This is a genomic window from Paraburkholderia sediminicola (genome assembly GCF_046026675.1).
Lineage (GTDB): Bacteria > Pseudomonadota > Gammaproteobacteria > Burkholderiales > Burkholderiaceae > Paraburkholderia > Paraburkholderia sediminicola_F.
Genome location: NZ_JAQQEY010000002.1, coordinates 1722622 through 1778428, shown reverse-complemented (window position 1 = coordinate 1778428; position 55807 = coordinate 1722622). Strand labels below are relative to the sequence as shown.

General features: G+C 61.4%; 54 protein-coding genes and 3 pseudogenes (2 of these 57 running past the window's edge). 23 read left to right on the top strand and 34 right to left on the bottom strand.

From position 1 onward, the window contains the following. On the top strand, positions 1-401 hold the 3' portion of the coding sequence (locus PQQ86_RS27660) for a fatty acid desaturase (RefSeq protein ID WP_408274184.1). 610 nt of this gene lie to the left of the window's left edge; only the last 401 of its 1011 coding nucleotides appear in the window; its start codon lies off the left edge, out of view; it ends in the stop codon at positions 399-401. Between the two features lie 152 nt (positions 402-553). Here the strand turns inward: PQQ86_RS27660 and PQQ86_RS27655 are convergent, their stop codons facing one another. After that, a complete protein-coding gene (locus PQQ86_RS27655) occupies positions 554-1090 on the bottom strand; it encodes a LysR family transcriptional regulator (protein ID WP_408274181.1) in 537 nt (178 codons plus the stop codon). 136 nt (positions 1091-1226) lie between these two features. Beyond that, a complete protein-coding gene (locus tag PQQ86_RS27650; RefSeq protein WP_408274179.1) occupies positions 1227-2441 on the bottom strand; it encodes a phytanoyl-CoA dioxygenase family protein in 1215 nt (404 codons plus the stop codon). A 93-nt stretch (positions 2442-2534) separates the two neighbouring features. Between PQQ86_RS27650 and PQQ86_RS27645 the strand changes: the two genes are divergently transcribed. Then, the gene (locus tag PQQ86_RS27645; protein ID WP_408274176.1) at positions 2535-3578 is read left to right on the top strand and encodes a LacI family DNA-binding transcriptional regulator; all 1044 of its coding nucleotides are present in this window, start codon (positions 2535-2537) and stop codon (positions 3576-3578) included. Here the strand turns inward: PQQ86_RS27645 and PQQ86_RS27640 are convergent. Continuing rightward, on the bottom strand, positions 3476-4780 hold the full coding sequence (locus PQQ86_RS27640) for a porin (RefSeq protein WP_408274173.1): 1305 nt from the start codon (positions 4778-4780) through the stop codon (positions 3476-3478). The genes PQQ86_RS27645 and PQQ86_RS27640 overlap by 103 nt on opposite strands. A gap of 34 nt (positions 4781-4814) precedes the next feature. On the opposite strand from PQQ86_RS27640, the gene PQQ86_RS27635 reads away from it, so the two are divergent. Further along, a complete protein-coding gene (locus tag PQQ86_RS27635) occupies positions 4815-5135 on the top strand; it encodes a hypothetical protein (RefSeq protein ID WP_408274170.1) in 321 nt (106 codons plus the stop codon). Between the two features lie 392 nt (positions 5136-5527). On the opposite strand, the gene PQQ86_RS27630 is transcribed toward PQQ86_RS27635, so the two are convergent. The 4 genes from PQQ86_RS27630 to PQQ86_RS27615 all read right to left on the bottom strand — a co-directional run bounded on the left by PQQ86_RS27630 (position 5528) and on the right by PQQ86_RS27615 (position 8978). After that, positions 5528-6238, bottom strand: a complete 711-nt coding sequence (locus tag PQQ86_RS27630; RefSeq protein ID WP_408274167.1) for a GGDEF domain-containing protein — start codon at positions 6236-6238, stop codon at positions 5528-5530. A gap of 680 nt (positions 6239-6918) precedes the next feature. Further along, the gene (locus PQQ86_RS27625) at positions 6919-7152 is read right to left on the bottom strand and encodes a hypothetical protein (protein WP_408274164.1); all 234 of its coding nucleotides are present in this window, start codon (positions 7150-7152) and stop codon (positions 6919-6921) included. Positions 7153-7813: 661 nt separating this feature from the next. Beyond that, positions 7814-8041, bottom strand: coding sequence for a hypothetical protein (locus tag PQQ86_RS27620; protein ID WP_408274161.1), 228 nt, complete (start codon positions 8039-8041; stop codon positions 7814-7816). A gap of 547 nt (positions 8042-8588) precedes the next feature. Then, on the bottom strand, positions 8589-8978 hold the full coding sequence (locus tag PQQ86_RS27615) for a response regulator (RefSeq protein ID WP_408274158.1): 390 nt from the start codon (positions 8976-8978) through the stop codon (positions 8589-8591). An 83-nt stretch (positions 8979-9061) separates the two neighbouring features. Here PQQ86_RS27615 and PQQ86_RS27610 point away from each other — a divergent pair, with 83 nt between their 5' ends. Beyond that, positions 9062-9250, top strand: a complete 189-nt coding sequence (locus PQQ86_RS27610) for an ATP-binding protein (protein ID WP_408274155.1) — start codon at positions 9062-9064, stop codon at positions 9248-9250. A 23-nt stretch (positions 9251-9273) separates the two neighbouring features. Then, complete coding sequence (locus PQQ86_RS27605) at positions 9274-9618, top strand: response regulator (RefSeq protein WP_408274152.1); 345 nt, start codon at positions 9274-9276, stop codon at positions 9616-9618. A 228-nt stretch (positions 9619-9846) separates the two neighbouring features. Here PQQ86_RS27605 and PQQ86_RS27600 read toward each other — a convergent pair whose 3' ends face one another. Continuing rightward, a complete protein-coding gene (locus tag PQQ86_RS27600) occupies positions 9847-11028 on the bottom strand; it encodes an acyltransferase family protein (RefSeq protein WP_408274149.1) in 1182 nt (393 codons plus the stop codon). A gap of 665 nt (positions 11029-11693) precedes the next feature. On the opposite strand from PQQ86_RS27600, the gene PQQ86_RS27595 reads away from it, so the two are divergent. Then, a complete protein-coding gene (locus tag PQQ86_RS27595; protein ID WP_408274146.1) occupies positions 11694-11963 on the top strand; it encodes a hypothetical protein in 270 nt (89 codons plus the stop codon). 177 nt (positions 11964-12140) lie between these two features. Here the strand turns inward: PQQ86_RS27595 and PQQ86_RS27590 are convergent, their stop codons facing one another. Further along, positions 12141-12437, bottom strand: a complete 297-nt coding sequence (locus PQQ86_RS27590) for a hypothetical protein (RefSeq protein WP_408274143.1) — start codon at positions 12435-12437, stop codon at positions 12141-12143. 367 nt (positions 12438-12804) lie between these two features. On the opposite strand from PQQ86_RS27590, the gene PQQ86_RS27585 reads away from it, so the two are divergent. Then, the gene (locus PQQ86_RS27585) at positions 12805-12945 is read left to right on the top strand and encodes a hypothetical protein (protein WP_408274141.1); all 141 of its coding nucleotides are present in this window, start codon (positions 12805-12807) and stop codon (positions 12943-12945) included. 401 nt (positions 12946-13346) lie between these two features. Here the strand turns inward: PQQ86_RS27585 and PQQ86_RS27580 are convergent, their stop codons facing one another. The 7 genes from PQQ86_RS27580 to coxB form a co-directional block, all read right to left on the bottom strand. Next, a complete protein-coding gene (locus PQQ86_RS27580; protein WP_408274140.1) occupies positions 13347-13766 on the bottom strand; it encodes a GFA family protein in 420 nt (139 codons plus the stop codon). Between the two features lie 44 nt (positions 13767-13810). Beyond that, positions 13811-13963 (bottom strand): DUF6496 domain-containing protein, encoded by a 153-nt coding sequence (locus PQQ86_RS27575; RefSeq protein WP_408274137.1) that lies wholly within the window; start codon positions 13961-13963, stop codon positions 13811-13813. Between the two features lie 116 nt (positions 13964-14079). Next, on the bottom strand, positions 14080-15330 hold the full coding sequence (locus PQQ86_RS27570) for a phosphatidylserine decarboxylase family protein (protein ID WP_408274134.1): 1251 nt from the start codon (positions 15328-15330) through the stop codon (positions 14080-14082). A 268-nt stretch (positions 15331-15598) separates the two neighbouring features. Beyond that, positions 15599-17008, bottom strand: coding sequence for a c-type cytochrome (locus PQQ86_RS27565; protein WP_408274132.1), 1410 nt, complete (start codon positions 17006-17008; stop codon positions 15599-15601). A 133-nt stretch (positions 17009-17141) separates the two neighbouring features. After that, the gene (locus PQQ86_RS27560; RefSeq protein ID WP_408274129.1) at positions 17142-17756 is read right to left on the bottom strand and encodes a cytochrome c oxidase subunit 3; all 615 of its coding nucleotides are present in this window, start codon (positions 17754-17756) and stop codon (positions 17142-17144) included. A 1-nt stretch (position 17757) separates the two neighbouring features. Beyond that, positions 17758-19770: a cytochrome c oxidase subunit I gene (gene ctaD / locus PQQ86_RS27555; RefSeq protein ID WP_408274127.1), complete on the bottom strand. Its 2013-nt coding sequence runs from the start codon at positions 19768-19770 to the stop codon at positions 17758-17760. Positions 19771-19786: 16 nt separating this feature from the next. Continuing rightward, complete coding sequence (gene coxB, locus PQQ86_RS27550; protein WP_408279376.1) at positions 19787-20824, bottom strand: cytochrome c oxidase subunit II; 1038 nt, start codon at positions 20822-20824, stop codon at positions 19787-19789. Positions 20825-21108: 284 nt separating this feature from the next. On the opposite strand from coxB, the pseudogene PQQ86_RS27545 reads away from it, so the two are divergent. Both PQQ86_RS27545 and PQQ86_RS27540 read left to right on the top strand, forming a co-directional pair. Beyond that, positions 21109-21755 (top strand): annotated as a pseudogene (locus PQQ86_RS27545) (KUP/HAK/KT family potassium transporter); the annotation flags it as partial. Positions 21756-21779: 24 nt separating this feature from the next. Next, the gene (locus tag PQQ86_RS27540) at positions 21780-22184 is read left to right on the top strand and encodes a hypothetical protein (protein ID WP_408274125.1); all 405 of its coding nucleotides are present in this window, start codon (positions 21780-21782) and stop codon (positions 22182-22184) included. Positions 22185-22732: 548 nt separating this feature from the next. Here PQQ86_RS27540 and PQQ86_RS27535 read toward each other — a convergent pair. Then, entirely contained in the window at positions 22733-22885 is a 153-nt protein-coding gene (locus PQQ86_RS27535; RefSeq protein WP_408274122.1) for a DUF6496 domain-containing protein, read from the bottom strand. A gap of 263 nt (positions 22886-23148) precedes the next feature. Between PQQ86_RS27535 and PQQ86_RS27530 the strand changes: the two genes are divergently transcribed. The 6 genes and pseudogenes from PQQ86_RS27530 to PQQ86_RS27505 all read left to right on the top strand — a co-directional run bounded on the left by PQQ86_RS27530 (position 23149) and on the right by PQQ86_RS27505 (position 30107). After that, on the top strand, positions 23149-23541 hold the full coding sequence (locus PQQ86_RS27530; RefSeq protein WP_408279375.1) for a PRC-barrel domain-containing protein: 393 nt from the start codon (positions 23149-23151) through the stop codon (positions 23539-23541). Positions 23542-23804: 263 nt separating this feature from the next. Beyond that, on the top strand, positions 23805-24512 hold the full coding sequence (locus PQQ86_RS27525; RefSeq protein ID WP_408274119.1) for an MgtC/SapB family protein: 708 nt from the start codon (positions 23805-23807) through the stop codon (positions 24510-24512). Beyond that, complete coding sequence (locus tag PQQ86_RS27520; protein WP_408274117.1) at positions 24509-25441, top strand: cation diffusion facilitator family transporter; 933 nt, start codon at positions 24509-24511, stop codon at positions 25439-25441. The genes PQQ86_RS27525 and PQQ86_RS27520 overlap by 4 nt, the downstream gene beginning before the upstream one ends. Positions 25442-25577: 136 nt before the next feature. Beyond that, entirely contained in the window at positions 25578-27905 is a 2328-nt protein-coding gene (locus PQQ86_RS27515; protein ID WP_408274113.1) for an FdhF/YdeP family oxidoreductase, read from the top strand. After that, positions 27878-28173 (top strand): annotated as a pseudogene (locus PQQ86_RS27510) (trehalase family glycosidase); the annotation flags it as partial. The gene PQQ86_RS27515 and the pseudogene PQQ86_RS27510, both read left to right, overlap by 28 nt. A 137-nt stretch (positions 28174-28310) precedes the next feature. Continuing rightward, positions 28311-30107: a thiamine pyrophosphate-requiring protein gene (locus PQQ86_RS27505; protein ID WP_408274110.1), complete on the top strand. Its 1797-nt coding sequence runs from the start codon at positions 28311-28313 to the stop codon at positions 30105-30107. Between the two features lie 59 nt (positions 30108-30166). Here PQQ86_RS27505 and PQQ86_RS27500 read toward each other — a convergent pair whose 3' ends face one another. Then, positions 30167-30700, bottom strand: a complete 534-nt coding sequence (locus PQQ86_RS27500; protein WP_408274108.1) for a cupin domain-containing protein — start codon at positions 30698-30700, stop codon at positions 30167-30169. A gap of 465 nt (positions 30701-31165) precedes the next feature. On the opposite strand from PQQ86_RS27500, the gene PQQ86_RS27495 reads away from it, so the two are divergent. Next, positions 31166-31498 (top strand): hypothetical protein, encoded by a 333-nt coding sequence (locus PQQ86_RS27495; protein ID WP_408274105.1) that lies wholly within the window; start codon positions 31166-31168, stop codon positions 31496-31498. Between the two features lie 224 nt (positions 31499-31722). Here the strand turns inward: PQQ86_RS27495 and PQQ86_RS27490 are convergent, their stop codons facing one another. From PQQ86_RS27490 to PQQ86_RS27480, 3 genes are read right to left on the bottom strand one after another with little or no spacing between them, the layout of a single operon-like run. After that, positions 31723-33981 (bottom strand): xanthine dehydrogenase family protein molybdopterin-binding subunit, encoded by a 2259-nt coding sequence (locus tag PQQ86_RS27490; RefSeq protein ID WP_408274103.1) that lies wholly within the window; start codon positions 33979-33981, stop codon positions 31723-31725. After that, positions 33981-34982 carry an FAD binding domain-containing protein gene (locus tag PQQ86_RS27485; protein ID WP_408274100.1) on the bottom strand — a complete coding sequence of 334 codons (1002 nt, stop codon included), beginning with the start codon at positions 34980-34982 and terminating at the stop codon, positions 33981-33983. The genes PQQ86_RS27490 and PQQ86_RS27485 overlap by 1 nt, the downstream gene beginning before the upstream one ends. Further along, positions 34979-35560: a (2Fe-2S)-binding protein gene (locus PQQ86_RS27480; RefSeq protein WP_408279374.1), complete on the bottom strand. Its 582-nt coding sequence runs from the start codon at positions 35558-35560 to the stop codon at positions 34979-34981. Before PQQ86_RS27480 ends, PQQ86_RS27485 begins: the two co-directional genes overlap by 4 nt. A 674-nt stretch (positions 35561-36234) precedes the next feature. On the opposite strand from PQQ86_RS27480, the gene PQQ86_RS27475 reads away from it, so the two are divergent. Further along, positions 36235-36522, top strand: coding sequence for a hypothetical protein (locus PQQ86_RS27475; RefSeq protein WP_408274097.1), 288 nt, complete (start codon positions 36235-36237; stop codon positions 36520-36522). 323 nt (positions 36523-36845) lie between these two features. Here PQQ86_RS27475 and PQQ86_RS27470 read toward each other — a convergent pair whose 3' ends face one another. Both PQQ86_RS27470 and PQQ86_RS27465 read right to left on the bottom strand, forming a co-directional pair. Next, on the bottom strand, positions 36846-37556 hold the full coding sequence (locus PQQ86_RS27470) for an SDR family NAD(P)-dependent oxidoreductase (protein WP_408274094.1): 711 nt from the start codon (positions 37554-37556) through the stop codon (positions 36846-36848). A gap of 174 nt (positions 37557-37730) precedes the next feature. After that, positions 37731-38690, bottom strand: coding sequence for a GlxA family transcriptional regulator (locus PQQ86_RS27465; protein WP_408274091.1), 960 nt, complete (start codon positions 38688-38690; stop codon positions 37731-37733). A gap of 109 nt (positions 38691-38799) precedes the next feature. Here PQQ86_RS27465 and PQQ86_RS27460 point away from each other — a divergent pair, with 109 nt between their 5' ends. Both PQQ86_RS27460 and PQQ86_RS27455 read left to right on the top strand, forming a co-directional pair. After that, complete coding sequence (locus PQQ86_RS27460) at positions 38800-39105, top strand: putative quinol monooxygenase (RefSeq protein WP_408274090.1); 306 nt, start codon at positions 38800-38802, stop codon at positions 39103-39105. Between the two features lie 51 nt (positions 39106-39156). Next, a pseudogene (locus PQQ86_RS27455) lies at positions 39157-39294 on the top strand (molybdopterin-dependent oxidoreductase); the annotation flags it as partial. Between the two features lie 42 nt (positions 39295-39336). On the opposite strand, the gene PQQ86_RS27450 reads toward PQQ86_RS27455, so the two are convergent. The 8 genes from PQQ86_RS27450 to PQQ86_RS27415 form a co-directional block, all read right to left on the bottom strand. Next, complete coding sequence (locus tag PQQ86_RS27450; protein WP_408279373.1) at positions 39337-40020, bottom strand: hypothetical protein; 684 nt, start codon at positions 40018-40020, stop codon at positions 39337-39339. Next, complete coding sequence (locus PQQ86_RS27445; protein ID WP_408274087.1) at positions 40017-41423, bottom strand: selenium-binding protein SBP56-related protein; 1407 nt, start codon at positions 41421-41423, stop codon at positions 40017-40019. Before PQQ86_RS27445 ends, PQQ86_RS27450 begins: the two co-directional genes overlap by 4 nt. A gap of 135 nt (positions 41424-41558) precedes the next feature. Continuing rightward, on the bottom strand, positions 41559-42437 hold the full coding sequence (locus PQQ86_RS27440) for an ABC transporter permease (protein WP_408274084.1): 879 nt from the start codon (positions 42435-42437) through the stop codon (positions 41559-41561). Then, the gene (locus PQQ86_RS27435; protein WP_408274081.1) at positions 42434-43264 is read right to left on the bottom strand and encodes an ABC transporter ATP-binding protein; all 831 of its coding nucleotides are present in this window, start codon (positions 43262-43264) and stop codon (positions 42434-42436) included. Before PQQ86_RS27435 ends, PQQ86_RS27440 begins: the two co-directional genes overlap by 4 nt. A 70-nt stretch (positions 43265-43334) precedes the next feature. Continuing rightward, positions 43335-44387, bottom strand: coding sequence for an ABC transporter substrate-binding protein (locus PQQ86_RS27430; protein ID WP_408274078.1), 1053 nt, complete (start codon positions 44385-44387; stop codon positions 43335-43337). A 49-nt stretch (positions 44388-44436) separates the two neighbouring features. After that, positions 44437-45345: a TauD/TfdA dioxygenase family protein gene (locus PQQ86_RS27425; RefSeq protein WP_408274076.1), complete on the bottom strand. Its 909-nt coding sequence runs from the start codon at positions 45343-45345 to the stop codon at positions 44437-44439. Between the two features lie 183 nt (positions 45346-45528). Then, positions 45529-46503, bottom strand: coding sequence for an aliphatic sulfonate ABC transporter substrate-binding protein (locus tag PQQ86_RS27420; protein WP_408279372.1), 975 nt, complete (start codon positions 46501-46503; stop codon positions 45529-45531). A 214-nt stretch (positions 46504-46717) separates the two neighbouring features. After that, entirely contained in the window at positions 46718-47632 is a 915-nt protein-coding gene (locus PQQ86_RS27415; protein WP_408274073.1) for a LysR family transcriptional regulator, read from the bottom strand. A gap of 128 nt (positions 47633-47760) precedes the next feature. Between PQQ86_RS27415 and PQQ86_RS27410 the strand changes: the two genes are divergently transcribed. The 4 genes from PQQ86_RS27410 to PQQ86_RS27395 all read left to right on the top strand — a co-directional run bounded on the left by PQQ86_RS27410 (position 47761) and on the right by PQQ86_RS27395 (position 51837). Beyond that, positions 47761-48402, top strand: coding sequence for a glutathione S-transferase family protein (locus tag PQQ86_RS27410; RefSeq protein WP_408274070.1), 642 nt, complete (start codon positions 47761-47763; stop codon positions 48400-48402). 38 nt (positions 48403-48440) lie between these two features. Further along, positions 48441-50564, top strand: coding sequence for a 2Fe-2S iron-sulfur cluster-binding protein (locus PQQ86_RS27405; protein ID WP_408274067.1), 2124 nt, complete (start codon positions 48441-48443; stop codon positions 50562-50564). Between the two features lie 183 nt (positions 50565-50747). Further along, the gene (locus PQQ86_RS27400) at positions 50748-51026 is read left to right on the top strand and encodes a DUF1488 family protein (RefSeq protein ID WP_154558316.1); all 279 of its coding nucleotides are present in this window, start codon (positions 50748-50750) and stop codon (positions 51024-51026) included. A gap of 19 nt (positions 51027-51045) precedes the next feature. Further along, the gene (locus tag PQQ86_RS27395) at positions 51046-51837 is read left to right on the top strand and encodes a phosphate/phosphite/phosphonate ABC transporter substrate-binding protein (RefSeq protein ID WP_408274064.1); all 792 of its coding nucleotides are present in this window, start codon (positions 51046-51048) and stop codon (positions 51835-51837) included. 9 nt (positions 51838-51846) lie between these two features. On the opposite strand, the gene PQQ86_RS27390 is transcribed toward PQQ86_RS27395, so the two are convergent. The 3 genes from PQQ86_RS27390 to PQQ86_RS27380 all read right to left on the bottom strand — a co-directional run. Then, on the bottom strand, positions 51847-53859 hold the full coding sequence (locus PQQ86_RS27390) for an acetyl/propionyl/methylcrotonyl-CoA carboxylase subunit alpha (protein ID WP_408274061.1): 2013 nt from the start codon (positions 53857-53859) through the stop codon (positions 51847-51849). 95 nt (positions 53860-53954) lie between these two features. Continuing rightward, the gene (locus PQQ86_RS27385) at positions 53955-54740 is read right to left on the bottom strand and encodes an enoyl-CoA hydratase/isomerase family protein (RefSeq protein ID WP_408274058.1); all 786 of its coding nucleotides are present in this window, start codon (positions 54738-54740) and stop codon (positions 53955-53957) included. Between the two features lie 28 nt (positions 54741-54768). Further along, on the bottom strand, positions 54769-55807 hold the 3' portion of the coding sequence (locus PQQ86_RS27380; RefSeq protein ID WP_408274056.1) for a carboxyl transferase domain-containing protein. Its footprint extends 569 nt past the window's final position; 1039 of the gene's 1608 nt are visible here — the last part of the coding sequence; the start codon falls outside the window, past its right edge; its stop codon occupies positions 54769-54771.

The window sequence follows — 55807 nt, the reverse complement described above, 5'->3', positions numbered from 1 at the left end:
CCTGGGCGTTTATCGTCGGCGCGGGTTATGGGTCGTTGTCGTTAGGGTCGATCCGCTCGTTTCAGGAACATCGCGTGGCACATGCTCACGAGCATCGCACCGTCATCAACGAGGCGGGGTGGTTCTGGCGGCTGTTGTTCCTGAACAATAACTACCATCTGGTGCATCATGACTTGCCGCATGTGCCGTGGTTTGCAATCCGGGGAGTCTATGAAACGTCTCGCCAGCAATACGTAGAACGCTCCGGATGCTTTCTGGTCCAGGGTTACAGCGAATGGCTGAGACTTTACGCGTTCGCTCTTGTTGCAAGTCCAGCTTATGGGGATCGATCCGAGTTAATCCAGAGTAATCCACCTGCTTCCGACAGTTTTGCGGGTAAATTGCGGGGCCGGATTCAATGACGAAAGGCTATTCAGGGCGCACGGCGCACGGCGCCCGGCACGTTTAGCATACGGACGCACGGGAGGGCAGCAGACTCCAATACTTGCTTGCAAGGCGCTGCCAGGTTTCAATCTCCCTGCCCTGCCATGCTCTAGTCACCGTTCTATCCAAATCAGGAAAACCAGGCGGTCGCGAGACACCAAAAATGCGCACATGACGGTTCCGACTCACTCCTTGAGGGCTGGTGTCGAATCCCCACTCGATTGACCACCACCTGCCGCAAATCAACGCTGAGCCTCGCTCGGATTCCCTTGCGCCCGCCGATAGCCGCTACCACGTCCACTGTGATGTCGGGGTAGCGCGCCGTGAAATCAGGAAGCATCGGCGCGATGTGAAGCATGCAGAACGATAACGAGGCGGTGACGCGAAGGACACCGCTTGGACGCACAACCGCTTCCCTGGTTACAGCCTCTGCTTCGCCAAGATCGGCGAGGATGGATTTGCAGCGTCGGTGAAACTCGGCGCCAGCCTCCGTTAGGTAAAGGTTGCGAGTCGTCCTGCGCACCAGTTGGACGCCAAGTCTCGCCTCCAACGAAATCAAATACCGACTTGCGGCCGAGATGGAGAGCTCGACAGCTTCCGCAGCCCGGCTGATGCTGCCCGTCTCGGCCACCTCGACGAATAGTTGTAGTTCCTTGAACTGATCCATGCCCTTGCACCGTTACGCCTCGTTCACCCACATCCGAGCCGGATGCGGGAGCACGCGCGACATCGCTGAGTCATTCCGTGTGTCGCGTCGGCACCATGATAGAGTCGCGGCTCCATCATTTATTCACAAAAACACATCAATAATCCATCAATTTTCCGGATTTGCCATTCCCCTGACGCCAGGCATGCTTTGCGAGGGCTCGCGTAAACTCGGCCGGCTCCCAGTCCTCCCGAAGCGCTCGGCGCATCATCTGGCCTTGGCTCTCCGGCGCGAGCCCCCCCGCGGGCGGATCCCTGTCAAGGTTTGTCGGGAACGAATAGCCTTCGGCGCACGAGGCAATCACCGACAGCGCCTCGAGTTCGGTTATCTTGCCGGTCTTAAACCTGTCCCGAAGGACTGGGTAGAGGGTCTCGGACATGCGCGTTCGATCAACCGCCTCCATCGCCCGACCGTAAGCCGACGAGATTTGAAGCAGGTTTGCCATGCGCTGAACGTGGCTCGTTCGATTCGAGCCGGCTGCGTGAAATAGCGCCGGATTGAAGAAGATGGCATCGCCCTTGGCAAGGGGCATCTGGACGAAATTGTTCTCGAAATACTCCCTGAAATCAGGCCTACGCCAGGCGACATAGCCTTGAGCGTATCGCTGCGAGTAAGGCAGGAGTTTGGTTGGGCCGCTCTCAACAGGCATGTCGCTGTGCGCAACGGCCCCTTGCAGCGTGAGAAAAGGCGACATCCCATGCACGTGCGCTGGAAAAGACGCTGCCACCTCCGCTGACTGAAAGCCCAGATGGTAGTCACGATGGGCCTGCTGTGCCTCTCCGCCGGGTCTGACCACATTGACCTGGGACGTAACCTGAAAGCACGGGCCAAGCCACGCCTCGGCAGCCGCCGTCAGCCAGGAGTTCGAAAAGTATCTGGCGAAGACCTCAGGCGCCGCAAGGCAGAGTTTTTCCTGCGCGTTCCAGATACGGTCGTTCGCGCCTGATTTTGCGAAATGGTCAGCCTTCGAGCCGGATTTCTTCTCGTCTTCAATAATCGATTCGAAGATGGCCGTCGCCTCATCCACGCACCCGGGGTCGGCAAAAGCGCGCTTGAGCACAAAGACGCCCGCGCCATCTCGCAGAACCCCGGCCCACTCTGAGAGCAGCTGAAGCCGTTCTGTTTCAGACGAGCCCACTTCTTCCAGGTCGCTGCATTCGTATACAGGAATCGATTGAACCGACGTTACCGCGTAGCGTAGCCCTCGCTCCCCTCCCGCGTTGAGCGCTGTCACGAAATCACGCAAGCTGCAGTCGCTTTCGCGATACCAATTGGTTCTCTCAGCGAGATAGTCTTCGCGTCGCTCGTCCATACGTGCCTCCTATTTTGAATGTAGGATAGCTCGCAAAGCACAAATCGAATTATCATAAACACATCAAAAAACTATCAACAAAGGAGGGTCGGTTTGGCTCACCGCTTCTTGATCAAGGAAATTGCCCTTCAGGCAGGCCTTGGAGTGGCAACTGTTGATAGGGTGCTGAACGGACGCGCAAACGTCCGGGAGCACACTCGCAATCGGGTTGAGCAGGCGATAAAAGAACTTGAGAAACAGGAGCTAAACCTGGCGAACACCGGGCGCAAGCTCATGGTCGACGTGGTAGTAGAAGCACCGGCGCGGTTCAGCGACGAGATAAAGAATGCGCTCGAAGCGGAACTCGCGTTGATGCACCCGGCGGTTGTTCGTCCGCGCTTCCTGTTGCGGGAGACGATGACGACTCCCGAAGTCGTGGATGCCCTTCGATCTATCGCCCGAAGAGGCAGCCATGGTGTTTTCCTGAAGGCCCGCGACGTTCCCGAGATTGCCGAGGTGGTCCGCGAGCTCCAGCATCACGGCATTCCGGTCGTCACTGTCTTCACCGACATACCGCTGTCGGGCCGCATCGCCTACGCCGGACTCGACAATCGCGTCGCTGGGGCCACGGCGGCTTACCTTCTGGGCCTATTGCTGGGCCCTCAGCCGGCTAATGTGTTGATAACGATGAGCGACGAGCATTTTCGGGGCGAAGAAGAGCGCGAGATAAGCTTTCGTCGAGCACTGCGCAAGCACCACCCCCGACTCAGACTGATTGATGCAAGCGGCGGTCATGGCCTTGATTTGCCCACTGAAGGGCGCGTCCGCAGCGCTCTCAACGATGGTACTGACATCGCTGCCGTGTACTCCATGGGAGGAGGTAACGTCGCGATTCTTCGCGCGCTGGAAGCGCAGCGGCAAGCTCCGGTCTGCTTCATCGGTCACGACCTGGACAAGGATAACGTGCAGCTTCTACGCGCTGGAAGGATTCAGGCAATCTTGCATCATGACCTCCGACAGGACATGCGCTCCGCGTGTCATCACGTCATGCACTTTCACAAGCTCCTGCCAGCATCATCTGTCGCGTCATCCTCTGCGGTCGTGGTCGTGACGCCAGAAAATATTCCGGACCACATCGCCAGTCGTTTCCGCGATTGATTCGACCGCTCATAAGCGCAGACGCAGCGCCCGACAGGTCCGAGAGAAAGTCGCCGCTCGGACCTATCGACAGCATCAGAATGTCGTCGCCAACCCTGCAATAACGCCAAACTGGCTTTGCCATAGTCGGGGTTGGTGCTCGAGGTGCTTCCGTTGACCAGGTCGTTGTTGATATTCGCGCCATACAGACCACTGTCGAGGCCGATGTTAGACGACGAACTGTTTCGAACGTACGCCAGTTCCGTGTACAGGAGCGTTCGCCTGGGCAACGAATAGTTCGCACCCAACGTGTAGAGGGTTGCGTTCCCGTTGTTTGCATTTGCATGATAGACGGCGCCGGTGATAGCAAGCGCGGGCGTCGTCTGCCAGATCGCGCCAATCCACTCATGATTGACGGCTGTCGGGAGGCCCGTTCCCGCCGGCAACCCTGACGGGGTTGCCGTGCCGAAATAGCCCGCATTCGATGCGTTCAGAGCGATCAGGTGCTGGTAGCCAACGTATCCCGCCACAGGACCGAATGCGTACGTCAAGCCCGTGAGAATCGAGCGGGAAGCAAGATACACGTTGCTGAATTGACCATTTCCGTCGCGAACCTCGTCATAGGTCGCCAGCCAGAAAAGGCCCTTATTCGCGTAGGAGAGTTTGATACCGTCTGAGCGGCCCTGCGAGCTGCCGAGTCCACTAGAAGTACCGAGTTGACCAGGCGCGCTTCCAGGGTTTCCGGCGTTCCACGTCGACGAATTCGTCAAATCATATTGACCTTGCAGGGTAAAACCGCCGATCGTCGGCGACAGATACTCCGCGCCGTTCGCTGCCTGCGAAAAGATGCGGCCGCGCACCAGCGTTCCAATCGCATACTTCTTTGTTTGCTGTGGGTCGACGTCGCCCGAGTATTGACTTATCTCAGCCGAGCCCATGTTGCCGAACTTGATTTGACCCCAGGTGTCATTCTGCAGGCCTACGGTCGCCTGTCCCTCGAAGAAACTTCCGTTCGCGAAAGTACCGTTCATGGTATTCAGTCGGGACTCGAGCGTGAAGATTGCATGAGTGCCGCCGCCGAGGTCCTCACTGCCTTTGAGACCGAATCTCGATTGCGCCCAGCCTCCACTTTGCGCACCGAATACATGCCCCTTCGGTTGATTAGTCTCGTATGCGATACCGTTGTCCACGATGCCGTATAACGTGACACTGCTCTGAGCCATCGCAGTTGCCTAACGCACCCATACGGAGATACGTATGAAGTTCAAGCAACTGTCTGTTTTTGTTGTTTCAGCGGGTATGGCTTTGAGTCTCCTCTCACTTCCGATGTTGCAAGCTCATGCAGCGATAACCGACGCAGGCGCCTCCGATAGTGCTATGTCGAAGCAAGAGATGAAGGCGCAAAAGAAGGCCGACCGCAAGGCGCGCCGCGCGAAGAAAAACGCCGAGCTCAGCAAGCTGGAAAAGAACGGGTACAGTCCGGCGGGGAATCAAACGAACTATCCGCAGAATCTCCAGAACGCCCAACAGAAAGCCGCCGGTCAAAAGCCAACCAACGCACCTGCAGTCGCGCCTTGACGCATTACGCGTACTGAATCGCGCGCGTGGTCAAGCTGGTGGTGGCTCGAGTCACGCGGGCGATGGAAGTAGGAGCGCTTACGCGAAGTACATCGGCACCAACGTCTACAGCCGGACGTCTTCGAAGCTGGACACCGCATGGGAACGGTTGCCCATGGAGGAACGGATACAGTAGTTGGGCAGACAGTGCTGGTATCGAATGGCCGACTTTCGCCGAACCTGGAAGTTGGATGTCGAAGTGGCTTGATCAAACCCGGGCTTGCGTCGAACTTCTGCAGTCGACCCTGGAGGGACCTTCGTACGTCGCAGACGCTCATGGGCCTAGTTCAACTGGCATCGAAACACATTTGCGCCAAGCGTTACCCCTGACGTCGAATGGGCACCTAACTGCGTCAGGGAACCAAAACATAGCGATTTTTTCCATGCCGCTTAGCCTCGTAAAGACCTTGATCGGCGACTTTGAAAATTTCGGTGAGGCTCATCGCCTCGCTCAATCTGGATATGCCAATGCTGATCGTAACGACATGAGTTGAAATACGTAGTTTCGCGACACTCTCACAAAGCTGCTTCGCCAAGGCGCACGCTGCGTCTTCTTCCCCCGCAAACACGACGCCGAATTCCTCGCCCCCAAGGCGGCCACGAGCATGCGCCTGCGCGTGTCGTTCGATGATGGCGGCTACCGCCACCAGGACCTCGTCTCCGACGTCATGGCCCGAGGTATCGTTGATGCGTTTGAAGTCGTCTATATCGATGACCAGGAAATAGAAATGGTTCGCCGCGGCGCGAGCATGATAATCCTGCATTGCCTCCATCAGGCTTCGCCGATTATCAATTCCCGTCAGAGCGTCTTTAAACGCAAGCTTGATCAACTCTCTCTGAACGAGGAATGTCTTTTTTCTCTCTCGCACAAAGAGCCAATTGAGCAACAAGCCCAGCGAGATTCCAGAGACGATAGAAAGAATTATCCAGCTGGAATCCGGCGACTTTATTACAGAGTCGACCCTGTCATACGAAATAATGAACCAGACAGCAATCGCGCTAGCAATATAACTATAGTAATCAGCGAACACCGGCGCCATACCTACTGTAATCAAAATACCCATAGGCATGATCCAGAATTCAGGATTCGACGTTCCGCCAGCATTACTGTGAAAACCGAATGCTATTGACGCGGCACAAACGAAGCATCCTATTGAGTTAATGGACACGCTACGGGCAAAAAACGTCGTTGCTGCCCCGAAGAGCATCCCACTCAATGCGACGGTCGTACAGGTTCTGTCAAACGTAGCGCCAGGGTTCGCGAAAACCCGGGATAGCATCCAGCCGACGATTCCAAAAACCTGCACGCAGACGGCGAGAGGACGCACGCTGATAGCCGAGCTCCGCCAAAATAGCCGTTTCTCGGACGCGTCCCGAAAGGCTATTCCCCTTTCAAGGGATCTGACTTTATGAACGAACCGCATGGCTTGATCCTCGTGTCCGTGCGGAACCTACGTGGTCGGACATACTACAGTCGAATGAAGGGGGCATCGCGCGGATTTCGCCGTAGAGGGAATCTACTGCGTCTTCGAACCCTTGATCGCTGTTACTCTGCGATTGAAAATCGCGCCGGGCGGCGTTGCGGCGATTTGGCGGTGCGCTCAACGCGCGGACTGGCGCCGCGGATGAAGAGGATCGCGCAGATAGCTACCATCGTCCAAATGCAGAGAATTACGGTCAAGGCATTCATTTCAGTCTTCAGAAGTTCGATACTGCGATTAGTTCCGTCTGGCCTGACGGCCAGTCAATGTGCCGTAGGTTGGTCGGTACCATTGAGCAATAGCTCATCAATCAGGCGCGTGGTGAGTGCCAACTGCTTTTCGAGCGACACGCGCGCGGCTTCCGCAGCCGCCGTTTCGCCACGTGCGACGGCGTTGTGAGTCTGAGTCGCGAGGCGCAACACGGACTCCGACGCGAGGTGCAGGTCGCGCATCATGCCCGCGTCGGTGTACGGCGATGGACTGTTCCAATCGGACATAGATACGTCCGGCAGGTCAACTTCGAACTGACCACTTTTGTGGTGGCGGAAAGACATCTCAGGCTCCCTGCGCGATTGGCACGATGTCAGTTTGCGCCAACGAGGGGGATTCCGATCCGTTGAAAAGAAGGCAATTCTGGAGTCAATCCCCCGCCATGGAAAGGACGAAAATTTCACTAAGAATGGGGGCCGGGTCCCGCGCCCCTAGAAACTGCGCTGAGCACGGATAGTTTGCGCGGCGCAACCCTCAACCGTCATTCGAATCTTCACAAAGCGATCACTCCTCCTGACCTGCCTTGGATGGCTGCACGCTCGCCCCGATCAAGGGTCGTTCGTGGCTAGCCAGCTTATTCGCAAGGTAAAACCGGTTCATCAAGCGCAGCTCGGCAGCCCCCCCGGGGCTCGACGGGGCAGACTTGTCCAGTGTCATCGCCACCATGGTCTTCATGTTATTGAGCAATACGACCGCCACGTCTTTGGCGGCCTCTTCTGGCAATGTCGGCAGAACTCATCATCTGGAAGGAGAAACCCATGCCCGATCTGCTGGCACCGGACAGCTATAACACGCGTTGAAATTTCTACGACCGGTTTGAAAACCATTCGTCGCCCTGGGCGATTCGTGTCGCGTCTCGTTCCATGTGGCGCATGCGTTCCTGTTCGGTCATGTGCTCTTCCCGCCCCCATCGATCCCTGCGCCTTTGCGCCACACTGCCTTTCCTTCTTCGGAGAGTTCGCCACTGCTATGCGTAGCATCGGGCTCCGTCCCTTCAACGGCCATTGACCCGCCCGATTGTTCTTGCGCCTTCTGCTTCTTATGCTTTCGTGCGGCGATCCGCTCGTCTTGAGACTGCCCTGCATGGGTGTTCATGTCGCCCTCCTTGAGTTGCATAGGGTTGACTCCAACCGTCATCGTATGCGCGCATAACCTGTGCCTACGGTCTGGACTCCCGTGGGTACGTCAAATGGTTTGGTGCCAACAGGCCGGTTTGAGATGGCGGTTCGCACGCGATGAGTTCGAGAGGGAGGATCTTAACCATGAACGCGATCACATCTTTTTCCTCGTAAGATTGCACCGACGGCACCTTTGACGAGGCGAAAAGCCCTGCCAGCCCCAGTTCGATCTCTTCGATCCGTTACTCCCAGTCAAACGGCCTCACGGGCGTTTCCTCCGGTATTCCGTTACCTGACGGATGCCTCGCGTACACGTACGTCGAGCTCGCCGGATCGCCGCCTGAATAACTCAGGAATTCACGCCCACCCTCGGCGATGACGCGCCGTTACCGTTGCTGTCATGTCCACCCGGAACAGTGATTCCGCTGTCGTCCTTGCGCGAGCATCCGCTACACGAAGCTGCAATGACAACGATGAGAAGAATTTTCATCAATGTGCTGACCATCGTGATCTCCACTCGCATAGCGAACGGGATACCCGCCTATTTACTGCCCGCTCGGCCGACCTTGTGCGTCCAGAGGAGGTTCGTCGAGAAGGTTGTGAATCGTCTTTATCAGTCGACCTATCGGGGCAGGCTTCAATAGAAGTACGTCCCATAACGGCTCCTCCGGATGGGGTGGCAGCGCGGCCGACAGCATGATCACAGGAATGCCGGCCGTTGCGATGTCACCCTTCAACCGCCGACACAGCTCAATGCCATCGACGCGCGGCATCATCCAATCGGTCACAATGAGATTGGGGCTCTCGATGACGGCGACCGCCTGTGCCGCCTCGCCGTTCTGCGCAGTCAGCACGCGATATCCCTCACGCTCCACCAGCAGTTGAAGCGGGCGCAGAATATTCGGATCGTCATCGACTAGAAGTACCGTTGCCAATTCAGGTGCCGCGTTTAGGTAGGACGGGCATCAGAGACAACGGCGCTGGCATTTCATCTTCACTGCTGCCACACGTCTTTGACATGTTTGCCCAGTCGGCATCGGCTCGCCGGCATGCAGAAGGTGGACTCGGAATTGGACTGGCTGTCGTGAAGCATCTGGTGGCGGCACACAACGGCACCGTCACGATTGCGAGCGCCGGTGAAGGCCAGGGGACGGAAGTCACCCTGCACCTCCCGATTGTCTGCGAAAGGACGGGCAAAGCGCCATGACCGCGAGGCACACGATGACGCCAATGCGCATCCTCCTTGTCGACGACAGCGCGGACGCCACGGAAGCACTGGGCACGTTGCTGGAACTGAACGGACACGAAGTGAAACGGGCACAGAGCGGACCCGACGCACTTCGGATCGTGGAGTCTTTCACGCCGGACGTTGCCCTGATTGATATCAGCATGCCCGACATGGATGGCATTGCACTTGCACAGTTGCTTCGTCTGCGGGCGCAGTGCTCGCTGACGAAGCTCGTGGCATTGACGGGCTACGCCGGCAGACTCCAGAGTGACGAACGGGTTTTTGACGGCCATCTCACCAAGCCGTTGTCGCTCGATGACCTTGCAGAGGTTCTACAACCTTCGTAGGGGTCAGACGGTCGTGGTTCGCAGAAGCGCGCGCAACTGGGCCAGCCTGCTCGTTCACATCGTCTTCGGTATCGTGGCGGCGAACCTGTACATGAGGCTGAAGCGCAACGCATCCCACGGGCCAAGGCGCACCTGGGCGGCCCGTCGTAATTCGGCGCCGTGCTGATCGACTGTCTCCAGAGCGGATAGGGGTCGCCGCGCAGCATCATGCACACCTCGTCGGGATCGTCACGCTTGGCCACTCCGGTGAAAACGCCGGTCAACATGGGCGAGGATGCTGCGTGACAGGCGCGTTGCGCGTCCCTGAATCATCCGCTCCGAGACGCGCGAGAAGGCATACGACGCGGTGAGCACTACCAGCACTGTCGCGACGAAGAGCACAAGCGACGTCGCCCGGTCGCTCTGCCCGAACGCGCCCTCGAAAAAGTGCAACGTCGCGTAGACGCAGATGAAGTGCCACAGGTAGATACCGTAGCTTTCGCGGCCCAGCGCGTCGGCACAGCGGCTGATGTACGCGCTGCGGGTCGCGTCGTCCCGCGCTGGGCGGCTGCGCGAGACGAATAACAGAAACGCGACTGCACTGCACGCGGCGAAGACCGGCGCGAGTTCATGTGCTTTCGAGAGCCACACGCCGAGCGCCGCCGTCGCGAGTGCGAAACCTGATGCGAGCGAAAAAAACAGCCACGCCGTGCGCCGCGTCACGCTGGATGTGCCCGTCAGATGCGAGCGGAACGCGTACCACGCCCACATTCCCACGATGAAGCATGGCCCCTGCACCGGCGGCCAGAAATAGCCGAACGAGTTGTTCGTCACATGACAGTCGAGCGTGCCGTGACAGTCGCCGATCGACAACGCGATGACCGACAGTGCCAGCAGCAACGCTGTCGCGATCAGCAATCGCGTGCGGTTCATCGCGACAAAAAACAGCAGTGGCGCGATCAGATAGAACAGCATCTCAACACCGATCGACCATCCTCCCGGCACCACGTTGTTGATCGCGGTCGGCGACAGCGCATGCAGAAACAGCACATTGAGCAGGATATCCGTTGCACCGTGGGCGCCGAGCACCCATGAGGGTTCGTAGCCTGACCATGTCGCGCCGAAACTGATCAGTCCATACACGGCGATCGCGGCGTAATACATTGGGGCAATGCGAAAGAAACGCTTGATATAGAAACGCAATGTGACGTGCCGTGCGCAGGTGCAACGTCCGTGATCCGCTTCAAGCGTCATGAAGATCGTGACCGCGCTGATTACGAAGAACAGCTGCACGCCGTATTGGCCCATGCGGGCCAGCAGCGTGACGCTGTGCGGCAGATTGGGAAACTGGAACGACAGGTGTACGGCAACGACACCGACGATCGCGAGCGCCCGACCGACATCGAGCGCGGCAATACGTCCTTTTTCCATCGATGCATCCTCCTCGCGGTTCGTGCCGCCCGATCAGGCGGCTGCGAGCTTCGTGGACAAGGCGCGGTTCGCAGAAGTTCCCACTTTTTTGCTACAGGATGGCCGCGGACCGCGACACGCGCGATTCGATCGATGGTGCCGCTTAACACACCGCAGGCGGCACTTGCCCCGGTCGTTATCGCCGCCTGTCTCGGTCCGCTCGAGGCGTGCGGCGTGTGGCGGCTTTATCGACTACGGCCCAGCGAATTCGTGCGATCGATCGTCTGTCTGGCCGGTGTCGCGATGATCGGGGTCGGGCGGCATCGGCGTTGCGCTTGCGCTCGCGGTTCTCGGGTTCCTATGGCACGGATGATCTATAACGGTACGGTATTGCGGCGTCGACGGCCTGCGTGCTGCCCGCGCAGCCGACCCCGAAGTCGGTAGTTCATTCCTGGAGGTTTAGCGAACGCGCGCGACGATAACCTCGCCAGCACGAAGGCTGATTCATCGACGCGGCGGGACGACATACCGGCGAAGGCTCCAGCCAGATTTAACGCTTCTTAAGTTTTCCTTCAGCCCCCTGGGGTAAATTAATTCCACACTAACATTCGCCGCTCATTGCGACTCAGTCCAGCTGTACGCCCGGCCGTGCATGCACGCGTACAAAAAAAAGATTGAGGGACCTCATGCCACGAGGAAATACAGGTGGTGCCACCATGGTGGATGCTCGCGCGGTGTACGTGCTTGAACTGGCACGAGGTTGTTCATACATCAGCAGCACTTTGAGTCCGGAAACGCGAGACAGCGCTATCGCTGAAGTTCTCGGCGAATTTCGCGAACTGTACGGCGAACAGGAAGGAACACTCTTTCAGAAACTGCTTGCAGAGGATCTGCAGCGTCGACGCAGGCCGAACGCCGCCGCGGCAGTCCTCGCCTTCAAATTCATCAGCCCGTAAGCGTAGCCTATCGTTGCCATCCCATCGACGAGAACACAGGCATCGAAGAATCGCTGACAACGTTGCTGAACAAGTCGCGCGCGGTGCGCAAGGCAGCCGTTGCGCAACCCGCGCGCAGGTTCGTAGAACACGCCGACCACCGGCCGCGAGCAAAGAAGACGAGGCGCACAGGTTGCCTCAGGATTCTTCTTCGAACGCTGCCATCACTAGCCACACGTCGCGCTCGCCGTCGCGAATCTCGGCGGCGAGCGCATAGGGATCGCCCGGTCCGCACATGCGCTCGAGTGCCCGATGCGCAACCTCGCCGTTGTTGAACACACGTCCCGACAGAGGACGCACCTCCTGTTTTCCCTGGAACATCTGCTGGTTCCAGCGATACACGAGCGGCTGCGATTTCCAGTCGCGGAAGCATTCTCTGACATGCGTGAAATCGCCGCCGCAGGTATTCATCTGGTAATGGATTCTTGAGTCCATGACTGCATCTCCTGCGATGCAAGCGCATGCGTTCATTCTCGCCTTGGCGAGAGCCGGGCCGCATGCATCGCTAGCACCGATACAGCCGGAGCAGCCCCAACTTGCTGGAACTGCTACTCCGGCGTTTGCCTGGTCATGAGGCGTTTAGCGCCGACCGCCCTACTGCAAATCGGCATCGACTTCATCGAAGTCTCCGTCGGCGAATGCGGCACTTGCCGCTCACAGCGCAACTGTTGCCCGCTGTCATCGGTGATCAAGCAAGGTCTACGCCACGCGAACGCGCGCGGGAAAAGCGACGACGCCGGGCATGTAGAACATTGGCACGCGGCGTGCATCGGCTTCGTGCGTAACGATCTTTATGGAGAGAATGATGCAAATCACGCCGATACCCGACGGGGTCTCCAGCACACCTGCATCGGAAGACGATCACGCACAACCGGCACCGCCCGACGACAGCCACAATCTGCCCGAGTTGCCCGATCCCACTGAAGTCGGCGAAGACGGCTAGCCGCGCGGACGCCGACCACGTGCAACGCAGCCACGCTCCTGTTCGTCGGCGATTCACCCACGACGCAGCGCGAAACATACATCCTTCTGCAGTCGCAAGAGTGCGTGTAAAAACCGTTCGTCAATCTTCCTTTTTTGTTCATACGAAACAATTGCAAACCCGCCGGCATTCTTTACGCGCCGAACCGCACTGCATCGGATTTCGTGCGTTGTCGTCTGCCGGTGGCAATACGACCAATGTAACGCCCCTTGCTGCGACGCCCATATGCCTAACCTGTAGAGGAGGAAGATCATGCCGGCCCAGACGCAGACGCCGGGGTCGGGCCGCTGCTCTATCACGCCAGCGGAGCGCATGCAGCCCGACGACGCCCATAGAGTCAGCGTCATGGAGCAGCACTGCATTCATTGATCAGGCGGCGCCGGTCTGTTTTCGTTATATTCGACCCGCACATCGGCCGGCAACCATGGCTCCTTGTGGCAGCACCAAAGCTCGTAGGTCGGTTCATAAAGGCCGACCCGGTCGAAGGCGCCCAACGGGAGATCCAGTTCGTCGCTATCGAGGTACTCCATAAACGCGACCGATCCACACGTCGGGCAAAAATACCTTCGTGCTCCCGGTGAGCTCTGCCACATCTGCGTAGCGCCGGAAAATTCCACTGCGCCACGCTCGAACATTGCATAGCCGCCGAACGCGCTCCCATGTACTCGCCGACACGTCATGCAGTGGCATATCGAGACGCGCCTGGGTTGCGCGCTTACCCGGAATCGCACCGAGCCACACGCGCATCCGCCGGTTTGTTCGTCTGACTCGCTCCTTGTCATCACCACACCCTCCTTCGCGGACTCCGTGGACCGCGCACCAGCGCTTACTTGTCGCTCTTCTTCGGAATCTTCGCGCCGGATTTGCGCGCCTGGTTCAATGCGATGGCTACAGCCTGTTTTTGCGGCTTACCATGTTTCGTCTTTGTCTTGACGTTGTGCGACAAAGTGCCCTTCGACGTTCCTTTTTTCAGCGGCATAACCGTCTCCTTTCGCTCAGAGACTCACGAGTTGCAGTTGGAGCTGTAACGGCTCGCCACACAGAGACATGCCATCACACTACGCACACAGCTAGTCCTTACTGGTGCGCATCTGCTTAACGTGCAATGGCGATACGCGTGTTCACCTTCACCGGTAAGGCATTATCGTCAAACGGCGGTTGTGGAATGAAGCAGCTAACAGCGCCGGGCTCGAAAACCACGCAACAGGAGGAGCCGCCGTACTGGAAGAAGCCCAGTTCATCTCCCTTGCTGACGTGCTGCCCGGGTAACGCCTCGATCACGCAGGACGACACGTCCGCCATGCCGACGAACACGCAGCCGACCCGCCCAATCGCTGGGTCGTCGCACTCGATCACGATCACCGCGCGAGCGGCAACCGCCGTGATATAGCCTTGCGAGTCATTAAGTCCGCCTGGGTCTTCGCCTTCCGAGTCCGCATCCGAGTAATAGCTGCCATCTACCGCATATGCTTTTAAAATCAAGCCACTCACCGGCGCGTGCCAGCGGTGATAATTGAATGCGCTCAGAAAAGCCTGATACACCGAACCGCCGGCAAAACGTCGCGTTATGTCGGATTGGCCCGACGTGAACATGTCTTGCAATGAGTAAGGCTGCGACTTGATCCAGAACGTGTCGTGAAGCTTGACGTCATGCTGGATGTTGTAGGGTGCGGCCTCACACGGGCTTACGATGACCTTTGGGTTATCCGGCTCATCAACAGGCCGTACTCCCGGGCGAAACTGGCGCGTAAAAAAGTCGTTCCACGAAGCAAATCCCCAATACGGTTCGTGGGGATCGCAGAGGAATTGCAATAGCCCGATCTTCTTGTCGGCTTCCGCACTGAACCAGCCGTTTGGGGGCGAAGTGTTCAGATGTTCGCGTGAATGGGGCCCGCTCAGAAAACCACACCAGCAGTTCAGGACACGCTTGAGTTGCGCGTTGAGTACGGGATCGCGGAACAGCGCATAGCCGGACGGCATGCACATCGGCCAGTCCAGCATGGCGTTCAAGGGGCAATGAATCAGGCTCGTTTTGCTGAACGGAGGTGAATAGGTCATCAGGTAGTCGAAGACGACCATCAGTTCGTCAATCGACGCATAGCCGAGCATGTATCCCGCATCCCGCGCCTGGGCGATAGCCCGCGTCATGTCCATTCGCAGCACCGGGTCACCGTGGATCAGCGTCGCCAGTTCCTCGACGGCACTCGTGCGAGGCACGTGGGCCGCGCGCTCGCGCGCTTTCACCGCAAGTTCGGTTCTGTATCGCGCCAGATGGGCTTCGTTGCGCGGAAGCCATTCCCCTAGCCTCCGTCGCTGCGCACGTGGATCGCCCGTTTTGTCGGTCATGCGTTGGAACTCCCTGCTCGTCGAAAACATCGAAATCGGACATGCTTTCGCGCGGCTCATTCTGCTCGCGGAGGAGCCAGACTATCGTCTGGCTCCTTTCGTCCATAGCGAATCTGTTCGAATACAAACGGCCACTGCTTCGGCGGCATTCGCAACCTGTCGTCACCAAACGTGGCGAGTGGTTCGGATAACAGGTACACGGCCAGTGATGATGGGCCCGTGGTCGGCATCGAGATTGACTTCGCTGTCAGCAACCCATGTGCCCACGCTATTTATGAATGGCGCTGCGCACGCTTGCCACATCGCGCGTCGTAACAGGCGACGCCGCGTTGCCCCACGTATTGCGGATAAACGTCAACACCTGGGCCATTTCCTCGCTGGTCAGCTGATCCGCGAAGGACGGCATCTTGCGCGAGAGCGGCCCGTTCTCCGTGTGCGGGCTCGCGCCGCCCTCGACCAGCAGACGCACGAGCGACGTGGTCTGCGGCGCAAGCACTGCGGGATTGCCCGCGAGGCGCGGATACTTCTGCACGACGCCTAACCCATCCGCCTGATGACAACGTGCGCAATAGCTCTGGAAAATACCGGCACCCGGCCGCTCGACGTCGCCAGTACGCAGCGCCTGCACAGTTTGCTGCGCCGCGCGCGAATGCATGTCGTAGAGCCCAGCCGGCTCGCGCGGCCGCAAGCTCTTCAGGTACGCGGCGACGGCAGCCAGATCGTCGTCGCTCAGATACTGCGTGCTGTCTTCGACAACCTGAACCATGCTGCCGAAGGTAACGAGACCCCCGCCGTGCCCGCTTCTCAGGAACGCTGCAATGTCCTGCGCCGGCACGCGTCCAAGACCCGAACCCGGGTCGCCGGTGAGATTCGGCGCGAACCAGTGATCGTTGGTGCCGCCTGTCAGGTAAAGATGCGCATCGTCATCGTAGCCGCGCTCCTCATAAGCCGGACCGCGCGGCGTATGGCACGCGCCGCAGTGGCCGAGCGATTGCACGAGGTAGGCCCCCCGATTCCACTGTGCGTCGTGCCCGGGTTGTGACGCGTATTGTCCGCTCGGCACGAACGCCCAGTCCCAGAACATCAGCGCCCAGCGCTGGCTGAACGGAAAAGGCAGCCGCGTTTGCGGCGCCGATTGTGCGACGGGTTTGACGCCATGCATGAAGTACGCGTAAAGCGCGTGCATGTCGTCGTCGTTGATCTTCGCGAAAGACGGAAACGGCATTGCCGGATAGAGCCGCTTGCCACCAGGCGCAATCCCTTCGCGCAACGCGCGGGTGAAGTCGTCATAGGTATAGCGGCCGATTCCACTGACGGGATCCGGTGTAATGTTGGACGAGTAGATCGTGCCAAACGGCGAGGCCATGCCCAGGCCACCGGCGAAGGGAACAGGCGGCACCTCGTGGCCCGGGTGGCCGCCGGCGGGCGCTGCGGTATGACAACCCGCGCAATCGGCGGCTTTCGCCAGATACGCGCCACGGGCAATCAGTGTTGTGTCCGGCGCGGCTTGCGTGGCGCTTGCAAACGGCACCCCCGGTTGGGCCGCGTGAAGCGCCGCTGACGCCGCCAGCGTCCCCACGAAAACCGTGACGCAACCCGCCGCCAGCACGGCAAGCAGACGCCGGCGATTGAAGCGCTCCCGAGTCGTTGGCCGGTGTACGGATTTGCGCGCGCTCATCTTCGCCACCTGCATGGCGAGACAATCAGCACCGCGATATCGGTGGCGGTCCGCGCGTGCGAACCGCGTAGGCGCGGCATAACAGCAGATGTGGAAGCCTGCGCTGCTGACGGCGCGTTGGTTCTGGTGGGACTCATGACGCTTGCCTGAACAGATACGGCGTCAGATACAACGTGGCGAAGATAAACAACCACACCGCATCGACGAAGTGCCAGTACAGTCCGCCGATCGTCAGCGCCACGCACCGCCGCTCGTCGAAGTAGCCAAACGCCGTCCATAGCAACAGCAGAAACAGTACGACGACTCCCACCGCGACGTGCACCATATGAAACCCGGTGATCGTAAAGTATAGCGAGCTGTACAGCTGCGCGGTCAATCCATATGGATGGCCATGCCATTCGCGAGACTGGATGCCGATGAACGTGATGCCGAGCAAGACCGCCACACCCATCGAGGCAATGCCCCAGCGCAGCCGCCGGCGCCGCACGCAGCGCTCGCAGAACCAGACAAAGCCGCTGCTCGACAACAGGAGGCCGGTATTCAGAATCCCGAGGCCGAGCTTGGGCAGCCCCTCCGGCGGCCATTGCTGACCCGTTTGCGCCGCAAGGTACAGATACGAAAAGATCAGATAACCGAACAGCGCTCCTTCGGTGACGATCAGCGTGAGGCAGCCCCACCATCCGCCGGAGCGCTCGCCGGCACTCCCAACCGGCAAGGTGTACTCGTGACGTGTGGTGACCTCGTCCATGTCAGTCTCCTGCGTCGGTCACGGTCTGTGGCTCGCGCTGGATCAGCGCGCGTTCGGGCCACAACCACACCACGATGGTTATTGCGCAAGCGAGCAGCGCCGCCGCCGTAAAGAACCCGGCGCGTAGCGCGAGTCCGGCAAACACGAGCGTCGCGAACAGGCCGAGCCAGAATGGTGCGTACGAATCGCAGGGCATCTTCAGGATCACATCCGGCTTGCCTTCGAGCGCCGTAGTGCCAAGCGCCTCGCGGCCTTCGCCCAGCAGGAAGCCCTCGTCGAGCGTCGAGCGGCGGCGCGGCGCCCCGCCCCCCGAGCCCTCTTCCATCCGCCCTTCCCACAGTGGATGACGGCTCGCGACAAACGGCACCACCGCGAAGTTATACGGCGGCGGCGGCGACGAAACGGCCCATTCGAGCGTCGGCGCATCCCACGGGTTATCGCCCGCGATGGCACCGCGTTTGACGCTGTAAAGCAGATCGACAAGGAAAATCAGCACGCCGGACGCGAACACGAACGACCCGAGCGAAGTCACCAGATTCACGGTGTTCCAGCCCATGTCGGCCGGATACGTATAGATGCGCCTCGGCATGCCGAGCAGCCCGGCGATGTGCATTGGAAAGAACGCGGCGTTAAAGCCAACGAACATCACCCAGAAACCAAGCTTGCCAAGCCGCTCGCTCATCATCCGCCCGGTGAATTTCGGAAACCAGAAATAGATGCCGCCAATCACCGGAAATACGTTGATGCCAAGTAGCACGTAGTGCAGATGCGCGACCACGAAATACGTATCGGTCAGTTGCCAGTCGAGTGGCACGGCGGCCGTCATCACACCCGACACGCCGCCCACCACGAACAGCAACACAAAACCGGCGAAGAACAGGAACGGCACGCGCATAACCGGCCTGCCCGTCCAGATCGTCGCGATCCATGCGAACGTTGCGACCGCGCTAGGCACCGCGATCACCATGCTGGCCGCACCGAAAAATGACAGCGCGAGCGCCTGGATACCGGTCGCAAACATATGATGGATCCACACGACAAACCCGACCAGCATGGTCGCCACCGTGGAGAGCGCCACCGGCCCGTAACCGACCAGCGGTCTGCGGCAGAACACCGGCAACGCATCAGAAACGATGCCCATCGCCGGCAGCACGACCGCATAGACCCATGGGTGCGCGAAAATCCAGAACAGGTGCTGCCAGAGCAAAGGCCGCCCGCCGTTGAGCACGTCGAAAAAATGTGTGCCCACGCGCCGGTCCAGCCACAGCAGAAAAAAAGCCAGGCTCACCGACGGCACTGCCAGCAGGTTGGCGCCCGATGCGGTCAACGTGCCCCACACCAGCACCGGCAGCCGGTCGAGCGACATGCCCGGCGCACGCATCCGCAGCAGCGTGACGACGAAGTTGATTGAGCCGACGGTGGTCGAAATGCCGAGCAGCACCATCCCGAGCGCATACACGTCGATGTTGGGTCCGTTGTCGTATTCCAGCCCGGATAGCGGCACGTAGTTGAACCAGCCCGCATTCGGCGCTTCGCCAAGCGGAAAGCTCGCATAGAGAAACAGGCCCGCGAATACAAACACCCAGTAAGAAAACGCATTGAGGCGCGGAAATGCCATATCGCGCGCGCCGAGAATCAATGGCCAAAGATAGTTCGAGAAACCGGAAAGCACAGGCAGCGCATACAGGAAAATCATCGTCACGCCATGCATCGTGAAGAGCTGGTTGTACTGTTCGGGCGTCAGCAGCGTCGAGTTGGGCCGCGCCAGTTGTAAGCGCATCAGCAGCGCTTCAATGCCGCCCGCCAGCAGGAACAGAAAGGCCGTCAACAGATAGCGCAGGCCGATAGTTTTGTGATCGACCGTCGAGAACCAGCCGCGCCAGCCTGGCCGCGCTTCCCACAGTTCCCGCAAGCGCGCCTCCTCCGCGCTACCCGGTTCGATGCGGCCGACGCGCAGCGTGCGCGACAGGCTCAACGCCTCGGGTTGCGTTGAAGACACGGTGGTATCGGGCATCGGCTGGGCTCCTTCGTCAGTGCAGCGTGGACAGATACGCGGACAGCGCAGCGGCATCCGCTGCGGTCAAGGCAATGGACGGCATCAGCGAGTCCGGCTTGATCCGTTGCGCGTGCTGGATCCAGTCGATCCGATGCGCGGGCGTGTTGGTGAGCGCCCCCGCGGCCAGCAGGCGACGCGAGTCCAGATGCGTCAGATCAGGGGCCTGGGCGCCCAGTGCATCGGTGCCGCGCACCGTGTGACACCCCGCACAGCGCTCGCCGAAGAGCCGCTGCCCCGCGGCTGCATCGGCGCTGCTCACAGGTTGCGCGGCCTGCCCCTGAGCGCGGCGCCACGCATCGAAATCCTGGGCGCTTTGCGCGACCACCTCGAACGCCATGTGAGCATGCTGCGCGCCGCAGAACTGCGAACACTGGCCGCGATAGGTGCCGGGCTGGTCGGCCTCGATCCATTGTTGGTTGATCTGACCGGGAATCGTCTGCGTTTTGCCGGCCAGTTGCGGCACCCAGAACGCGTGAATCACATCGGCGCTCCGCAGTTCGATCTTCACCGGCTCGCCGACCGGAATATGGATTTCATTGGCGGTCACGAAGTTGCACGCCGGGTCCGGCGCGTCGCTATAGGTCACCTTCCACCACCAGTCGTACGCAGTGACAGTAATCGTCAGGTTTGGCTGCCGCGCGGGTGCGGCGACGGTTTCGAGGGTCATCAGCGCATAAACAAGCGACATGAGCAACACGACCGACGACACGCCGGTGCCGATATAGATCCAGGCAAGCCCGCCGCTATCCGCATGGAGCGCGGCCGGGTCGGCATGCGGCCGGCGTCGCGCGATGGCGATAAACAACAGCACCGCCACCAGCGACGACACCGCGACCGCCAGCGCCGTAAGCATCCAGCCCAGCTGCATGGTGGGCACCGCAGCAGGGCCGGCCGCATGCAGGAAGTAATTGAGAGGCGCGATGCCAGGCGCCGGTTGCGCGGCGGCGGATGTCGCGGCAAGCCAGACCGACGCGGCACACGTGCGCATTGCAACGCAGCCGCGCAACGCCATCGTGAACTGTTGCCGTATCCGCATCCGTCCCGTCTCTGTGAGTCCTGGTTTCGCGGCCGGCCACCCGGAAGGTGGACGTCCTGCGTGTGGACGACGATTAGCAAAAAACGGACCGCACTCGCCGGCTGTTGCCAGACGGAGCAAACCGCGCGCAGGTTCGGATATGCCTGCTGACACAAGCCACGCGGGCCTTGGCCGCTCCAGAGCGGGCACCTCGTTTGCTGGACGTCGGTGCGCCGCGGGCCGTGGCCGGCGCAATGTCCGGTCGTACTCTTCGGGACGAATCCCAATGCCAGATCAGAGCGCCCCCTCGCACGACGAGCAGGATCGTAAGCAACCTGAGGACCGGTCCGCCCGCGCTTCCCGCGATCAGACGCCGCAGATCTGGATCACCGCCAACTTCAAGGAATCGCAACTCGAGCGAATGCGTCCGGGCGACAAGCTAAGCGTCGAAGTCGATGCGTATCCGAAGTTCGACCTGCACGGCCATGTCGATAGCATCCAGCTCGGCAGCGGCTCACGCTTCTCGGCGTTCCCCTCCGAAAATGCAACTGGCAATTTCGTCAGGATCGGACTGTTCGGCGCCGCAATGTTCTATGGCGATTCGATGGTGACGCCGGCGGTTTCGGTGCCGTCGGCAGTTAAGGGCCTGCGGCAGATCAGCATGAAATTCGATCCATTCGTCGGGCCGGCCGCGCTGGCGATCCTCGTCGCGCTATTCGCGTTTCAACGGCACCGCAGCGGTCGGCCGCTGGTTCGGACCAGTGATGGACGTGTGGTTGGTTCCTCTGGCTCGTGGTGGTCGGCGTGCACCGCGTCGCGCAGCATCGGCACGTGTTGCGCGCATTGTCGCCGGGCTGGGCGATCCAGCGAGGCACACGCCTTGCGGCCTTACTCGTACGCGGGTTGTCACAGGCTCGCTGCAACCTAACCCCGATTTCTGGAGGATCCGACGATGAAAAGCTCGACGAGGAAACTGATTGTTTCGGCGCTGGTGATGGCATTTGCCGGCGGCGCTTATGCCCAGGCCGGCGGCGCCGGAACGGGTGGCGGTACTGCCGCGGGTGGAGGCGGTAGTGGAGGCGGTAGCGCAGCCGGAGGCGGTGTAGGAGCCGGCGGCGGTGGAACGGCGGGCCCGGGTGGCACCATGGTTCGGCCGGGCACGCCGGCACAGAACACGGGCGGCTACGGCAGCCCCGGCGGCACCGTTACCGGCGGCGGACAGGGTACGGGCACGGGCGCCTCGCCCAATACGATGACGCCGAACGGCACGAATTCGACGTACCCACGCGGTACGAACAGCACGAACGGCAACACCATGAACCCGCCGCAGCCGGATACATTGCAAAACGGTCAATAACGGCGAGTACCGCACCGTAATATCGACTGCCGACCCGCCACAGTGCGGCCCGTTCGGGCCGCACTGTCTGCAAGGCAGAATATGCGCTAACGCCGCCCGATTTTGTAATCCGCGGTTAGTCGCACTGTTGAGGAAATCGGAAGTCGGCCTCGTCATTTTTGATCCCACGCAAGCATGGCCTCAATTAGAAAACCTGATCGCGGACTTTGTCTACCTCCGCTTGCATGGCACCAGAGAGTCAGCCGCGACGAGTAGCGTCGCTCCTGCATCGAGCGAGCCGGCCGTTGTGACCAGACCCAATGCGGCGGTAAGCGGGGCCCGCGCCGTGGCCCCTCGCGAGGCACCGCTTGTGTCGCGTTGCGCCAAAGCGCGCAACGGTGGCACTCATCCGGTGTCGCAGGCTGCTGGTCGCGCTCGACGCCCGGAGCGAATCGAGCACCACCGGGTGCGCGCCGCGTGTGTTTGTTATCGGTCATGGTCGGCATTCCCACGACGCCGCGAATCGTTGAGCGGCTCCTCAACTCATGCTGCCATGCAGCTCTCGTCCATTACTTCTCGCTCTTCTTCGGAATCTTCGCACCCGACTTGCGCGCTTGGTTTAATGCGATCGCCACAGCCTGTTTTTGCGACTTGCCGTGTTTCGTCTCTGTCTTGATGTTGTGCGACACCGTGCCCTTCGACGTTCCTTTTTTCAGCGGCATGATCCACTCCTATCGATCGGCGAGTTCAAAGGAAGCAACCCTCGAAAACGGGCTGCCTTGCACAAAGGCAGCATGCGCCGTGCCAACCCCTTGCAGCGGCTTTGCTCACCATTCACGCGGTCAAGGACTCGCGCCAGACGCTGTCACGGCCAAAGTCAGGTCTGGATTCGCCGATCCCCACTACGATCTGTCGGTCGAGCGGCGCGCGGCACGAGTTTTGCCCTGCTATATGCACCTGCCGTTGCCGACTGAAGGTGAAAACCATGATTCAACGAATAACCACGCTTGCTTCCGCAGGACTGCTCTGCGCGATTTTAGCCATCGGTGCGCTAGCTCAAGGGGCGCCTCAATCCATTACGGAAAGGCGGACCGATGTCGTCCAGCTCTCGGCTGGATACCGGGCATCCAGACTCCAAGGCGCAGCCGTCTATAACCGCGACAAAGACAGGATCGGCAAAGTGGACGACCTCGTCGTCGCGCCGAAAGACAGCAGCGTCTTTGCGATTCTGTCGGTAGGCGGATTTCTGGGGGTGGGCAAGCATCTGGTGGCGGTGCCATTCAGCGATCTGCAAATCGATGGCAGGCAGCTCATCCTGCCGGACGCAACGACGAAGTCCCTGGAGGCGTTACCCGAATTCAAGTACGCGCCTGAGTAGGCGCGGCAGCACGCGATGCAAGCCAGTGCGGTGAGCAAAGTCTGCATTGCACCGCGCATCTTTTTCAAAGCAGCGTTGGCCCGGCCGCCGCCGATCTCCTGCATTACTTTGCCCGTGCCGCCGCATAGCGTGCCTTCGCCCTCCACCATGCCAGTGCCGTGGCACGCGCGGCATACGTCCTACCTGCAGCGATCGCGTCGGGCGGGCGCTTCGTCGCCAGAAGTATCACCCCAACCAACCGCCTGATAGAGAGCCCCACAACCATGCAACCGATGCCGCTCGTCCCAGACTGGCAAGACTTCGTAATCCGGCTCGCGGTAGCGCTCGTCACCGGCACCGCGATCGGCTTGAACCGCGGTGAATCGGGCAAGGCCGCAGGGTTGCGAACGACAATGCTGGTTTGCCTCGCCGCGTGCATCGCCATGCTTCAGGTGAATGTCTTGCTGCCGCAGGCCGGCAAACCGGAGAATTCGTTCGTTGTGCTCGATTTGATGCGCTTGCCGCTTGGCATCCTGTCCGGCGTCGGTTTCATCGGTGCGGGCGCGATCCTGCGCAAGGACGGCCTCATCGTGGGGGTGACGACCGCCGCGACGCTGTGGTTCGTCACCGTGATCGGACTGTGTGCCGGAGGCGGTCAGATCGCGCTGGCGGTGGCCGGCACCGCGCTCGGCCTGATCGTGCTTGAGGTGCTCGGCGTGCTCGAACGCCGCCTGCCGCGCGGTCATCGCGCATGGCTGACGGTTGAATACGCGGCGGCATCGCGCGAGCGCGGCGAATGGATCGCGCGGCTCGAACAGCAGCGCTGCAACGTGGACTCGAAGGGGGTGCGCATGAACGCGGGCAACGGGCTGCTTGAAGAACGCTTCGAGGTCCGCTGGCGCGCGCCGCTGAAGAGCCACGCGGTCGAACACGCGCTTAGCGCGCTCGTTAGCGCCAGCAGCCATGCCGCGTCATGGTCCGTCGACGCATGAGCGCCCACATAAACGGCGCCGCGCCACGAGCCGTGTATTACGCTCTGGCGTCCAACGTCGTGGTGGCGCTTTGCAAATACGCGGCCGCGGCCTATACCCATTCCGGCTCGGCATTGGCCGAAGCGATCCACTCAAGCGCCGACTGCGTGAACCAGTTTCTGCTGCTGATCGGCAACCGGGCGGCCCGTAATCGTGCAGATGAGCAACACCCGCTCGGCTTCGGCCGTGAAACGCATTTCTATGCACTGCTGGTGGCTTTGCAGATTTTTCTGGTGGGCGGCGTCGCCTCGGTCGTGGTTGGCGTGGTACGGCTGCTGCATCGCTCGCCGCTCGAGCATCCGTACGTGGTGATAGTCGTGCTGTGCGTGTCGGGCGTGATCGAAGGCAGCGCGTTGAAGGCATCGATCGGCACCATTGACCGAGCCCGCCGCAAGGCCGGACTATGGGCCTGGTTCCGCGCGACCGGGCAGCCGCTATTGCTGCTCGCGGTCGGCGAAGATGCCGCCGCGCTGGCGGGGGTAGTGGCGTCGCTCGTGGCAGTCGTCCTGTCGGTCCTGACCGGCAGCCCGGTATTCGATGCGTGCGGCGGCATCGCCGTCGGGCTGATCCTGATGGGCACCGCGGTTTTCTCGATGCGAGAGATCAAATCGCTGATCGTAGGCGAAGCGGCTCATCACCACGTGAGGCAAGCCATGCATGCGTGGCTCGCACAAAGGTCTGAGATCCAACGCGTGGTGAGTCTGATCGTGCTGAAGTGGGCCGACGATCTGGTAGTAGCAATTCAGGCTGAACTGCGGCCGCAAGGCAGTGCCGATGATCTCGTGCGCACCATCAACCAGATCGAAAATGATCTGAAGAACGCGTTTCCGCCGGCAAAGTGGATATTTTTTGAGCCTGAGTTGCCCGAACACGGAAGTCATCCGCTATAGACGGTCTGCCATCGGCTCCCCCGCCGTCTTGCATGAAGGTCGCGATGCGTCGTGCGCCCGCTTGCGGGTCCGCTTATTGCGCCGCCATTCGTGATGGCAGGCTTGCACCTGCCGGCCAGTTTGCGGAGGAGTCGCCATGAGTTCGGACACACCCGTCAAGGAATATCGTCATCCAGCCGGCGGCTGGGGTTCGGCCAAGGCAGTCGCGTCGATTCTCGTACAGGAGCATGTTGCGCTGCATGGCAGCCGCATCCTGATGCATCAGAACAAGCCGGACGGTTTTGCCTGCGTCAGCTGCTCGTGGGCGAAGCCTGCCGATCCGCATCTGTTCGAGTTCTGCGAAAACGGCGCGAAGGCAACTGCATGGGAGATCACCAGCAAGCGCGTGGATGCGGACTTCTTCGCGGCCCATACGCTCACGGAACTGGAGTCATGGTCCGGTCTCGAACTCGAATCGACTGGGCGGCTGACCGTGCCGCTGCGCTGGGACCCGGCGACCGACCACTACGTGCAGACCACGTGGGAACACGCGTTTGCCGAGATCGCGAAAGAGCTGAACGCGCTGAACCCAAATGAAGCGGTGTTTTACACATCGGGGCGGGCGTCGCTCGAAACTTCGTATATGTATCAGTTGCTCGCGCGGATGTACGGCACCAACAATTTGCCGGACAGTTCGAACATGTGTCACGAAAGCACCTCGGTCGGCCTGCCCAAAAGTATCGGCGCGCCGGTCGGCACCGTGACCCTCGACGATTTCGAGCAGGCCGACTGCCTGTTCTTCTTCGGCCACAACACCGGCACGAACGCGCCGCGCATGCTGCATCAGTTGCAGGCCGCGCGCAAACGCGGCGTGCAGATCATCACGTTCAATCCGCTGAAGGAGCGCGGGCTCGTGAGCTTCGCGAATCCGCAAGCACCGCTCGAGATGCTGACTGCCAGCGAGACCCAGATCAGCACCCAGTACCATCAGGTCAAGGTGGGCGGCGACGCGGCAGCCGTCGCCGGGCTTTGCAAGCTGTTAATCGAGTGGGACGACGATGCGCAGCACAGCGGCGCGCCGCGCGTGCTCGACACGGCGTTCATTGCCGAACATACGCACGGCTTCGAAGAGTTCGCGCAGGCGATGCGGGACACCTCATGGGAGACCATCGAACACTACTCACAGTTGGCGCGCGGGGCGCTCGAAGCCGCCGCCCGCGAATATGCAAAGGCCAAAGCGGTGATGGTGCTGTACGGAATGGGTATTACCCAGCACCGCAGCGGCGTGACCAACGTACAGATGCTGACCAATCTACTGCTTCTGCGCGGCAATATCGGCCGGCCCGGCGCCGGCATCTGCCCGATCCGCGGCCATTCGAACGTGCAGGGACAACGCACGGTGGGCATTACCGAGAAGCCCGAACTCGCGCCACTCGACAAGCTGGCCGAATTCTATGATTTCGAGCCGCCGCGCGGCAAGGGCATGAGCACGGTCGAAGCCTGTCAGGGCGTGCTCGACGGCAAGGTCAAGGCGTTCATTGGACTGGGCGGCAACTTTCAGGTCGCCACGCCCGATCACCACGTGATGGACCCTGCATGGCGCAAGCTGCGGCTCAACGTGCAGATCGCCACGAAACTCAACCGCAGTCACCTGATCCATGGCGAAGTCGCCTATCTGTTGCCCTGTCTTGGCCGCATCGAAATCGACCGCCAGGCGAGCGGCGAACAGGCCGTCAGCGTCGAGGACAGCACCGCCTGCATCCACGGCTCGCACGGCTATGCGGAGCCCGCCGGCGAGATGCTGCTGTCGGAACCGGCGATCGTCGCGGGACTGGCGAAGGCGTTGCTGCCGCGCAATCCACGCGTCGACTGGGACGCATGGGTAGGCGATTACGCACTGGTCCGCGACGCGATCGAACGAACTTACCCTGACCAGTTCCGCGATTTCAACCGGCGTTTCTGGCAGCCTGGCGGATTTCACCGCCCGATTGCCGCATGCGAGCGCAAGTGGCAAACGCCGAGCGGTAAGGCGAATTTCATTGCGCCGGATACGCTCGACGAAGATGCGGACATGCCGTCAACCGGCGAGAGCGTGCTGCGGCTAACGACGACACGCGGCGACAGTCAGTTCAATACGACGGTCTACTCGCTCGACGACCGCTTTCGCGGCGTCATGGGCACCCGCGACGTATTGCTGATGCATCGGGACGACATGGCTCGCCTGGGGTTCGACGAGGGCAGCGCGGTGTGCATCGCGACCGTATCGAACGACGGTATTGCGCGTGAAATCGACGGCATGCGTGTGCATGCGTTCGATATTCCGCAAGGTTGCCTGATGGGCTATTACCCCGAGTGCAATCCGTTGATCCCTCTGTCGCATCACGCGCAGGAAAGCCTGGTGCCGGCCGGCAAGTCGATTCCGGTGCGGTTGCGCAAATCCGAGCGTGTGGAGCAAAGCGCCGGTTCGCGAACGGCAAGACGCTGACGTCGATCGACGTGACCTCGCTCGTGCCGGTCGACCTGAATTGCCTGCTCTACGATCTCGAACGCACGCTCGCCAAAGCCTACCGCTTGCAGGGCGACGTCACGCGGGCCGAGAACATGGCGCAGCGCGCGAACGTGCGCGCCGACGCGATTCGCCGCGTGCTGTGGGATCCGCAATTGCAGGCCTTTGGCGATTTCGATTTCGTGCATCGCCAGCTGACGCGCCGCCTCACTGCTGCGCCGCTTACCCGCTGTACGCGGGTGTCGCGGACCATTGCTCGGTGATGGAGCGTGCGCACCCAACGCGGCGTCCCTGGACGCCGCGGATAAAGCGTCATGCGTGGCATAGGCCGCGGTATGGCGTAACGCGTAAAACCATCCTTGCCATCCGTTTGTGGAGACTGCGATGACTCAAACCGTCGGTGACTTTATTGTCGAAAGACTGCATGCGTGGGGCGTGCGGCGAATTTACGGATATCCGGGAGACGGCATCAACGGCGTCTTCGGTGCGATGAATCGCGCCAACGGCAAGATCGAATTCGTGCAGGTTCGCCATGAGGAAATGGCTGCATTCATGGCCTCGGCACATGCAAAGTTCACCGGCGAGTTGGGCGTATGCATCGCCACTTCCGGGCCGGGCGCCTCGCATCTGATCACCGGGCTTTACGACGCTCGCATGGACCACATGCCCGTACTGGCGATTGCCGGACAGCAAGCGCGTGCGGCGCTCGGCGGCCACTACCAGCAGGAACTGGATCTGGTGTCTATGTTCAAGGACGTAGCCGGTGCGTTCGTGGAGCAGGCTGCCGTGCCTTCGCAGGTCCGGCATCTGGTCGATCGTGCGGTACGTATCGCGCTGTCGGAACGCAAGGTCACGGCAATCGTGCTGCCCAACGACCTGCAGGACCTCACCTACGAAGCGCCGGGCCGCAAACACGGCACGCTGCATTCGGGCGTCGGCTATCGCGCCCCGCGACTCGTCCCCTACCCCGACGATCTGCAGCGGGCCGCCGATGTGCTCAACGCCGGCAAAAAAGTCGCCATTCTGGTCGGCGCAGGTGCGCTGCGCGCCACGGACGAAGTCATCGCCGTAGCAGAAAAACTCGGCGCGGGCGTTGCCAAGGCCCTGCTTGGAAAGGCCGCGTTGCCGGATGATTTGCCTTGGGTCACCGGGTCGATCGGACTGCTCGGCACCAAACCCAGCTACGATCTGATGAGCGAATGCGACACCCTGTTGATGATCGGCTCGGGTTTTCCATACGCTGAATTCCTGCCGAAAGAAGGCGCCGCCCGCGGTGTGCAGATCGACCTTAAGGCTGACATGCTCAGCTTGCGCTATCCCATGGAAGTCAATCTGGTGGGCGACAGCGCCGAGACGCTGCGCGCCTTGCTGCCGTTGCTCGAGCAGAAACAGGATCGCGCGTGGCGCAAGAAGATCGAGGGTTGGACTGCCGACTGGTGGAAGACGCTCGACAAGCGAGCCCATGAGATCGGCAAGAACGGCATGAACCCTCAGCGCAGCGTGTGGGAGCTATCTTCGCGCATACCGGCCAATGCGATCGTTACAAGCGATTCCGGCTCGTGCGCGAACTGGTATGCACGCGATCTGAAAGTACAGCGCGGCATGATGTGCTCGTTATCGGGTGGCCTTGCCTCGATGGGCGCAGCGGTGCCGTATGCGATCGCCGCGAAATTCGCGTACCCCGAGCGGCCCGTCATAGCACTGGTCGGGGATGGTGCGATGCAGATGAACAACATGGCAGAGCTCATCACGGTAGCCAAATACTGGAAACAGTGGGCCAATCCGTGCTGGATCTGCATGGTGCTCAACAACAGCGACCTGAATCAGGTGACGTGGGAGCAACGTGCGATGGAAGGCGATCCGAAGTTCGAGGCGTCGCAGGATATTCCGTCCGTGCCATATCACCGTTTTGCGGAAATGATCGGTCTCACCAGCATTTACGTCGACGACGCCGAACGCATGGGCGACGCGTGGGAGCGGGCGCTCGCCGCGGACCGGCCCGTGGTCATTGAGGTAAAGGTCGATCCGGATATTCCGCCTCTACCGCCGCATATCACGTTGGCGCAGGCAAAAGCATTTGCATCAACGCTCATCAAGCGCGATCCGAATGAAGGCAACGTGATCGTCGAAACAGCGAAGCAGGTGCTCGACGCGGTGTTACCGGGGCATCGTGACAAATGACACCGCCTCTGACTGAAACCTCCGCGTTGCGGCGCGGCACGGATCGATCGCTTGCGGATTCAAGCTACGTCAAGCCATTGTTCGATAACGGGCCCGCGCTCGCCCAGTACAGGATCGCTCGGAGGAAATGGCAGGGACTCCATTGCAACAAGCTCCGCCGGCGTCAGCCTCTCGCGCCGAATGTCCCACTGCTGCCCTGGTGGGTAGGCCCCCACCACACGCAGATTGCCGGCGAATGCTTGCAGGCAATGTCCGGTGCCGGCCGGCAGCAGCACCGCGTCGCCCGGGCGCAACGTGACCACGCGTCCACCGGGGCCGCCAATGATGACCTCAGCCGAGCCCGATGCGATGCCCAACACCTCGTGCGCGGTCGAATGAAAATGGTGATAGTCGAAGATGCTGTTACGCCATTGCGGCGGCCATTGGTTATGCTGAAACAGCGCTTCGAATTCGGCAGTCACATCATCGCCCGCGCCCGGTATCGCCGCTCGGTAAATCGCCACGGCGAGTTTGCGATTGTTCGGCACCCAGTCGCGCGGTGCCAGCGTGAATGCTTCGTAGTGTCCCTGTTCAATCTGCCGCTCGTATTGCATATCGTCCTTCCCTGATTGCCGAATTTGTGTACCCGCCGGCATCGCCTTGCGCGGTGCTGCACGATGAACTTCAGTGGAAAACCTTGCATTGCACCGGGCATCATTTTCAAACGCCCTCAAATAGGTCCATGGCCCAACCATTGCTACGTGACTGGCTCGATCGGTATTCCCAACCCAGTCATATGAATCCGTTTCGATCCGGACACGCTGTCTCGCGCAACTTTTGTACCAACCGCTTGACCATTTTCCCGGTTGCGCCTTCTGTCTGACTGGATGGGTGGGACAGGACGCGTCATCAAACGGGTTTCTGCGCATGGGTGGCCGGGCGGATTTGCAAGTGGCTTCTGGAATGATTAATGCTCCTCAGTGTGTTGTGCGGGGGGTCTGGTGATCTGGATGAAGGGGCGGCTGGCCAAGGCCACCGCAGCTGCCGACGCATGACAAGCTCGCTCTCCGGAGGTCAGAATGTCCACGCAGCCGACCAACGCGCAAATCGAAGTTTCACGGGACGATCCCGTGATCCAGGCGATATCGGTTCAATACAGCACGCCGGTCGACAATGGGCGCTACCGACTCACCGTGCGTGCAAAGTCAGGTAGCCTGAAGGTCGTCGCCGCCTGGCAGGCTCTCAGTTGCGAGGCTTGCCAGGCCGACCACATCCGGTTCCGTGTGGATCGCCGTCACAGTTTCGAGGAAATGACTTTCGCATTCGCCACCGTCTCCCCCGACGTGCTCGCTGCGATCGTGACCCGGCTGATCGCACTGCCATGGGTGCTGGACGCGTACTTTTATCGGTGAGCCGTGCGGACAGAGGTCGGTTCCGGCTTGGTGCTACTGGTGCCTCAGGCCATGCGCTCGCGGAATAGCGGCGGTGCCCCGCCCGACTTACAGCGCGGCGATCACAACCACGCCGCTGGCGAGCGAATTCAGCGCGCGCAAGCTCTGCACTGCGGGGGCCAGTTCCTGCGGGCTCGGCGACGCAGGCGATGATGAGCGGGGTTTCATGAAGGCAGGTGTTGAAATCAGGCGAATACCTTGTCCAGCGTAATCGGCAGATCGCGGATACGTTTTCCCGTCGCATGCCAGATCGCATTCGCAAGCGCCGCCGCGACACCGACTACGCCAATTTCTCCCACGCCCTTCATACCTAGCGGATTGACGACATGATCGGTTTCTTCGACGAACAGGACGTCGATATGGTCAATATCGGCATTCACCGGGAAGTGATACTCGGACAAATTGTGATTCATCACGCGGCCCAGGTCATGATCGAACTGCGCCTCTTCCTGCAACGCCATGCTGATGCCCCATACCACCCCGCCGGCGATCTGGCTCGCCGCGGTCTTCGGATTCACAATCCGGCCGGCCGCGACCGCGCTGACTATGCGCGTGACACGCACGGTGCCGAGCGCTTCGTCGACGCGCACCTCCGCGAACACGGCCGAATGCGTGCCCATCGAATACTGTTGTTGTCTGTCTTCCGGACTGACGGTTGCAAGTTCGTCGAGCCGCTCGACGCCGGCGCGGCTCAGCAACTCCGCGATCGTGATCGTGTCACGCTGGTCCGCACCGCAAAGCAGTTGCACGCCCTCGCGCCGAATCCCGGCAGGCGCTGCATTGGCAAAAGCTTCGCCACCGTATTCGCGCGCCAGCGCGGCGAGGCGCTCGCGCAGCCGCGAACACGCCGCGTGCACCGCGCTGCCCACCGACGACACGGTAAACGAGCCGCCTTCGATCGGCGCGTCCGGCAGTGTGGAGTCGCCGAGTTCGAAGCGAACGCTCGCGATATCGACGCCGAGTGCATCCGCCGCGATCTGCGTCATCGCCGTGTAGGTGCCGGTGCCAATATCAGCCGTCGAACTGGACACGGCGACGAGGCCGTCGCGAGTCAGCACCGCACGGGCCGTAGCCGGCCTTTGCATGGCATCCCATGCGCCGGTCGCCATGCCCCAGCCAATGAGTTCCGCGCCATCGCGCATGGCGCGGGGCTGCAATGGACGGCCGGTCCAGCCGAAGCGTGCCGCGCCTTGCCGGTAGCATTCGCGCAGGGCCTTACTCGAAAACGGCAGATCCTTGTTCGCGTCGCGCTCGGCATAATTGATCAGACGCAACGCCAGCGGGTCCATGCGCAACTTCAACGCAAGCTCGTCCATGGCCGACTCGAGCGGAAACAGCCCCTGTGCCGCGCCAGGCGCCCGCATGTCACCCGGCGTACAGACATTCAGTCTTGCTACCTTGTAGCCGAGCCGCACGTTATCGCACGCATAGAGCTGCCCCGCCCAGTTCACGATCACGTCACAGTGATCTTCAAATAACGAGGTTTCGGACACTGCCTCGTGGATCACCGCCGCCAGCTTTCCGTCCGCCGACGCCGCGAGCGCGACGCGCTGGATCGATTGCGGCCGATGCACGAAGTTGAACATCTGTTGCCGCGTGAGCGCGACCCGCACCGGCCGCTTCAGGTCAAGCACGGCCATCACCGCCAGCGGCAGATGGTAGTGCGGCCGCAGACCGGAGCCGAACGCGCCGCCGACGAAAGGCGAGATCACGCGTACGTCGTCAGCAGCGAGGCCGAACACGCTCATCAGGTACTGCTGGGTGTTCAGTACGCCCTGGGTCTTCTCGTAGACCGTGAGCCGCCCCTGGGCATCCGGCACCACGGTGCAGCCATGCATTTCCATCGGACTGTGATATTCGATTGGCGTGGTGTAGAACGCATCCGTACGCTCATCCGCATTGACGAATGCAGTGGCGGCATCACCGCGTGGTTCAGGCGGCGGCTCGAAGCCGCCTTTTTCCCGCGACGGCGGATAGGCGTGCGCAATCACCGCAGAGAGCGCCGTGCAATGCGGCGTATGTTCATAGCGGATACGCACGAGCGAAGCAGCGTGGCGCGCGAGTTCGAGCGATTCCGCGACAACCAGCGCGACGGGTTGCCCGCTATACCAGATCCGATCGTCCCATAGCGGCCGGAACGGCATGCCGCCGGGCGCAATCTGGTCCTTATAACTGGCGTCGAGCAGCGGCAATTCGGGCCGGTTCTCGTGCGTCAGGACGAGCAGCACGCCCGGCGTCTCGAGCGCTGCTGACGCGTCGATCGCAATGATGCGGCCACTCGCGATCGTGCTCGACACGACGAAGCCGTACACCAGGCCGTCGGCCGCGAAATCCGCGGCGTAACGCGCGGCGCCGGTCACCTTCAGTTTGCCGTCCACCCGGTTGACGGGCTTCCCGGTTGCCGGGGACGCCGGATGCCCAGGCAAAGCCTCTTCGCGTGCCATCACGCCACCTCCGTGAAACGCCGCCGTGTCGCGATTTCGAATGCCCTGACGACGGCTCGCGTGGTGAGTTCGATTTTGAACGCGTTACCGCGCCGGCCGTGTGCTTCACGCACCAGCATGTCGGCGAAGGCGCGTACTGCATCGCCGGTAAGCTGCTTTTCGCGCAACCATGCTTCCGCTTCCACGTCGCGCCACGGCTTATGCGCGACGCCGCCTAGTGCGCAACTCACTTCATGAATCGTCTCGCCTTCGAGCCGGAGGCCCAGCGCGACGGACACCAGAGCGAATGCATAGGACGCGCGGTCGCGAATCTTCAGGTAAGCGTGACATTCGGCGAACCCCGGCGGCGGCAGTTCTACAGCGGTGACGATTTCATCAGCGTGGAGGTTCGTATCGATCTGCGGCGTATCACCGGGCAGCCGGTGAAAATTGGAGAACGGCAACACCCGCGTTCCGTCCTTGCCCGCGAGGTGAACGATCGCGTTCAGCGCCGCAAGCGCCACGCACATATCGGACGGGTGCACGGCGATGCACTGGTCGCTCGTACCGAGAATCGCGTGGATCCGGTTGACGCCTTCGAGTGCGGGACAGCCTGTCCCGGGTTCGCGCTTGTTGCACGGCGTGCCCGTATCGTAGAAGTAATGGCAGCGGGTGCGTTGCAGCAGATTGCCGCCGACTGTCGCCACATTGCGGATCTGCGCCGAAGCGCCCGCAAGAATCGCTTTCGCGAGCAACGGATAGCGTTGCGCGATGACATCGTCATAAGCCACTGTGCTGTTCGTCACCAATGCGCCGATTTTGATCCCGCCGGCCGGCGTTGCCTCGATGTCTTTCAGCGGCAGCCGGGTGATATCGACGAGCAGCGTGGGGCGCGCGACATTTTCCTTGATCAGATCCACCAGATTGGTTCCCCCCGCGACGAACGCTGCCGCGGCCGTGCTCCGGTGCTGGTCGATCGCCTGTTCCACGCCGGTTGCGCGAGCATACGAAAAGCGGTTCATCCGGCAGCTCCGTTTTCTTGATATCCAGGTGCACGCCCGTTCTCGCTAGCCACGCTCTCCGCGCTGCCGATACCGGCGACCTCCCCGATCGCGGTCACAATATTGACGTACGCACCGCAGCGGCACAGGTTGCCGCTCATCAGCTCGCGTATATCCTCGCGCGTTCCGACGTGTCCTTCCGCCAGCATCCCGACTGCCGAGCAGATCTGGCCGGGCGTGCAGTAGCCGCACTGGAAAGCGTCGTGATCAATGAAGGCCTGCTGCATCGGATGCAGCGAGTCGCCGTCCGCCAGCCCTTCGATCGTCGTGATGGATGCGCCGTCATAGACGGCGGCAAGCGCGAGACAGGTATTGATCCGCTGCCCGCCGACCAGTGCCGTGCACGCGCCGCACTGACCGTGGTCGCAACCTTTGTGCGTGCCAGTCAACCCGCAATGTTCGCGCAGCAGATCGAGCAAGGTGGTCCAGGGTTCGACGTCGAACGCGTACTGCGCGTGGTTGATCTCGAAGGTCACGGCCACGCGCTGCACGTCCGGACCGGCAACGTCCAACAGGGCCAGGTCATCTCGCGTATTCAGCGTGTTCATCTAGCGCTCCTCGGTTTGTCGGCGGTTGAGCGGATACGGAATCGCCGCGCATTGCGCGTGCCTGCCGGGACCGCCGCGGAACATAAGCGTACGCACGCAACGAACGGAAACCGTGGTCGATGGAATATCTACATGCTTCGCCGCAATCTTTGCAACGGGTGTGCAATTACGATGGCGATACTCGTCTCGCTGCGCACACAGTAGAGCTATGATGGTTGTTGATGGTCACATCAGCGCAGGAGGAAATCATGCCCTCGAACCCGACCACGCGACAGGCTCATCGGCCTGGACTTCCGAACCATCCCGTCCACGGCGTTACGCCAGACTCCCGGTCGCCGACTCCTAAGCCTGCGCCGGGCACCCCGGGTGCCATTCCCGATGCAGCAGAAGCAGAGCCCGTCCCGCACGAACATCTACCGAGCAGATCAGACGATAACTGAGCAACCCGCCTGCGTAGTCCGGTGCGCCACCGCCAGACTGAAGGCACGTCGCTTGCTACCAGCATCCATGCGCCGCGGTGTCCCGGTTGGATCGTCCGGAGGATGCGGCCCATCTGACTGGACGGACATTTCTGGCAATTCAGCGTTGGAGGTCTAGCGAATACGCGCAGATGAATCCATGCTTTGTCTGTTCGAATCCCGATTATCGAGGGCTGGGAGGTAATCATGAAGTACGAGTACGGTGGCTGGATCATCGACGCAACCGCGGAATTCTCACTTGGTCAGTTCTTTGCGCGCGCCCGGCTGATCCGCTTGTCACCTGACGATGAGGCGGACGCTGAGATGCACATTGAACGCAACCTTGCCTGGCTCGAAAACGAAGATGAAGCAATCCAGGTGGCGCGCCGATGGGCCATCCAGTGGATCGATGCGCGCAACAATAATATCGCCAGTGCGAATATTGTTTCATCGGCACAGTGGAGCGAGATGCCGGCGAAGACCGCGGCCACATGAACGTCAAAGTCCGGGAACGTCATCCGGGCGGCGGATGAGCGTTCCCGTTGACAGAGCAGTCAGGGCGCTGCGCTACGCAGGACTACTCGCTCACTTGCCACACGGTTCCTTGCACAAATTGCAATGCAGCGTAAAAATTCGCTGCGTCTCCCGAGTGATGCCTCAGGGGTATCCGGTAAGTGGCGCCCCTCATCAATAACGATCATCTGATTCGCTCTGGTTGCGACGCCGGTGCACGGCAACGACATCTTCAACTCGACTTCGATGCCGAAGCCAGGTGAGGATCAGATAACGGGCGCCACCGGTAGCGCCCCCGTGTTGCTTTAGTGCCCAGCGCTCTGACCGCCGTCGACGTGCAGAATTTCGCCCGTCACAAACGGCGCCGCATCCAGATACAGGATCGCGTTGACGATGTCGCTCATCTCACCCATATGGCCCATCGGGTGGAGTGCGCCGAGCGCCCCGTGCGTTTCGGGGGCGTGCATCGGCGACTTGATGATGCCGGGGGCAACCGCGTTCGCGCGGATGCCGCGCTTCGCGTATTCGATTGCAAGTGATTTCGTGGCTGCGTTCAGACCGCCTTTAGTCAGCGATGCCAGCACCGACGGCACACCGTCGATGGCGTGGTCGGCCAGGGTCGTCGTGATGCTGACCACGTGGCCGCTGTTATTCTTCTCCATCTCGGCGATCGCCAACTGCGTGATGTAGAAGAAACCGTTTAGATTCACGCCCGTCACCGCAGCGTAGTCTTCAGACGTATAACCGGTGAACGGCTTGGCGATGAATACACCGGCGTTGTTGATCAGCGTGTCGATGCGGCCGAAGCGTGCCACGCCCTCGGCAATCACGCGACGCGCCGTCGCCGGATCGGCGATGTCACCCGCCACCGTCACGATGTTGGGATCTTCGGACGGCTTGATGTTGCGAGCCGTTGCGACGATGCGGTAGTCAAGCTTGCGGAATGCCTTGACGGTCTCGGCACCAATGCCTTGCGATGCGCCAGTAACAACTACGACCTTTTGCGACGTGCTCATGGAATACCTCGAATATTGGATTGGGCTTTCTTGCCCACCGGGCCGGTGGCTCCGATAGGTGCCTAATCTAGGTGTATTCACGCGCTGAGCAAACACCCGCCATGGACAAACTATCTTGCGTGAGCGGAACAAATCGGATCGAGGTTCGAGGATTCATGGCCTGGCCACGGCGGCTCAGGCCCCGCGCAACTCACGCACGCCCTTACCTATCCGCCGCCGAAGCAACGTTCGCAATGTGTGGCCGTCCGCATACCCGACCTGCTCAGCAATGCGATCAACCGTGAGCTTGGTCGTCTTGAGCAGATGAACGGCACGCTCCACCCGAAGATCCTGAATGTACTCGACGGGCGTTTTACCGAGCACCCCATTCAGACGTCGCGTCAACGTCCGCGTGGTGGTCGCCAATGCATCTGCGACGACGTCGAGCGAGATTGTCGTGTCGAGGTGTTCACGTACCCAACGGTCAAAACGCTCGACGAGCGGGTCCGAATGGGAAAGGTGATCGGCGATCGCGTAGGCAGACTGCGACAAGCGCGAATCAAATACGAGGTACCTGGCGACGAGCGCAGCAAGCTCAGGGCTGTAATTGCGGATCAACCAGAGTGCAAGGTCGACATGGCTCAGGGCCGCCCCTGCCGTTAGCGCGCTGCCGCTCGGAACGACGATGCGATGCGCGTCCAGGTGCACCTTCGGGTAACGCTGCCGGAACAGTGGCGAGAGCCACCAGGTGGTCGTGGCTTCGCCGCCGTCGAGCAAGCCGCTTTCAGCCAGCACGAACGTCCCCGTACAGGCGGCTGCAACGCGGGCCCCACCAGCACGCCACGAACGCAAAGCACCAAACGCATCAACCACATCGTTCCGGCCGAGCGCAGGCACAAGGTCCTCTCCCGTCATGCGGTTGAGCGCCGGTAAGACAACCCAGTCCGGCGCAGGGGCGTCGGCCATATTGTGAACGGGCACCTGCATCCCGAGCGCGGTATGCACCTCGGGCCGCATCCCCACGGCGGTGATGTCAAAGCGCGTTGTGGCCATCCCCATCGTGCCCGCAAGGCCGTTGGCCATCGTCAGGCTGTCGAGCACCGTGGTGAGACCCGTATCGAACACCCCCTCGAGCGCGAGGACAAAAATTCGCATGGCAGGATTGATACCAATATTGTCGATTTAGACAGTATTCCCCAGCGCACTCCGTGTGTACAGTGTCGTTCACCGCATGAATTCATCACGCGGAAAACGGAGAACAGAGATGATCAGGACCGCGTTATTTGTCCGACTTGAAGCCAAACCGGGAAAGGAGCAGGAGGTAGCAGACTTCCTCGCAGCCGGTCTTGAAATGGCAGGCCAGGAAGCGACTACGCCGATCTGGTTCGCCCTCAAGCTATCGCCGACCACATTCGGCATCTTCGACGCCTTTGCCAATGAAGAGGATCGCCAGGCACATCTGCACGGTCCAATTGCCCAGGCCCTGATGGCGCATGCCGACGAGTTACTGGCAAGCCCTCCGTCGATCGAGTCGATCGACGTGCTGGGCATGAAGAATCAGCCGGCGTGAGTCGTTGCGCCTCGGCAGCGCACAAATCCCGCCGCACAAGATGGTAGCTGCCGCTGGGGTGGCGTGCGCTTCTCCGATTTCATGAAGCGTGCGGGCATGGACATGACGGCGAAGTACGTGTCACTGCATTGCGCGGACAACTCTTGGACCAGCATCGACATGCCAACGGCATTGCGTTCGCACCCTGAGCGGCGCCAGCCCGCCGCTTGCATCGCGCTGTGGCCGCCCCTATCAGCCCTCGCCACCAGGCAGCGCGGCATTAAACACCAGCGAAAGCGTGCCCACCAGAATGAGGCTCGACGCCCAGACTGCGTCCAGGTTGAACCAGCTTCGTGACACGAATTTCAGCCCCAGATAGCGATAGACCAACCAGGCCAGCAGCCCGCCGACCGCGATCATGGCGGTGGCATGGACGCCGGACACAAGCAACGCCATGCCCAGATTGGCGTCGATCAGCGTCCGCGCGGCCTGATGCCCTCGATCCATGTCGTAGGACCGGCAAAGGCCGAGGTAGATCGGTACCAGCATCAGTCCAGCGCCGTGCGCGATGGCAACGGCGAAGGACCAGAGCGCAAGCCGCGACGGCGGGATACGCGCAAGGACACGCGGATGGCGCCGCCAGATCAGAAGGCAGATGCCAAAACCGATGACCAGCACACTCGCGCCGATCTGGATCTCGCGCTGCCAGGTGAGCAGCATCGCAAGCAACGCGAAGGGCACGATCACCACGAACATGGCCAATACGTGCCCCACCGCGAGATACAGGAGTGCGGAGAACAGCGCCCGTGCACGTTTGTCCATCAGTCCGCTCGAAACAGCGAGCGGCCATCCCATCGCCGGGTTAAGCCCGTGATAGAGACCGCTCGCCGCGACAGCTAGCCAAAGACCAGTCTGCGGCCAGCCACTCCCAATCAAGTCCCCACCGACGGGTAGCAAAACGAATCGGTCGAGCAGTCGCCGCCTTCGAGCCGGATCTGATGGGCCCGGTATCCGTCGGGAAAGGCGACCCAGTAGTCTTCGGCCAGTTCAAGACCGCCGCCCGGTTCAGCCCGGGCCATGACCTGTGCCGCTGGCACACCGTCAGGGTAGAACTGGTTATCCCACGTCGAGTAGAGCGAGTTGGTCCAGTAGACGCGTTTCCCGTCACGACTGATCTCGACCATTTGCGGACCACCCGCGAAGGTCTGACCGTTCGGATGGGGCGTGCGCCGCACGATCCCGCCGATGTGGACCGATCCCGTGAGCTTCGGCTTACGGGGTTCCGTCACATCGTACTGGCGCATTTCGCCGGTTCCCCAACAGGCGACGTACAGGAATTTATCGTCGATGGAGAGATCGATATCGGTGACGAGCGGCGGCACCGCGCCGAATCCCTGAAGCAAGGGCGGAAGCAGTTCTGGGGCCGCAGGCTCAGGCGGAATCGTCGCGGTCTTCTCGATGTGAAACTTTCCATCCTCGCGCCACCAGGTCCAGATCGATCCTTCAAGGTTCGTCGTATCCACCACCACGCCGATGAAGCCGTATTCGCGGCCAGGATCGTGCGCGGGCCGCACTTCGAGCGCCATCTGATGGTTGGCGCCGAGGTCGATCGTCTGCACGTTGCGCCGCGCCCGCAAATCCCAGAAGTGGATGTGGTGCCCGTACTTGTTCGAGAGAAGATCTTCGGGGACGATTCCGTTCTCGAATTGCGGCGGCAACGCCCACTCGCTCGACACCATGTAGTCGCGCGGCAGGTTCCACCAGAAATCGTAGTGTTTTTCCTGGGGTCCGCGGTCGATTTCCCAGCGGCCGAGGACCTCGAAAGTCTCGCAGTCCATGATGAAGATCCCCGGGGGGCCTTCTGTGCCATCCTTCCCAGCGCCGCCGAGCGTGCTGACGTAGATTCCTTCGGGTCCGCAATGAACCGTATGGGGACGCGAGTAACCCGTCTTGCGGAAGATTTCCTCAGGTTCGATGATCTTGTGGATTTTCGCCTGAGTCGGATGGGGCTTGGTGTCCACAATGTAGATGCGCGACGATCGCATCCCGGGAATGATCAGATAACGCCGTTCGAGGAAGGCGTGGCCCGTCAGCGGTGACAGTGACGACGAGCAGGCATTCCATCCAAAGTGGTGAAATTCGTCCCCCTTGTTCGGCACGGGCACCGTGTGAACCACCTGGCTGTAGGTGGGCGACCCGGGCTTCACGTCGACGACGGCAAGCGCATCGGGCTGCGAGAAATCGGGGCTGAGCAGCAGCGTGTAAGCGAAGTCTTCCGCTGGCGCATCCATGGCGAGTTTCGGCGATGCGTGGAACGTAGGATCTGGGCGCATTCCCATGACGGGGTCCTCCTGTCGATCTGGTTCGGGGCCGGTAGCGGCGAGAGCGACCGGTTGTTTCGCCAACTTCAGCGCGCTTCGCAATTCGTCATACTTAAGCGCGTTGCTGCACCTCATTGTCGCGACATTGGACCGTTAGTGCTGCACGCCCCAACGCCGAACGGTCACGCGCTCGAGCGTATCGAACACCAGGTGCTCGATCAGCAGGCCAATCACGATGACCGCAGCCAGCCCGGCGAAAACGCGATCCGTATACAACTCGTTGCGATTCTGAAAGATATACCACCCAAGCCCACCGCTGCCGGAACTCGCACCGAATACGAGTTCGGCGGCGATCAGCGTGCGCCACGCAAAGGCCCAGCCCACGCGCAAGCCGGCGAGAATCGACGGCAATGCGGCCGGCACCAGGATCAACAGCACATGGCGAATACCGGTGAGGCCGTAGTTACGCCCCGTCATACGCAGCGTCGCCGGCACCGATTGAAAACCGGAGTACGTGTTGAGCGCAAGTGGCCACAGCACCGCGTGCACCAGCACGAACAGCAGGCTGCCGGTGCCGAGGCCGAACCAGAGCAAAGCGAGCGGCAACAACGCGATGGAAGGCAACGGGTTGAACATCGCGGTCAGCATCGATAGTAAATCGCGGCCTATGCGCGTCGATACGGCCAGTGAGGTCAGAACAAAGGCGAGTGCGGCGCCAAGCAGATAGCCGCGCAGCAGTACGGACATCGACACCACCGTTTTCTGCAGCAGTTCGCCCGACCAGACACCTTGTACGAAGGCGCTGAACGTCGCGCCGAAAGTCGGCAGCAACAGATCGTTGTCGACCGCACGCGCGGCGATTTCCCATATCGCGACCAACACCAGCGCAATCAGTGTCTTGCGCAACCAGCGTTGCGCAAAGAGGCGCTTGCCGAGCGGCAGCGGTGCTTCGAGAACAAGTTCACCGAGCGGTTCGAGCGGGCGCTCATACTCTTCGCGAACCGGCGGCAGCAGGACGGTGGGCGTACTCATTGAACAGCCTCCGTTTGTTCGAACAACAGGTGATGGATACGCGCGACACTGTGCTGAAAGTCGCTGCGCCCGAAACTATCCTGCGAATACTGGTGACTATTGAGCTCGGCGCGCACGCGGCCCGGATGTGGCGACAGCAACAGAATCCGGTTGCCGACCACGAGCGCCTCTTCGATTGAATGTGTGACGAACAGTAGCGTGAAGTTCACCTCTTCCCACAAGCGCAGCAGTTCTTCCTGCATCTTGCGGCGGGTCAGCGCGTCGAGCGCGGCAAACGGTTCGTCCATCAGCAGCACACGCGGTTGCATCGCCAGCGCGCGGGCAATCGCGACGCGCTGCTTCATACCGCCCGACAATGTATGCGGATAGGCATTGGCAAACGAAGCAAGCCCCACCTTGTCGAGATAATGCAGCGCGCGTTCTTTGGCTTCCGCGCGTGAAAGCTTCTTCGCCACCCGCAGCGGGAAAGCCACGTTCTGCAGAACCGTTTTCCACGGCGGCAACTGGTCGAACTCCTGAAACACGACAATACGATCGGCACCGGGGCCGCGCACGGCAACGCCTTCGAGCGAGATGCTGCCCGACGTCGGCTGGATGAAGCCGGCAACGGCTTTGAGCAGCGTCGACTTGCCGCAACCCGAGGGGCCAAGCAGGACGAAGCGATCGCCGCCGAAAACGTCGAAACTCACGTCGTGGGTCGCGCGAACGATCCGTTCACGCGTGCGGTATTCGAGGTTGACGTGTTCGACCGCGAGCAGTCTTTCGCTGGTCGCCGGAGCGGCCTGCTCGGCATCGTTCGGAAACAGCAAGGTAGGATTGGCCACCATCAGATCGCTCCCTGTAAGCCGGCCGCACACGCCGATGAATCGTCGGCGAAGCTCGAGAAGAAAATCACGCTCAACTTCCCGCCGCGGTTGCCGGATCGTCGAAGAAATAATCCTTCCATGACTTGGGCTCGTTTTTGATGACGCCGACGCGATACATGAACTGCGCGAGTCCGAACGTATTCTGCGGCGCGATCTTGAACTGCACCTGGGGGTCCTTGATGACCTTCAGCAGCAGATTACGGTCGATTTTCGACTGGTTCGTACGGATGTAGATATCGGCTGCAGCATCGGGATTCGCCGAGATAAAGCGCGCGGCATCCGCCAGTGCCTCGACAAATGCGCGATAGGTCTTCGGATTGTTGTCGCGGAATTTTTCTGTCGCGTACAGGACGGTTGCCGAGCTCGGGCCACCCAGCACGTCGTACGAATTCAGCACGATGTGCGCCTTCGGATTGCCGGCGAGTTCCTGCTCCTGAAACGGCGGATTGCCAAAGTGTCCGGTGATTTCCGTGCCGCCCGCGATGATCGCCGCGGCCGCGTCGGGATGCGGCAGCGCCTGCGTGAACTTGTCGAGGCGGTTGTAATCCTTGTCGCCCCAGCGTTTCGCCGCCGCGTATTGCAGCACGCGCGATTGCACCGACACATTGACCGCCGGCAACGCGATGCGGTCCTTCTCGGTGAAGTCGGCGATCGTCTTGACATTGGGATTGTTGCTGACGAGGTAGTACGGCAGATTACCGAGCGACGCCACGCCCTTCACGTTCTGCTTGCCGTGCGTGCGGTCCCAGATCGTCAGCAAGGGGCCGACGCCCGCACCGGCGACATCTACCGCGCCGGAGAGCAGCGCGTCGTTGACTGCGGCACCGCCCGAGAGCTTCACCCAGTCGACCTTGATATCGAGGCCCTGCTTACGCCCTTCTTTCTCGACGAATTGCTGGTCGCGCGCCACGTTCAGCAGCAGATAGACGATACCGAACTGTTCGGCAATGCGGATCTGCCCTTCGGCGTGTGCGGGTACGGCTGCGCCGAAGCCGGCGACACCTATCGATACAGTCAGCAGCGTCGCAGTCAAGCGGCGAGCAAAGAACGACCGCGCAGCGGTCGGGCGAAACCTGGCAAGCATCGGAACTCCGGTCAGCATGTGATAGTGGTTATGGCGGGCGGCGTTGCCGTCAGAACGGCACGTCGCCTTCAATCGTCGTGCGATACAGTTTGCGGCGCAGATGGTCTGGCGTGCCGGCCGCAAGATGCATCAACGAGCGGTTGTCCCAGAACACCATGTCGTGTTCGGACCATTGATGCCGGTACAGATGCTCGGGGCGCACGCTATGCGCGAAAATTTCTTCAAGTAATGACTTGCTCTCGTCTTCCGGCAAGCCGATCACACGGGTCGTGAAATGCTCGCTGACGAAGAGCGCGCGGCGCCCGGTCTCAGGATGCGTGCGCACAATGGGCTGCACGACCGGTTTCACCTGCGCAATCTGCTCGGCCGACAGATTCGGCCGCCACGGGCTGCGCTTCTGCAATTCCGCGTATTTCGCTAGATACGTGTGCTCCGCCGAACTTCCCTCCACTGCGCTGCGCAAGTGCGCCGGCAACGTGTCCCACGCGAGATGCATGTTGGCGAACAGCGTGTCGCCGCCTTCCGAAGGCAGTTCCTGCGCGTGCAGCAGCGAACCAAGGCTTGGCTTCTCCTTGTACGACAGATCGGAATGCCAGTAATGGCCGGCGTCGCCGAGACCGATCGGCTGGCCGTTCTCGACGATGTTCGAAACGACCAGCACCTCCGGGTAGCCCGGCAACTGGAATTGATGCAGCACGTGAATCTGCAGCGGGCCGAAGCGTCGGCTGAAGGTGATCTGCTGATCCGGCGTGATGCGTTGATCGCGAAACACCAGCACGTGATGGTCCAGATGCGCACGGTGAATGCGCGCGAAATCCTCCTGGCCCAGCGGCTCGCTGAGATCGAGACCCAGAACTTCAGCACCGACGGGACCGTCGAAAGGACGAATTTCGATGTGCCGGGCTTGATTGGCATGGCCAGCGGCGCTGGCGGCGGTGGGTGTAGTTGCAGTCGTCACAGGAAACTCTTCGTCGAATCTGTTCGAAGGACGCCGGCAAAGGCGAAGTCAGACGAATTTACCGGCGCATGCGCGCGACGACAACGAAGCAAATCCGATACGGTTATCTGCTGGAGTGATAAACCCGATGCTTTAACGCGCTGCGGGCCACGTTCAGCCCCAAGCCCCTGTTCGCTGCAGGGCCTATCCACCGGAAGCGGTGGCCGGAGTGGTGGTCAAAGCGGCCGCGGTTTCGGCCCGCTTCGTGGTGAAGTTCCAGCGCGGCGCCGTGGCCGTATAGACTGGCGCCGGCAGAAGACCCGCTCGATAGAAGGTGTCGGCGATCTTTTGCTGCTCACCGAAATTTTGCGCGTCTACAGCGCGTACGGCATAGCTGCGGCGCCCATTCGCACGCTCGATCGTCGCCGCGTCCAGGCCCCAGATCGGCGCGAGCAGCTTTGCCGCATCGTCGGGATGACTGCGAACCCACACCCCCGCCGACGTCAACTGCGCAAACACGATGCTAATCACATCGGGGTGGGCCGCGGCGAAGCTGCTGGACGCGAGGTAGTACCGTTGATACGAGGCGAGGCCTTCGCCGTTGGCGAGGATGCGCACGTCCGGCGCTTTGTCGACCGACGCGACATACGGGTCCCAGGTGATCCAGGCATCCACGCTGCCGCGCTCGAATGCGGCACGTCCATCGGCGGGCGTCAGATAACTGATGCGCACGTCAGCAGGTGCGAGACCCGCTTTGGCGAGCGCGGCGAGCAGCAGATAATGGCTGCCTGCCGCCTTGGTCACCGCAATGCGCTGGCCTTTCAGGTCGGCAAGCGTATGCAGCGGCCCATCGCGCTTCACGATGATGGCCTGAGCGCCAGGCGACGGCGCTTCCTGCGCGACATAGACAAAACGTGCATGAGCGGCCTGGGCGAACACCGGGACCGTATCGGCGACATCGGCGCTAAAGTCGACCGCGTCGGCGTTGAGCGCTTCGGTCAGCGGCAAGCCGCTGGCAAACTCGTTCCAGCTAATGCTCACGCCCAATGGCGCCAGCGCCTGCTCGAGCGAGCGACGCGCCTTCAGGATCGTGATGAGCGTTGACGACTTTTGATAGCCGATCCGCAGTTTTATCGGAGCCGAAGAATTGGTGGCGGTCTGCGCGTGAGCGGCACTCATGACGAGCAGCGAAACCAGCGCCGCGCGAGCGAGCAAACGAAAAATAGAAAGGGTCACGGCTCGAAATTCCGGTCTGGTCAATACGATCAAACCGCGATCGTAACAACGCCGAATCGCATGGATAAGCGAGCGTTTTAACTATGCTTAGCAGACTCAAGCATAACGATGAAAAACTGCGTTGAGAGCCAGTGCATGCTCCACGCTCTGCCAGACGTTAACCGTCCACCGGCGGCTCAAGCCTTCTCCTGATCACATCAATCAACGCGCGTACCTTTGCCGTCGGATAACGGGTAGGTGGAAACACGGCGTATATGCCCTTCGGCTTGCCGGTCCAATCAGGCAACAGGCGGACCAGCCGATCCGCCGCCACGTCGTCCGCAATCGAAAAATCCGTCAGCAATCCGAAGCCACCGCCAGCCAGTGTCGCCGCACGGGCTGCATCGGCCGTATTCACCAGCAGAACATTCTCGCAGCGCACGCTTTGTCTTGTGCCTTTCACCCGCTGCAGCTCGAGCGTCAGCGGATGCTGCAAAACAGATAGTGCGACGTGAGGCATGGGCGCGAGCGCAGCCGGCGTCTTCGGCTTACCCCACGTCTCGATGAATTCCGGACTCGCGACGATCCATTTGACGAAACCACCGAGCTTCACGGCGCGGTAGCCCGAATCGGCCAGTTGCCCCAGACGGATGGCCACGTCGATGCCTTCTGCGATCAGATCGACATAGTGATCGTTGCAGACCAGTTCGATGTCGAGTTCCGGATACGTACGGCGCATCTCCACTAGCGCGGGCGTCACCACCAACGCCCCATAGTCGATCGGCGCATTCACGCGCAACGTGCCGCGTAGCGGCGCCGATTCCCCCGTTACGGCCGACAGCGCTTCCTCCGCCGCCTGCAAGATCTTGCAACTTGCCTCGTAGAAGGCACGCCCGCTTTCGGTCACGCTGAGCCGCCTCGTCGTTCGGACCAGCAGACCTGCGCCGATTTCGCGCTCGAGTCGCTGCAGATGCGTGCTGACCATGGTTTTCGTGAGACCGAGACGCGCCGCGGCTGCGGTAAACGAGCCCGCTTCCACCACTGCAACAAAAATCGCAAGGCGGTTCAGATTGACATCTTTTAGATCTGCCATTCGCCGATTGTCCATCTTTGATTGATTATGTTTTCTAGCTTAGCAGGCTTCTGCGCGACGCCGCGGGCCGGTACGCTTACTCCATTCCAGTCGACGGTTGTCGGCTTTCCCCGCCCCAGGAGCTTTCAATGTCTGCCGCCAAACCCGCCCAGCCGATCCGCCTTCACACCACACTCCTCTCCGGGCACGGGCACCGCGTGAAGTTGTTCCTGACCTTGCTCGATCTGCCGTTTGAAGTGATCGAGCTGAACATGGCTGCCGGCGACAATCGTCGCCCGGAATATCTGAAGCTCAATCCGTTCGGCCAGGTGCCGACGATCGAAGACGGCGAGACGGTGCTGTTCGATTCCAACGCAATCCTCGTCTACCTGGCGAAACGCTATGGCGACCCGTCATGGCTGCCGGAAGACGCGCTCGGTGCCGCCGCCGTGCAACGATGGCTCTCGCTCGCGGCCGGACAGATCGCTTACGGACCGTGCGCCGCCCGGCTGGTTACGGTATTCAGTGCGCCGCTCAATCTCGACACCGCGCAGAAGATCGCCCACAAGCTGTTCGACGTGCTCGACGCCGAGCTTGCCGGCAAGAATTTCGCTGCGGGCGACCGCGTGAGCATTGCCGACATCGCCGCGCATACGTACATCGCCCATGCGCCGGAAGGCGGCGTATCGCTCGAGCCGTACCCGAACATCCGGGCGTGGCTCCGTCGTGTCGAAGCGCTGCCACGCTTCATCGCGATGCCTGCGACGAAGGCAGGACTGCTCGCCGCTTAACCAGAGAAATGCACACGCCCTAACGGGCAGAGGCCGATATGTCCCAGCATTCTTCCAGCGCGTCGCGCGGTTGGGACGCCGCCGAGTCGCCGTTTCACGCCGCCGAACTGCTGGTACAGCAACATGCCGGAGTGAACGAAGAGGCGGAGTCGATCGGTCGTCGCGGTATCCGTCGCTATATGCCGGACCAGCATCGGCAGTTTTACGCCGAACAGCCATTCATGGTGTTCGGCGGACTCGACGCAAACGGCCAGCCGTGGGCAACCCTGCGCGCGGCCGAACCGGGCTTTGTATCGTCCCCTGACCCGCGCACGTTGCGGATCGAGGGCGGCGTTTTACCGGGCGATCCACTGGCTGGGTACTGGCAACCCGGCATGATGATCGGTGGCCTGGGGCTGCAGGCGCAGACCCGCCGGCGCAATCGCGTCAACGGCGTGGTGTCGTCGGCAGATGGCGATACGGTCACGCTCGAGGTCATGCAAAGCTTCGGCAACTGCGCAAAATATATTCAAAGTCGTACGCCGAGCTTCGTTGCGCGCGGCGCAACCGGCACGCGGACGCCCGTTGAGACCGCGACCCAACTCAGCGACGCGGACCGCGCATTGCTGGCCAACGCGGATACTTTCTTTATCGCCAGCGCGAACGTCAGTGAAGATGCGGGCCCGGCGCGTGGCGCCGATGTTTCGCATCGCGGCGGCATGCCGGGCTTCGTGCGCGTTGACGATGCGACCACGCTGACAACGCCCGATTTCAGCGGCAACCGCTTCTTCAACACGCTGGGCAATCTGCTCCACGATCCACGTGCCGGCCTGCTGTTCGTAGACTTCGTGAGCGGTGACATGCTGTACGTCGCGGCCCTCGCTGAGATCGTGTGGGACGGTCCGGAACTGGTTAAATTTCCATTGGCGGAGCGGCTGGTGCGCTTTCGTATTACCGAAGTGCGGCGCAGCCGCCAGGCGTTACCGTTTCGTTGGTCGGAAGTCGGCTATGCGCCGCAGTTCGTGACGCCGGCTTCACGGCCTGCTTCAATGCCCACTCCGCCGCTCGCTTCAACGCCCGAATCGCCGTGGAAGAAGCTCAGGATCGCCGCCGTGCACCAAGAAACGCCCATGATCCGCTCGTTCTATTTTGAATCGGCGGATGGCTCGCCCTTGCCTGCGTACGAACCTGGCCAGTACTTGCCGATCCGCGTACCCGTCAACGGCTTCGACAAGCCGCTGACGCGCACCTATACGCTGTCCGATGCGAGCAACCGGCGGCAGTACCGGATCACGGTGAAACGCGACGGGGTCGGCTCCGCCTCGCTGCACGACCGCTTCGCCGCCGGCATGCAGGTCGAAGCGATGACACCGCGCGGCGCATTCACCTACGACTCAGCCAGCCCGCGCCCCGCCGTGTTCATTTCGGCGGGCATCGGCATCACGCCGATGATCACGATGCTGCATCACGCCATTGCCGCGCGCGAGCCGCATAGTCCGCCCAAGCCGCTGCATTTCTTCCATGGCGCGCGCCGCGACGGCGACCGGCCGTTCAGTGCGCACCTGCAGGACCTCGCGTCGCGCCATCCGGCGGTCTCGATGCACCTGTTCGACAGCGCCGCCGATCCAGCCACCCAAACGTCTTCCGGCGCCTTCCCCGGTCGGGTGACCCTGGCTGAAATCAAGCGCGCACTGCCCTTCGACGACTACGACTTCTATTTGTGCGGTCCCGAGTCGTTCATGCGTGAACTGTATGAAGGATTGCGCGCGCTCAACGTCGCCGATAACAGAATCCGCTTTGAGGCGTTTGGACCGGCAACCGTCAAACGCACGCCAGCAATCCCACCGGCGGTGGCGGAAAACACTCAGAGCTCGCGCCCCGCAAACGTGCCGGCAAGCGATAGCACGGGCATACCCGTAACGTTCGCGCGATCGCAGCGCACGGTTCAATGGCTGCCGAAGAACGGCACGCTTCTCGATCTCGCCGAGGCATGCGGGATCGCCGCGCCGTCGAGCTGCCGGTCCGGGATGTGCGGCACATGCTCCACGCGCGTGTTAAACGGGAGAGTCGCCTACGAAGAACCCACGGACGCCCCCATCGAGGAAGGCCATGCCCTCATCTGCATGGGGCGGCCGGTCGCCGACGACGTCGCCGCGAAGGACGGACTGACGCTGGAACTCTGAATGACCGGCCCGCCGTCCTGGCGCAAAATCGGACTACGCATGCGGCCACTCAAGCGACAATTATTTCCGACCGTTAAGATGGAGCGGAGGCCCGGCATTTTCACGGCAAATGCCGGTTTTCCCACATACCGAAAGCTTACGGCCAGTCATCCTGATGACTCAGGCGTGCGGCGGGAGGTTGTCATGTCGGTATATGTCGATGAAGGATTCAGGCCCTGTGTCACGGAATGCGCGACTGTCGCCTTCCGCGTCTGTTATGACGATCGGGTACAGGTTTTCGAGGTCAGCGCCGAGGCGTTGATGACCTATTGCGGAGCCGCGAGCAAGCGCCGCACGGATTTGCTCGTCGCGTTCGAAGACGCGCAACTGGAAATATTGAAGGTCGTGGAGTGCAAATGGCCGTTCAAACAGACCGAGCCCGTGCGCCTGGGTCTGGACGAATTTCGAATGGTCAGACATTAGGTATGCCAGAATCGCGTCCATGACCTGGATCGCCGCCCTGCCTATGTACAACGTGACGCCCGCACTTGCCACTGTGTGGCGCGAGTGGCTGGACGACGTCTTGCGCATGGTGAACCCGGCCTGCCGCATCGTTGAGCCCGACGAAGAATTGCATGGCTTCTGGCGGCGCCCTAACGTACTGCTCTCGCAAACCTGCGGCTATCCATTGGTGCATGGGCTGAACGAGCAGGTTCAGGTGATCGCTACGCCGCAATTCGACGCACCGGGCTGCACAGGCGCGGATTATTCGAGTGTACTGGTCACGCGAGCGGAGTCGCAGTTCGATTCGCTCGCGGCGTGCCGCGGCGCGCGTGCCACCTACAATCAGGACGATTCGAATAGCGGCATGAATGTGTTTCGCCACGCGGTGGCGCCGCTTGCACGCGAGGGCGCGTTTTTCAGCGCGGTCCTGCGCACCGGTTCGCATCTCGGATCATTGCGGGCGGTGGTCGACAATCGCGCGGACGTCGCCGCAATCGACTGCGTGACGTTCGCGTTTGTCTGCGATGAATTGCCGGAACTCGCGCAAAAGGTTCGGCAAATCGGCTTGACGGCGGCATCGCCGGGCTTGCCGTTGATTGCCTCCAACAACGTGCCGTCCACGACGATCGAAACGCTGCGCGAGGCACTTAACGAAGCGCACCGCGCCCAGCCGGAACGTGCCAAACGCCTACGTTTGAAGGGCTTTTCCGCGTTGCCGCTCACCGACTACGAACGGATCGAGCAACTCGAAAACGAAGCGCGCGCCGCCGGCTATGCGCGCCTCGCTTGAACGCGGCCGTTAGCCCACATCCAGCACCAGAAGCTGCGCGCCATCGGCAACCTGATCGCCAACCGCATACAGCACTTCCGTTACCGTGCCTGCCGCCGGCGCGCCGATGGTGTGCTCCATCTTCATCGCTTCCATCACGATCAGCGGCGTGCCCTTTTCCACCACCGTGCCCGGTTCGACCAGCACGGCGATCACCTTGCCCGGCATCGGCGCGGTCAAACGGCCTTCACCGCCTTCAGCATCCGCGGCATGGGCGAGCAGGTTCTGCCACTCGAACGCCAGCGCCTCGCCGAGGCAGAACACGTGGAACGTATCGCCGTCGATGAAAACACGCCCCGTGACCCGCGCATCGCCGATCGTCGCGCGATATTCGTGCTGGCCGGTGCCTTCCGACCAGGTGAAGCCTTCGCGCACGCCGTCGTGTTCGAGTGTTTGCGTGGCGCCGTCGCGAGCGAACGTGGCCGTGAAAACGCTTTCGTTTTCGACGTCACGCCAGCCGAGCGTCTGCGTATAGCCGCTGTTCAGGCGCCAGTGCGATAGTGCATCCCACGGCGACGCGCCGTGCGCCGTGCCGCCTTCACGCGTCAGCAATGCGGCGCAAGCGAGTGCCAGCGCTTCCTTGAAGGGCTTTTTCACGGGCGCGAACAAGGCATCGTGATGACGCTCGATCAAACCCGTATCGAGATCGCCAGTCGCAAAAGGTTCGCTCATGACAATGCGTTGCAGGAACTCGACGTTGGTGTGCGGACCAACCACTTCGCAGGCACGCAGCGCACGATTCATCCGCGCGAGCGCCTCTTCACGTGTCGCGCCGTGGACGATCAGCTTGGCGATCATCGGATCGTAGAACGGGGTGATGGCGTCGCCTTCGCGCACGCCGCTGTCAATACGTACAGGCGCTTTGCGGTCCGGCTCACCGAGGGTGAATTCGACGCCCTCAGGCATGCGCAAATGCTTGAGCGTACCCGTCGACGGCAGGAAACCACGTGCAGGATGCTCGGCGTAAATACGTGCTTCGATCGCGTGGCCGTCGATTTTCAGTTGCTCTTGCGAGAGCGGCAGCGGTTCGTCGGCGGCGACGCGTAGTTGCCATTCCACCAGATCCTGTCCCGTCACCATTTCCGTGACCGGATGCTCGACCTGCAGGCGCGTGTTCATCTCCATGAAGTAGAAATCGCCCGTGCTGGTCATGATGAACTCGACCGTACCCGCGCCCACGTAATTCACCGCGCGCGCGGCGGCCACGGCCGCTTCGCCCATCTCGCGTTTGACTTCCGCCGACAAGCCCGGCGCCGGCGCTTCTTCCAGCACCTTCTGGTGACGCCGTTGAACCGAGCAATCGCGGTCGAACAGATACACCGCGCCGCCGTGACGGTCCGCGAACACCTGCACTTCCACGTGACGCGGTCGCGTCAGATACTTTTCGATCAGCACGCGGTCGTTGCCAAAACTGCTGGCCGCTTCGCGTTTGCACGACGCCAACGCCGCCGCGAAGTCTTCAGTGCGCTCGACCACGCGCATGCCTTTGCCGCCGCCACCCGCGCTTGCCTTCAGCAAGACCGGATAACCGATCGCATCGGCTTCGCGATGCAGCAACTCAGCATCCTGATCGTCGCCGTGATAGCCCGGCACGAGCGGCACGGCGGCCGCATGCATCAGCGCCTTCGCGGCTGCCTTCGAGCCCATGGCGGCGATCGCTTCGACCGGCGGTCCGATGAAGACGATGCCGGCCGCTTCGCAGGCATGCGCGAAGTCTTCGTTTTCCGACAGAAAACCGTAGCCCGGATGCACCGCCTGTGCGCCGGTCGCACGCGCGGCTTCGATGATGCGCTCGACCCGCAGATAACTTTCCGCCGCGGTCGAACCGCCGATATGGACCGCCTCATCACACGCGGCTACGTGTTTTGCGTTGGCGTCCGCATCGGAATACACGGCCACACTCGCGATACCGAGCCGCTTGCAGGTCGCGGCGACGCGGCACGCAATCTCGCCTCGGTTGGCAATCAGGATCTTGTTGAACATGAGGTGTCTCGGTGAATGTCCCGCTCGGGCTGTTGTTCTGATGAGGGCTGACAAGCGCCTCGGAATGTCTGCTTGAATGCCTGCTTATTTGCGCTTCAGTTGCGCCAGGAAGGCGTACGTTTTTCAAGGAACGACGCGACACCTTCGCGACCTTCCGCACCGGCTCGCGTGCGCGCGATGCGCGCCGCCGTGTCTTCGATCATCGCCCCGTTCAACTCGCGGCCGGCGATATCCTGCACCAGCTGCTTGCAGGCACGCACCGCTTGCGGACCGTTTGCGCAAAGCGTCTCGGCGATCTGCTGCACGGTAGCGTCAAGCTGTTCCGCACTGACCGCTTCGCTGACAAGGCCCAGACGGAACGCCGTCGCGCAATCGAACTGCTCAGCGGTCGCGAAGTAGCGGCGCGACGCCTGCTCCCCCAACGCGCGGATCACGTACGGCGCAATGGTCGCCGGGATCAGGCCGAGACGCGCTTCCGACAGGCAAAACCGCGCGCCCTCCACCGCGACGACGATATCGCACGCCGAGATCAGGCCCATGCCGCCCGCGTAGGCGTCGCCGTTCACCCGCGCGATCACCGGTTTGTTGCAGCGATAGATCGACGACAGCATGTTTGCCAGCAGCATCGCGTCGGCACGGTTCTCGTCGTCCGAGTAGCCGGCCATTTTCTTCATCCAGTTCAGGTCGGCGCCCGCGCAGAACGCCTTCCCGTTCGCGGCGAGCACCACCGCGCGCACGTCGTCGCGCGTGTTCAGCGCCGTGAAAACCGAGGTGATTTCGGCGATCATCGTTTCGTTGAACGCATTGCGCACGTCAGGCCGATTCAGCGTGACCGTGGCGATCTGACCGGCGAAAGCGACATTCAGCGTTTCGTATTGCATCGTTGCAGCTCCTGCGCTTTGCGCTCTGTCACATTCTGAACACGCCGAAACGCGTGTCTTCGATCGGTGCGTTCATCGTCGCCGAGAGGCCGAGGCCAAGCACATCGCGCGTTTGCGCCGGATCGATCACGCCGTCGTCCCACAGACGGGCGCTTGCGTAGTACGGGTGGCCCTGATGCTCGTATTGGTCGCGAATCGGTTGCTTGAACGCTTCTTCCTCTTCCGCGCTCCACGAACCGCCCTTGCCTTCGATGCCGTCGCGCTTGACGGTAGCCAGCACCGACGCCGCCTGGTCGCCGCCCATCACCGAAATGCGCGCGTTCGGCCACATCCACAGGAAGCGCGGCGAATACGCGCGGCCGCACATGCCATAGTTGCCCGCCCCGAACGAACCGCCGATGATCACCGTGAACTTCGGCACCTTCGCCGTGGCCACGGCCGTCACCATCTTCGCGCCGTTACGCGCGATGCCTTCGTTCTCATACTTGCGGCCCACCATGAAGCCCGTGATGTTCTGCAGGAACACCAGCGGAATCTTGCGCTGGCAGCACAGTTCGATGAAGTGCGCGCCCTTGAGCGCCGACTCTGAAAACAGAATGCCGTTGTTCGCGATGATGCCGACCGGATGCCCCCAGATATGCGCGAAGCCGCACACGAGCGTGGTGCCGTAACGGGCCTTGAATTCGTCGAACGCGGAATCGTCGACGATGCGCGCGATCACCTCGCGAATATCGAACGGCTTGCGCGTATCGACCGGAATCACGCCGTACATGCTCTTCACGTCATAGCGCGGCGGCTTCGGCTCCTGCAACGCCACCGGCACCTGCTTCGTGCGATTCAGATTGCCGACGATGCTGCGCGCAATGCCCAGCGCATGTGCATCGTTCTGCGCGAGATGATCGACCACGCCCGACAGCCGCGTATGCACGTCGCCGCCGCCGAGGTCTTCTGCACTCACCACTTCACCGGTTGCGGCTTTGACGAGTGGCGGGCCGCCCAGAAAAATCGTCCCCTGATTCTTGACGATGATCGATTCATCGCTCATGGCCGGCACGTAGGCACCGCCT

Coding starts and splice junctions, on each gene's coding strand:
- PQQ86_RS27535 (WP_408274122.1), bottom strand. CDS start 22,885: ATGCCGCTGAAAAAAGGAACGTCGAAGGGCACGGTGTCGCACAACATC.
- PQQ86_RS27625 (WP_408274164.1), bottom strand. CDS start 7,152: ATGTCCGATTGGAACAGTCCATCGCCGTACACCGACGCGGGCATGATG.
- PQQ86_RS27415 (WP_408274073.1), bottom strand. CDS start 47,632: ATGGCAGATCTAAAAGATGTCAATCTGAACCGCCTTGCGATTTTTGTT.
- PQQ86_RS27575 (WP_408274137.1), bottom strand. CDS start 13,963: ATGCCGCTGAAAAAAGGAACGTCGAAGGGCACTTTGTCGCACAACGTC.
- PQQ86_RS27485 (WP_408274100.1), bottom strand. CDS start 34,982: ATGAACCGCTTTTCGTATGCTCGCGCAACCGGCGTGGAACAGGCGATC.
- PQQ86_RS27635 (WP_408274170.1), top strand. CDS start 4,815: ATGAAGTTCAAGCAACTGTCTGTTTTTGTTGTTTCAGCGGGTATGGCT.
- PQQ86_RS27400 (WP_154558316.1), top strand. CDS start 50,748: ATGTCGGTATATGTCGATGAAGGATTCAGGCCCTGTGTCACGGAATGC.
- PQQ86_RS27600 (WP_408274149.1), bottom strand. CDS start 11,028: ATGGAAAAAGGACGTATTGCCGCGCTCGATGTCGGTCGGGCGCTCGCG.
- PQQ86_RS27570 (WP_408274134.1), bottom strand. CDS start 15,330: ATGACCGACAAAACGGGCGATCCACGTGCGCAGCGACGGAGGCTAGGG.
- PQQ86_RS27560 (WP_408274129.1), bottom strand. CDS start 17,756: ATGGACGAGGTCACCACACGTCACGAGTACACCTTGCCGGTTGGGAGT.
- PQQ86_RS27490 (WP_408274103.1), bottom strand. CDS start 33,981: ATGGCACGCGAAGAGGCTTTGCCTGGGCATCCGGCGTCCCCGGCAACC.
- PQQ86_RS27445 (WP_408274087.1), bottom strand. CDS start 41,423: ATGGGAATGCGCCCAGATCCTACGTTCCACGCATCGCCGAAACTCGCC.
- PQQ86_RS27500 (WP_408274108.1), bottom strand. CDS start 30,700: ATGCAATACGAGCGGCAGATTGAACAGGGACACTACGAAGCATTCACG.
- PQQ86_RS27525 (WP_408274119.1), top strand. CDS start 23,805: ATGCAACCGATGCCGCTCGTCCCAGACTGGCAAGACTTCGTAATCCGG.
- PQQ86_RS27505 (WP_408274110.1), top strand. CDS start 28,311: ATGACTCAAACCGTCGGTGACTTTATTGTCGAAAGACTGCATGCGTGG.
- PQQ86_RS27605 (WP_408274152.1), top strand. CDS start 9,274: ATGCGCATCCTCCTTGTCGACGACAGCGCGGACGCCACGGAAGCACTG.
- PQQ86_RS27465 (WP_408274091.1), bottom strand. CDS start 38,690: ATGCGAATTTTTGTCCTCGCGCTCGAGGGGGTGTTCGATACGGGTCTC.
- PQQ86_RS27470 (WP_408274094.1), bottom strand. CDS start 37,556: ATGAGCACGTCGCAAAAGGTCGTAGTTGTTACTGGCGCATCGCAAGGC.
- PQQ86_RS27540 (WP_408274125.1), top strand. CDS start 21,780: ATGAAAAGCTCGACGAGGAAACTGATTGTTTCGGCGCTGGTGATGGCA.
- PQQ86_RS27585 (WP_408274141.1), top strand. CDS start 12,805: ATGATGCAAATCACGCCGATACCCGACGGGGTCTCCAGCACACCTGCA.
- PQQ86_RS27390 (WP_408274061.1), bottom strand. CDS start 53,859: ATGTTCAACAAGATCCTGATTGCCAACCGAGGCGAGATTGCGTGCCGC.
- PQQ86_RS27630 (WP_408274167.1), bottom strand. CDS start 6,238: ATGGGTATTTTGATTACAGTAGGTATGGCGCCGGTGTTCGCTGATTAC.
- PQQ86_RS27620 (WP_408274161.1), bottom strand. CDS start 8,041: ATGCAACTCAAGGAGGGCGACATGAACACCCATGCAGGGCAGTCTCAA.
- PQQ86_RS27475 (WP_408274097.1), top strand. CDS start 36,235: ATGAAGTACGAGTACGGTGGCTGGATCATCGACGCAACCGCGGAATTC.
- ctaD (WP_408274127.1), bottom strand. CDS start 19,770: ATGCCCGATACCACCGTGTCTTCAACGCAACCCGAGGCGTTGAGCCTG.
- PQQ86_RS27650 (WP_408274179.1), bottom strand. CDS start 2,441: ATGGACGAGCGACGCGAAGACTATCTCGCTGAGAGAACCAATTGGTAT.
- PQQ86_RS27520 (WP_408274117.1), top strand. CDS start 24,509: ATGAGCGCCCACATAAACGGCGCCGCGCCACGAGCCGTGTATTACGCT.
- PQQ86_RS27580 (WP_408274140.1), bottom strand. CDS start 13,766: ATGACAAGGAGCGAGTCAGACGAACAAACCGGCGGATGCGCGTGTGGC.
- PQQ86_RS27420 (WP_408279372.1), bottom strand. CDS start 46,503: ATGAGTGCCGCTCACGCGCAGACCGCCACCAATTCTTCGGCTCCGATA.
- PQQ86_RS27495 (WP_408274105.1), top strand. CDS start 31,166: ATGTCCACGCAGCCGACCAACGCGCAAATCGAAGTTTCACGGGACGAT.
- PQQ86_RS27430 (WP_408274078.1), bottom strand. CDS start 44,387: ATGCTTGCCAGGTTTCGCCCGACCGCTGCGCGGTCGTTCTTTGCTCGC.
- PQQ86_RS27440 (WP_408274084.1), bottom strand. CDS start 42,437: ATGAGTACGCCCACCGTCCTGCTGCCGCCGGTTCGCGAAGAGTATGAG.
- PQQ86_RS27405 (WP_408274067.1), top strand. CDS start 48,441: ATGTCCCAGCATTCTTCCAGCGCGTCGCGCGGTTGGGACGCCGCCGAG.
- PQQ86_RS27435 (WP_408274081.1), bottom strand. CDS start 43,264: ATGGTGGCCAATCCTACCTTGCTGTTTCCGAACGATGCCGAGCAGGCC.
- PQQ86_RS27515 (WP_408274113.1), top strand. CDS start 25,578: ATGAGTTCGGACACACCCGTCAAGGAATATCGTCATCCAGCCGGCGGC.
- coxB (WP_408279376.1), bottom strand. CDS start 20,824: ATGGCGTTGCGCGGCTGCGTTGCAATGCGCACGTGTGCCGCGTCGGTC.
- PQQ86_RS27395 (WP_408274064.1), top strand. CDS start 51,046: ATGACCTGGATCGCCGCCCTGCCTATGTACAACGTGACGCCCGCACTT.
- PQQ86_RS27610 (WP_408274155.1), top strand. CDS start 9,062: ATGTTTGCCCAGTCGGCATCGGCTCGCCGGCATGCAGAAGGTGGACTC.
- PQQ86_RS27640 (WP_408274173.1), bottom strand. CDS start 4,780: ATGGCTCAGAGCAGTGTCACGTTATACGGCATCGTGGACAACGGTATC.
- PQQ86_RS27530 (WP_408279375.1), top strand. CDS start 23,149: ATGATTCAACGAATAACCACGCTTGCTTCCGCAGGACTGCTCTGCGCG.
- PQQ86_RS27595 (WP_408274146.1), top strand. CDS start 11,694: ATGCCACGAGGAAATACAGGTGGTGCCACCATGGTGGATGCTCGCGCG.
- PQQ86_RS27410 (WP_408274070.1), top strand. CDS start 47,761: ATGTCTGCCGCCAAACCCGCCCAGCCGATCCGCCTTCACACCACACTC.
- PQQ86_RS27460 (WP_408274090.1), top strand. CDS start 38,800: ATGATCAGGACCGCGTTATTTGTCCGACTTGAAGCCAAACCGGGAAAG.
- PQQ86_RS27385 (WP_408274058.1), bottom strand. CDS start 54,740: ATGCAATACGAAACGCTGAATGTCGCTTTCGCCGGTCAGATCGCCACG.
- PQQ86_RS27655 (WP_408274181.1), bottom strand. CDS start 1,090: ATGGATCAGTTCAAGGAACTACAACTATTCGTCGAGGTGGCCGAGACG.
- PQQ86_RS27590 (WP_408274143.1), bottom strand. CDS start 12,437: ATGGACTCAAGAATCCATTACCAGATGAATACCTGCGGCGGCGATTTC.
- PQQ86_RS27565 (WP_408274132.1), bottom strand. CDS start 17,008: ATGAGCGCGCGCAAATCCGTACACCGGCCAACGACTCGGGAGCGCTTC.